This window comes from Streptomyces sp. NPDC086989 (assembly GCF_044745505.1).
In the GTDB taxonomy this organism is placed as follows: domain Bacteria; phylum Actinomycetota; class Actinomycetes; order Streptomycetales; family Streptomycetaceae; genus Streptomyces.
In genome coordinates, this window is sequence record NZ_JBIVAL010000001.1 from 384,187 (window position 1) to 440,524 (window position 56,338).

The 56,338-nt window shown below is 72.1% G+C and carries 49 protein-coding genes and 3 tRNA genes (2 of these 52 running past the window's edge); 28 read left to right on the forward strand and 24 right to left on the reverse strand.

What is annotated here, in order from left to right:
* A protein-coding gene (locus tag ACIPK4_RS01900) for an Lrp/AsnC family transcriptional regulator (RefSeq protein WP_054222892.1) crosses the window boundary here: on the reverse strand, positions 1-378 show its 5' portion. 63 nt of this gene lie to the left of the window's left edge; only the first 378 of its 441 coding nucleotides appear in the window; the start codon lies at positions 376-378; the stop codon falls past the left edge of the window.
* A gap of 69 nt (positions 379-447) precedes the next feature.
* On the opposite strand from ACIPK4_RS01900, the gene ACIPK4_RS01905 reads away from it, so the two are divergent.
* Positions 448-1,263, forward strand: a complete 816-nt coding sequence (locus ACIPK4_RS01905; protein ID WP_402308548.1) for a hypothetical protein — start codon at positions 448-450, stop codon at positions 1,261-1,263.
* 74 nt (positions 1,264-1,337) lie between these two features.
* Positions 1,338-2,699, forward strand: a complete 1,362-nt coding sequence (locus tag ACIPK4_RS01910; protein WP_402308551.1) for a carboxyl transferase domain-containing protein — start codon at positions 1,338-1,340, stop codon at positions 2,697-2,699.
* A 576-nt stretch (positions 2,700-3,275) separates the two neighbouring features.
* On the opposite strand, the gene ACIPK4_RS01915 is transcribed toward ACIPK4_RS01910, so the two are convergent.
* A complete protein-coding gene (locus ACIPK4_RS01915) occupies positions 3,276-4,538 on the reverse strand; it encodes an MFS transporter (RefSeq protein ID WP_402308553.1) in 1,263 nt (420 codons plus the stop codon).
* Between the two features lie 204 nt (positions 4,539-4,742).
* Between ACIPK4_RS01915 and ACIPK4_RS01920 the strand changes: the two genes are divergently transcribed.
* A complete protein-coding gene (locus ACIPK4_RS01920; protein WP_402308556.1) occupies positions 4,743-5,909 on the forward strand; it encodes a glutamate--cysteine ligase in 1,167 nt (388 codons plus the stop codon).
* A gap of 96 nt (positions 5,910-6,005) precedes the next feature.
* On the opposite strand, the gene ACIPK4_RS01925 is transcribed toward ACIPK4_RS01920, so the two are convergent.
* The 3 genes from ACIPK4_RS01925 to ACIPK4_RS01935 form a co-directional block, all read right to left on the reverse strand.
* Positions 6,006-6,079 (reverse strand) — tRNA-Ile (locus ACIPK4_RS01925).
* Positions 6,080-6,263: 184 nt separating this feature from the next.
* Positions 6,264-6,336 (reverse strand) — tRNA-Asn (locus ACIPK4_RS01930).
* A gap of 5 nt (positions 6,337-6,341) precedes the next feature.
* Positions 6,342-6,414 (reverse strand) — tRNA-Asn (locus ACIPK4_RS01935).
* A gap of 145 nt (positions 6,415-6,559) precedes the next feature.
* Here ACIPK4_RS01935 and ACIPK4_RS01940 point away from each other — a divergent pair.
* The 4 genes from ACIPK4_RS01940 (at position 6,560) to ACIPK4_RS01955 (ending at position 12,211) form a co-directional block, all read left to right on the forward strand.
* Complete coding sequence (locus tag ACIPK4_RS01940) at positions 6,560-6,862, forward strand: YtxH domain-containing protein (protein WP_402308557.1); 303 nt, start codon at positions 6,560-6,562, stop codon at positions 6,860-6,862.
* A 72-nt stretch (positions 6,863-6,934) separates the two neighbouring features.
* On the forward strand, positions 6,935-8,389 hold the full coding sequence (locus tag ACIPK4_RS01945) for an FGGY family carbohydrate kinase (protein ID WP_402308560.1): 1,455 nt from the start codon (positions 6,935-6,937) through the stop codon (positions 8,387-8,389).
* A 169-nt stretch (positions 8,390-8,558) separates the two neighbouring features.
* Entirely contained in the window at positions 8,559-10,292 is a 1,734-nt protein-coding gene (locus ACIPK4_RS01950) for an ABC transporter ATP-binding protein (protein WP_402308563.1), read from the forward strand.
* Positions 10,289-12,211 carry an ABC transporter ATP-binding protein gene (locus ACIPK4_RS01955; protein WP_402308566.1) on the forward strand — a complete coding sequence of 641 codons (1,923 nt, stop codon included), beginning with the start codon at positions 10,289-10,291 and terminating at the stop codon, positions 12,209-12,211. The genes ACIPK4_RS01950 and ACIPK4_RS01955 overlap by 4 nt, the downstream gene beginning before the upstream one ends.
* A gap of 157 nt (positions 12,212-12,368) precedes the next feature.
* Here ACIPK4_RS01955 and ACIPK4_RS01960 read toward each other — a convergent pair whose 3' ends face one another.
* The 4 genes from ACIPK4_RS01960 to ACIPK4_RS01975 form a co-directional block, all read right to left on the reverse strand.
* Positions 12,369-13,514: an RNA polymerase sigma factor gene (locus ACIPK4_RS01960; RefSeq protein WP_402308568.1), complete on the reverse strand. Its 1,146-nt coding sequence runs from the start codon at positions 13,512-13,514 to the stop codon at positions 12,369-12,371.
* Between the two features lie 138 nt (positions 13,515-13,652).
* On the reverse strand, positions 13,653-15,734 hold the full coding sequence (locus ACIPK4_RS01965) for a molybdopterin oxidoreductase family protein (RefSeq protein ID WP_402308570.1): 2,082 nt from the start codon (positions 15,732-15,734) through the stop codon (positions 13,653-13,655).
* Positions 15,735-15,961: 227 nt separating this feature from the next.
* Positions 15,962-16,111 carry a hypothetical protein gene (locus ACIPK4_RS01970; protein WP_402308573.1) on the reverse strand — a complete coding sequence of 50 codons (150 nt, stop codon included), beginning with the start codon at positions 16,109-16,111 and terminating at the stop codon, positions 15,962-15,964.
* Positions 16,112-16,182: 71 nt separating this feature from the next.
* Positions 16,183-16,860, reverse strand: a complete 678-nt coding sequence (locus ACIPK4_RS01975) for a vancomycin high temperature exclusion protein (protein ID WP_402308576.1) — start codon at positions 16,858-16,860, stop codon at positions 16,183-16,185.
* A gap of 329 nt (positions 16,861-17,189) precedes the next feature.
* Between ACIPK4_RS01975 and ACIPK4_RS01980 the strand changes: the two genes are divergently transcribed.
* From ACIPK4_RS01980 to dnaG, 4 genes are all read left to right on the forward strand, one after another.
* Positions 17,190-17,984 (forward strand): sirohydrochlorin chelatase, encoded by a 795-nt coding sequence (locus ACIPK4_RS01980; RefSeq protein WP_402308578.1) that lies wholly within the window; start codon positions 17,190-17,192, stop codon positions 17,982-17,984.
* Between the two features lie 65 nt (positions 17,985-18,049).
* Positions 18,050-19,399 (forward strand): deoxyguanosinetriphosphate triphosphohydrolase, encoded by a 1,350-nt coding sequence (locus ACIPK4_RS01985; RefSeq protein WP_082410412.1) that lies wholly within the window; start codon positions 18,050-18,052, stop codon positions 19,397-19,399.
* Positions 19,400-19,492: 93 nt separating this feature from the next.
* The gene (locus ACIPK4_RS01990) at positions 19,493-20,767 is read left to right on the forward strand and encodes an NAD(P)/FAD-dependent oxidoreductase (protein ID WP_402308580.1); all 1,275 of its coding nucleotides are present in this window, start codon (positions 19,493-19,495) and stop codon (positions 20,765-20,767) included.
* Between the two features lie 34 nt (positions 20,768-20,801).
* Positions 20,802-22,721 (forward strand): DNA primase, encoded by a 1,920-nt coding sequence (gene dnaG, locus ACIPK4_RS01995; RefSeq protein ID WP_402308583.1) that lies wholly within the window; start codon positions 20,802-20,804, stop codon positions 22,719-22,721.
* A 41-nt stretch (positions 22,722-22,762) separates the two neighbouring features.
* Here the strand turns inward: dnaG and ACIPK4_RS02000 are convergent, their stop codons facing one another.
* Positions 22,763-23,188, reverse strand: coding sequence for a gamma-glutamylcyclotransferase family protein (locus ACIPK4_RS02000; protein ID WP_054222877.1), 426 nt, complete (start codon positions 23,186-23,188; stop codon positions 22,763-22,765).
* Between the two features lie 382 nt (positions 23,189-23,570).
* Between ACIPK4_RS02000 and ACIPK4_RS02005 the strand changes: the two genes are divergently transcribed.
* Together ACIPK4_RS02005 and ACIPK4_RS02010 are read left to right on the forward strand one after the other, a co-directional pair.
* Positions 23,571-24,113 (forward strand): hypothetical protein, encoded by a 543-nt coding sequence (locus ACIPK4_RS02005; protein ID WP_054222876.1) that lies wholly within the window; start codon positions 23,571-23,573, stop codon positions 24,111-24,113.
* Positions 24,114-24,410: 297 nt separating this feature from the next.
* Positions 24,411-25,031, forward strand: a complete 621-nt coding sequence (locus tag ACIPK4_RS02010) for a class F sortase (protein WP_402308588.1) — start codon at positions 24,411-24,413, stop codon at positions 25,029-25,031.
* 74 nt (positions 25,032-25,105) lie between these two features.
* Here the strand turns inward: ACIPK4_RS02010 and ACIPK4_RS02015 are convergent, their stop codons facing one another.
* A complete protein-coding gene (locus ACIPK4_RS02015; RefSeq protein ID WP_054222925.1) occupies positions 25,106-25,882 on the reverse strand; it encodes a TSUP family transporter in 777 nt (258 codons plus the stop codon).
* Between the two features lie 285 nt (positions 25,883-26,167).
* Between ACIPK4_RS02015 and ACIPK4_RS02020 the strand changes: the two genes are divergently transcribed.
* Genes ACIPK4_RS02020 through nirD form a run of 3 tightly spaced genes read left to right on the forward strand, consistent with a single transcriptional unit; the run spans position 26,168 to position 30,380 of the window.
* Positions 26,168-27,490, forward strand: coding sequence for an NAD(P)/FAD-dependent oxidoreductase (locus ACIPK4_RS02020; RefSeq protein WP_402308591.1), 1,323 nt, complete (start codon positions 26,168-26,170; stop codon positions 27,488-27,490).
* Between the two features lie 2 nt (positions 27,491-27,492).
* Positions 27,493-30,039 carry a nitrite reductase large subunit NirB gene (gene nirB, locus ACIPK4_RS02025; RefSeq protein WP_402308593.1) on the forward strand — a complete coding sequence of 849 codons (2,547 nt, stop codon included), beginning with the start codon at positions 27,493-27,495 and terminating at the stop codon, positions 30,037-30,039.
* Complete coding sequence (gene nirD / locus ACIPK4_RS02030; RefSeq protein WP_402308596.1) at positions 30,036-30,380, forward strand: nitrite reductase small subunit NirD; 345 nt, start codon at positions 30,036-30,038, stop codon at positions 30,378-30,380. The genes nirB and nirD overlap by 4 nt, the downstream gene beginning before the upstream one ends.
* Positions 30,381-30,410: 30 nt before the next feature.
* On the opposite strand, the gene ACIPK4_RS02035 is transcribed toward nirD, so the two are convergent.
* From ACIPK4_RS02035 to dusB, 5 genes are all read right to left on the reverse strand, one after another.
* Complete coding sequence (locus ACIPK4_RS02035) at positions 30,411-30,815, reverse strand: VOC family protein (RefSeq protein WP_054222872.1); 405 nt, start codon at positions 30,813-30,815, stop codon at positions 30,411-30,413.
* 129 nt (positions 30,816-30,944) lie between these two features.
* The gene (locus tag ACIPK4_RS02040; protein WP_402308599.1) at positions 30,945-31,409 is read right to left on the reverse strand and encodes a group III truncated hemoglobin; all 465 of its coding nucleotides are present in this window, start codon (positions 31,407-31,409) and stop codon (positions 30,945-30,947) included.
* Between the two features lie 114 nt (positions 31,410-31,523).
* Positions 31,524-32,576: a helix-turn-helix domain-containing protein gene (locus ACIPK4_RS02045; protein ID WP_054222870.1), complete on the reverse strand. Its 1,053-nt coding sequence runs from the start codon at positions 32,574-32,576 to the stop codon at positions 31,524-31,526.
* 389 nt (positions 32,577-32,965) lie between these two features.
* Positions 32,966-35,674, reverse strand: a complete 2,709-nt coding sequence (gene ppdK / locus ACIPK4_RS02050; RefSeq protein ID WP_376194325.1) for a pyruvate, phosphate dikinase — start codon at positions 35,672-35,674, stop codon at positions 32,966-32,968.
* 376 nt (positions 35,675-36,050) lie between these two features.
* Positions 36,051-37,193, reverse strand: coding sequence for a tRNA dihydrouridine synthase DusB (gene dusB, locus ACIPK4_RS02055; RefSeq protein WP_402308603.1), 1,143 nt, complete (start codon positions 37,191-37,193; stop codon positions 36,051-36,053).
* A 65-nt stretch (positions 37,194-37,258) separates the two neighbouring features.
* Here dusB and ACIPK4_RS02060 point away from each other — a divergent pair, with 65 nt between their 5' ends.
* Positions 37,259-38,710 carry a DHA2 family efflux MFS transporter permease subunit gene (locus ACIPK4_RS02060; RefSeq protein WP_402308605.1) on the forward strand — a complete coding sequence of 484 codons (1,452 nt, stop codon included), beginning with the start codon at positions 37,259-37,261 and terminating at the stop codon, positions 38,708-38,710.
* Between the two features lie 9 nt (positions 38,711-38,719).
* Here ACIPK4_RS02060 and ACIPK4_RS02065 read toward each other — a convergent pair whose 3' ends face one another.
* A complete protein-coding gene (locus ACIPK4_RS02065) occupies positions 38,720-39,019 on the reverse strand; it encodes a MarR family winged helix-turn-helix transcriptional regulator (RefSeq protein ID WP_402308607.1) in 300 nt (99 codons plus the stop codon).
* Here ACIPK4_RS02065 and ACIPK4_RS02070 point away from each other — a divergent pair.
* The 4 genes from ACIPK4_RS02070 (at position 39,018) to ACIPK4_RS02085 (ending at position 41,960) form a co-directional block, all read left to right on the forward strand.
* Positions 39,018-39,362 (forward strand): DoxX family protein, encoded by a 345-nt coding sequence (locus tag ACIPK4_RS02070; RefSeq protein WP_402308610.1) that lies wholly within the window; start codon positions 39,018-39,020, stop codon positions 39,360-39,362. The two genes, ACIPK4_RS02065 and ACIPK4_RS02070, sit on opposite strands and share 2 nt — an antisense overlap.
* An 87-nt stretch (positions 39,363-39,449) precedes the next feature.
* Positions 39,450-40,472: an aldo/keto reductase gene (locus ACIPK4_RS02075; RefSeq protein WP_402308612.1), complete on the forward strand. Its 1,023-nt coding sequence runs from the start codon at positions 39,450-39,452 to the stop codon at positions 40,470-40,472.
* 21 nt (positions 40,473-40,493) lie between these two features.
* Positions 40,494-41,087, forward strand: coding sequence for a TetR family transcriptional regulator (locus tag ACIPK4_RS02080; protein WP_402308615.1), 594 nt, complete (start codon positions 40,494-40,496; stop codon positions 41,085-41,087).
* Positions 41,088-41,330: 243 nt separating this feature from the next.
* Entirely contained in the window at positions 41,331-41,960 is a 630-nt protein-coding gene (locus tag ACIPK4_RS02085) for a VC0807 family protein (protein ID WP_402308617.1), read from the forward strand.
* A gap of 99 nt (positions 41,961-42,059) precedes the next feature.
* Here ACIPK4_RS02085 and ACIPK4_RS02090 read toward each other — a convergent pair whose 3' ends face one another.
* Positions 42,060-43,442: a glycine--tRNA ligase gene (locus ACIPK4_RS02090; protein ID WP_376204779.1), complete on the reverse strand. Its 1,383-nt coding sequence runs from the start codon at positions 43,440-43,442 to the stop codon at positions 42,060-42,062.
* Between the two features lie 155 nt (positions 43,443-43,597).
* On the opposite strand from ACIPK4_RS02090, the gene ACIPK4_RS02095 reads away from it, so the two are divergent.
* The 4 genes from ACIPK4_RS02095 to ACIPK4_RS02110 are packed head-to-tail and all read left to right on the forward strand — an operon-like array spanning position 43,598 to position 46,742.
* Positions 43,598-44,578 carry a metal ABC transporter substrate-binding protein gene (locus ACIPK4_RS02095; protein WP_402308621.1) on the forward strand — a complete coding sequence of 327 codons (981 nt, stop codon included), beginning with the start codon at positions 43,598-43,600 and terminating at the stop codon, positions 44,576-44,578.
* 23 nt (positions 44,579-44,601) lie between these two features.
* The gene (locus ACIPK4_RS02100; protein ID WP_054222860.1) at positions 44,602-45,393 is read left to right on the forward strand and encodes a metal ABC transporter ATP-binding protein; all 792 of its coding nucleotides are present in this window, start codon (positions 44,602-44,604) and stop codon (positions 45,391-45,393) included.
* Positions 45,393-46,259, forward strand: coding sequence for a metal ABC transporter permease (locus ACIPK4_RS02105; RefSeq protein ID WP_402308625.1), 867 nt, complete (start codon positions 45,393-45,395; stop codon positions 46,257-46,259). The genes ACIPK4_RS02100 and ACIPK4_RS02105 overlap by 1 nt, the downstream gene beginning before the upstream one ends.
* A gap of 51 nt (positions 46,260-46,310) precedes the next feature.
* A complete protein-coding gene (locus ACIPK4_RS02110) occupies positions 46,311-46,742 on the forward strand; it encodes a Fur family transcriptional regulator (protein ID WP_082410407.1) in 432 nt (143 codons plus the stop codon).
* A gap of 23 nt (positions 46,743-46,765) precedes the next feature.
* Here the strand turns inward: ACIPK4_RS02110 and ACIPK4_RS02115 are convergent, their stop codons facing one another.
* The 5 genes from ACIPK4_RS02115 to ACIPK4_RS02135 form a co-directional block, all read right to left on the reverse strand.
* Positions 46,766-47,329, reverse strand: a complete 564-nt coding sequence (locus ACIPK4_RS02115) for a YcxB family protein (RefSeq protein WP_402308628.1) — start codon at positions 47,327-47,329, stop codon at positions 46,766-46,768.
* A gap of 59 nt (positions 47,330-47,388) precedes the next feature.
* Positions 47,389-48,213, reverse strand: coding sequence for an isoprenyl transferase (locus tag ACIPK4_RS02120; protein ID WP_054222856.1), 825 nt, complete (start codon positions 48,211-48,213; stop codon positions 47,389-47,391).
* Positions 48,214-48,224: 11 nt separating this feature from the next.
* Positions 48,225-48,971, reverse strand: coding sequence for a DNA repair protein RecO (recO, locus tag ACIPK4_RS02125; protein ID WP_030162779.1), 747 nt, complete (start codon positions 48,969-48,971; stop codon positions 48,225-48,227).
* Between the two features lie 84 nt (positions 48,972-49,055).
* Positions 49,056-50,651 carry a nucleobase:cation symporter-2 family protein gene (locus ACIPK4_RS02130; protein WP_402308633.1) on the reverse strand — a complete coding sequence of 532 codons (1,596 nt, stop codon included), beginning with the start codon at positions 50,649-50,651 and terminating at the stop codon, positions 49,056-49,058.
* A 621-nt stretch (positions 50,652-51,272) separates the two neighbouring features.
* A complete protein-coding gene (locus tag ACIPK4_RS02135) occupies positions 51,273-51,968 on the reverse strand; it encodes a TerB family tellurite resistance protein (RefSeq protein ID WP_402308636.1) in 696 nt (231 codons plus the stop codon).
* Between the two features lie 203 nt (positions 51,969-52,171).
* On the opposite strand from ACIPK4_RS02135, the gene ACIPK4_RS02140 reads away from it, so the two are divergent.
* A complete protein-coding gene (locus ACIPK4_RS02140; RefSeq protein ID WP_402308639.1) occupies positions 52,172-52,930 on the forward strand; it encodes an SDR family NAD(P)-dependent oxidoreductase in 759 nt (252 codons plus the stop codon).
* 58 nt (positions 52,931-52,988) lie between these two features.
* Here the strand turns inward: ACIPK4_RS02140 and leuA are convergent, their stop codons facing one another.
* Positions 52,989-54,752, reverse strand: a complete 1,764-nt coding sequence (gene leuA / locus ACIPK4_RS02145) for a 2-isopropylmalate synthase (RefSeq protein WP_376199065.1) — start codon at positions 54,750-54,752, stop codon at positions 52,989-52,991.
* Between the two features lie 364 nt (positions 54,753-55,116).
* On the opposite strand from leuA, the gene ACIPK4_RS02150 reads away from it, so the two are divergent.
* Positions 55,117-56,181 carry a M4 family metallopeptidase gene (locus ACIPK4_RS02150; protein WP_376199068.1) on the forward strand — a complete coding sequence of 355 codons (1,065 nt, stop codon included), beginning with the start codon at positions 55,117-55,119 and terminating at the stop codon, positions 56,179-56,181.
* A 28-nt stretch (positions 56,182-56,209) separates the two neighbouring features.
* Positions 56,210-56,338 carry the start of a protealysin inhibitor emfourin gene (locus ACIPK4_RS02155; RefSeq protein ID WP_402308643.1) on the forward strand. Its footprint extends 141 nt past the window's final position, so the window shows 129 of its 270 coding nt (coding positions 1-129); the start codon lies at positions 56,210-56,212; its stop codon lies beyond the right edge, outside the window.

Here is a 56,338-nt window from a genome sequence, read left to right on the forward strand (position 1 = left end):
GGCCTCCCGCTTGAGCCGGCGCAGCAGTGCGTCGAGCGCGGCGGGATCGGCGGCCCGGGCCCGTACGAGGTAGTCGTACTCCCCCGTCACGTGCACCACCTCCGTGATCCCCGGAAGGGTGGCGACCTTCGCCTCGAACTCGTCGTTGCCGACGTCCTGCCGCAGGACCAGGTCGATGAACACGACGAGCCCGCCCCGGGTGTCGGCGGCCGGGTCCACGATGACGGTGAACCCCCGGATCACCCCGTCGCGCCGCATCCGGCGCACCCGGTCGGCGGTGGCGTTGGCACTGAGCCCTACGCGGACACCGAGGTCACGGTACGAGATCCGCGCATCCTGCTGCAGGATGCCGAGGATTTCCCTGTCGAGGCGGTCCATACCGCGATTCTCGCAGCCGGGGCCGATATACGTCGCTGCGGCCGCGCCCCAGCCCTGCACCCTCCCGTCATGAACGGATTCCTCTCCCCCGCCCTGTCGGGCGCGGCCGCGGGCCTGGGCGTGGCGATGCCGATGGGTGCCATGAGCGTGCTGCTGCTCCAGGAGGCGATACGCCACCGCCGCACGGCGATGGCCGCGGCGGCGGGCGTCGCCACGGTCGACCTCGCCTACGCGGCGCTGGCCACGGCCCTGGGGCCCTGGGTGGCCTCGCACGTCTCCCCGGTCGAAGCGTGGATCCGTCTCGCGGCGGCGGCGATCCTCCTCTGCATCGCGGCCCACGGCCTACGCCGCTCCGCCCCCTCCCCGACCCCGCCGGCGCCCGGGGCGCGGGCGGCCGGGGTGGCGTCGGCGGCGGCGGATGCGGCGGAGTCGGCGGGCCCGGCTGCGTCGGCGGCGACGTCTGCGTCGGCCGACGCGTCGGCGGCTGCGGCAGATGCGGCGGACGTGGATGCGGATGCGGCGGCCCGGCCGGGGTCGGGGGCCCGGGCCGTTCCGGCTCCGCCCGCGCCGGGGAGCGGGGGCGGGCCGGCGCGGGCCTTCGTCCGGTACGTCGGCCTCACCTCCGTGAACCCCACCACCGCCCTCTACTTCGCCGCGCTCACCACCGCCCAGGCCGCCGCGCTCACCACCCCCACCACCGCCGCCGTCTTCCTCGGCGGCGTGGCCACCGCGTCCTTCCTCTGGCAGCAGACCCTCGTCGCCCTCGGCGCCTTCGCGGGCAGCAGGATCTCCCCCGGCGCCCGCGCCTGGACCTTCCGCCTCGGCTACGGACTCGTCGCGGCGTACGCCCTGAGGATCGCCTTCCCCCTCCCGGGCCTGACGTGATCCGACCGGCCCGACGTGATCACGTGGCCATGACGGGCCTGACGTGACCTGACGTAACCCCATAGGGTGATTCCGTGACGACGACCCGCCTCTCGGCCCGCGCGGCCATCGCCTCCGTGACCGACCCCGGCAGCTTCGCCGAACTCCCCGCCCCCCACCGGGAGTGCGCCCCCGACGGCCCTCTGACCTGGGCCGGATACGACGACTCGCGCGCCCGAGCCACCACGCGCACCGGCGAGCAGGAGTCCGTCGTCACCGGAACCGCCCTGATCGGCGGCCGTCAAGCCACGGTGATCTCCTTCGAGTTCGGCTTCCTCGGCGGTTCCCTCGGCGAACGCACCGGAGACCGGCTCGAAGCCGCGTACACCCACGCTCGCGAACACCGCCTCCCCCTCGTGTCCTTGATCGCCACCGGCGGCTCCCGCATGCAGGAGGGCATGCTCGCGCTGACCCAACTCCAGCGCGTGGCCCGCCAGTGCGTCCTGACCCGGGCCGCCGGACTCCCGCAGATCGCCGTGCTCCGCGATCCCACCACCGGTGGCGGCTGGGCCACGCTCGGCGCCGGGGCGGACGTCGTGCTCGCGCTCCCGGGTGCGCAGGTCGGCTTCGCCGGCTCCCGGGTGCGGCCGGCCGACGCGGACCCGGCGGCGTACACCGCCGAGGGCCAGTACGCCGCCGGACACGTGGACGCCGTCGTCCCGGCCCCAGAACTGCCCGCGACCCTGGCCGACTGGCTCCGCGTGCTGGCCGCGCCCCGCTCCGCCGGACCGGTCGAACCCCCCGCGGCGCTGTCGGACGTACCGCCCCCGCCGACCGGCTGGGACGCCGTACGGCAGGCCCGTCACCCCGGCCGGCCGCGCGCCGAGGCCTACCTGGACGCGTACTTCACGCTCCGCCTCCCCCTCTCCGGCGACCGGGCGGGCGCCACGGACCCGGGCATGCTGTGCGGTTTCGGACTGAGGGAGGGGCGGGCCGTCGCGTACGCCGCCCAGTGCGGCACGGCGACCCGTCCGGCGGGATACCGTACGGCGGCCCGCGTGATCCGCCTCGCGGACCGCCTCGGGGTCCCGGTGCTGACCCTGGTCGACACCCCCGGTGCGGCCAACGACGCCGCCGCGGAACACTCCGGCGCCGGGGCGGCCATCGCCGACACCTTCGCGGCGGTCGCGGCGGCCGGGGTCCCGGTGACCACCCTCCTGATCGGCGAAGGGGGTTCCGGCGGGGCGCTGGCGCTGGCCGCCCCCGGCAACACCTGGGTCACCCCGGACAGCTACTTCTCGGTGATCGCCCCCGAGCTGGCGGCGGCCATCCTCAAGCGCCCGGCGTCCGAGGCCCCGTCCACGGCGGACCAACTCCGCATCCGCCCCCAGGACCTGGTCTCCCTCGGCGTGGCCCGCGGCGTGGTCGCCCCCGCCCGGCCCGGTCCCGCCGGATGACCCGGCGCCCTCGCGCAGACGGCCCGCGCGGCTTCCGGTGGGTACCGCCAGGACCCGCCTGAGGGCCCCGTCCGCGGTGCCGTCCATGCCACGCACCGCCCACCGCGTCCGATCCCGCCACGCACCGCCCACCGCGTCCGATCCCGCCGCGGACGCGGCGCACCCTGCCCGCCGCCCGGCACCGTGGCCGGCCACCGCGTCCGAGCCCGCCGCGGACCGGCGCCCCACGCCGCGCTCCGCGGCCGGTTCGTCATGCCGTCCGCGCCCATGACCTGCGGTTCGGCTCCCGTTGCCCCAGCGAGGCCTCGCGGGCCTGCCGCCGCACCCGGCCCCAGGCCCTCCGCCGCCGCGTCACGGTCCGCCGGCTGCCGCGCCGTCTGCGCGGCTCCTCGGTGGCGGTGACGGCCGCGCAGGCGGAGCGCCGCATCCGGCAGCGGCAGCGGCTGCGGCTGCGCGCGGACGTCCGCTCGGGGCCGGCTGCTGTTCGGCCGCGCCGAGGACGCGGACGTCCCGCCCGCACGTCGGCGCCACCGCGCGCTCCGGCTCGCCCGACCGCCGCCCCACCCGGGGGCCGTCTCACGCCTGCGGCGACCTCGCGTCGTAGCGGGCGAAGCCGCGCCAGCGCAGGGCGAGCAGGAGCAGCACCAGGACGCAGGCGAGCCCGCCGCCCGTGATCGCCACGGCCGGGGACGTCAGATCGGCGGCGGTCCCGGCGAGGAAGTCCCCGAGCCGGGGCCCGCCCGCGACGACCACGATGAACACGCCCTGGAGGCGGCCCCGCATCTCGTCGGGGGTCGCGGCCTGCATCATCGTGGAGCGGAACACCATGGAGATGGTGTCGGCGCAGCCGGCCGCGGCCAGGGCGAACAGCCCGAGCCACAGGTTCCGGGTGAGCCCGAAGACGGCCACGGCCAGCCCCCAGCCGCCGACGGACAGCAGGATGGCCAGCCCGTGCCGGCGGATCCGGCCCTGCCAGCCGGAGAACAGCCCGCCCAGCAGCGCCCCGACGGCGGGCGCGGCCACCAGCAGGCCGACGGTCTTGGCGTCGCCGCCGTACCAGAGCCCGGCGACGGCCGGGAACAGCGCCCGCGGGCTGGCCAGCACCATGGCGGACATGTCCGTGAAGAACGTCATCCGGATGTTGGGCCGGCTACCGAGGAAGCGCAGTCCGTCCAGTACGGAGGCCCGTCCCCGCTTGCCGTTCTCCCGGGCGGGCAGCATCGCGGGCAGCCGCCACACCGCGTAGAGCGCGGCGAAGAAGGTGACGGCGTCGATCAGGTAGGCGGCCTGGTACCCCCACCAGCCGACGATGATTCCGCCGAGCACCGGGCCGATCATCGTCCCGGAGGTCATGGTCACCGAGTTCAGCGCGTTGGCGGCGGGCAGCTGCTCGGCCGGCAGCAGCCGGGGGATCATCGCGGACCGCGCGGGTCCGTTGAGGGCGCCGCAGACCGCCTGGAGGGCGACGACCGTGTAGAGGAGCCAGACCCGGTGGTAGTCGAGCAGGGCGGCGCCGGCCAGCGCCGTCGACAGGGCGGTCAGGCCGAGGGAGCTGTAGAGGCCGAGCTTGCGCCGGTCCACGGTGTCGGCGATGGCCCCGCCGTACAGACCGAACACGACGAGCGGGACGAGGGAGAAGAGTCCGACGAGTCCGACGGAGAAGCTCGACCGGGTGATGTCGTAGACCTGGAGCGAGATCGCGAGCGAGGTCATCGCCTGGCCCATCCAGGAGATGGTGCTGCCGACCCAGAGCCGGCGGTAGTCGGGGGACGTGCGCAGCGGGGTCAGGTCCGCGAATATCCGCGTCGGGCGTCGGGTGGGGGTGCTCGTACCGGTCACAGCGGATGATAACCGCCGGCCTCGGGCCGGGCCGCGTGGATTTCCCGCACCCGCACCAGCCGCCCCACCCTGACCGGCGGCCTCATGCCGGAGGGTTTCTTGCCGGTAACTCGCCACTGTCACAGGACATTTGACTGAATCGGCGTGCGCTCCGCCGTGGTGTTCAGCTCATGATGAAAAGACTCGTATGTCCAGGGAGGCGTAGTGATCGAACCTGGCAACAGCACCACGAGCACCGGCAGCGCGGACAACGGCGTCCACGCGACTCCCCTCACGGCCCCGCTGACCGTCGGCGTCGAGGAGGAGTTCCTCCTCGTCGACAACCGCACCTTCCGGGTGGTTCCGGCCGCCCCGCTCGTCCTGGCCACCGCTGCGGGCCTGCCCCACGAAGTGCACCCCGAGGGCACCCGCTACCAGGTGGAGATCGCCACTCCGGTCGCCGGCTCGGCGCCCGTGCTGCGCGAGGAGCTCGCCACCCTGCGGCGCACCCTCGCCCGGGCGGCCCGCTCCCACGGCTGCCGGCTGCTGGCCGCGCCCTCGCCGGTCCTCGCCGTGGAGGGACCGCTGCACCTGACCGACGACGAGCCGCGCCAGCGCGAGCAGCACCGCCGCTTCGGCGCGCTCACCGACACGCTGGTCAGCTGCGGCCGCCACATCCACGTGGGCACCCTCGACGTGGACACGGCGGTGGCGGTGTCCAACCGGGTCAGACCATGGCTGCCCACGCTGATCGCACTGGCCGCCAACTCGCCGTTCTGGGGCGGCCGTGACACCGGTCACGCCAGCTGGCGGGCGATGGCCTGGTCGGGCTGGCCCTCGGCCGGGCTGCCCCCGCACTTCACGTCCACGGCCCACTTCCGGCGCTCGGTGCAGACCCTGCTCGGCTCCGGGGCGGCCCTTGACACGAAGATGGTCTACTGGGACCTGCGCCCGTCCGGGCACTGGCCGACGCTGGAGATCCGGGCACCCGACATGTCCCCGGACATCGACACGGCGATCCTCCAGGCCGAGCTGGTCCGCGCCCTGGTGGCGACGGCCCTGCGGGACATCGCGGAACAGCGTCCCGAACCGGCCCTGCGGGACGACGTACTGCGCCTCGCGCGCTGGCGGGCGGCCCACGACGGGCTGGAGGGCTTCGGGCTGGACCCGTACACGGGCGCGGAACTCCCGGCGGCGGACCTGGCGGAGGCCCTGCTGGACCTGGTCGCCCCGGAACTGGCGGCGTCGGACGAACTCGACCACGCGGCCAAGACCCTGGGCGGCCTCCTGCGCGACGGCTCGGGCGCCCACCGCCAACGCGCGGCCTTCGCCCGCCGCCAGGACCTGAACGACGTACTGCGCCACCTGGCGGACGAAACGGAGAACTTCTAGCCCGGCACGCGCCCCGGGGGATGCCCCGACGGGCAGCGCCGGCCCCAGAAACACCGAAGCCGCAGGTGCGATCGTTTCTGCACCTGCGGCTCGCAGTGGGGCGGGTGGGACTCGAACCCACGGCCGACGGATTATGAGTCCGCTGCTCTAACCGGCTGAGCTACCGCCCCTTCACGGCGTGGCGCGTACATGTGTGCGCGCCGTCTGCCGCAGCATAGCCGCTCATACGATCTCCTGCCTCGGATGCCTCGCATGATCGGCTTCGCCTGCTGAGGGAGACCGTTCTGAGGGCTGCCCGGTTCCAGGACCAGGGCAAAAAAGAAGAGGACCCGCGCGGGGCCCTCTTCTTTCACGCTCCCCCGGCTGGACTCGAACCAGCAACCCTCCGGTTAACAGCCGAATGCTCTGCCAATTGAGCTACAGGGGACTGCGCTCCCCCGACTGGACTCGAACCAGTAACCTGCCGGTTAACAGCCGGCTGCTCTGCCAATTGAGCTACAGGGGATTGCTGCGGTGCACCGAACAGCCCACCTCCGGCCTTGCCGGGGGGCGAGCGCCCGCTGCGAGACATAGATTAGCGCAAGCAGGGGGGTGCTCCGCCAATCGGTATCGCCAGCAGGCCGGGCACCACACGACGAAGGGTGACAGGCATGCGGTACAAGGTCACGTTCGTGGTCGGACTGGCCCTCGGGTACGTGCTCGGGACGCGCGCCGGGCGCGAACGTTACGAACAGCTGAAGAAGTCCGCCCGCGGGCTCGCGCAGAACCCGGCGGTGCGCAATGCCGCCGAGACCGCCGGGCAGACCGGCCGGCAGTACGCCGGGAAGGCCTTCGCCGCCGTGGGCGACAAGGTCGGCGACGCGATCCCGTCCTCCCTGGCCGGGCGGGTCCGGAGCCTGCGCGACCGGAGCGGCGGCGGCTTCGAGGACGACTGGGGCACCAGCAACACCTGAGCCGGGAGGTTCCCCGGGATCCGGCGCCTCCGGGCGGCGGATCCCGGTCCGGCGTGCGGCAGAATTCTCCGCATGGGGATAGTCGCCGGGCTGGACAGCTCTTCCGCCTTCACTCGCATAGTCGTCTGTGACGCCGAGACCGGTGCCGTCCTGCGCCAGGGCTACGCGCCCCATCCACAGCCCGCGGGCGACCCCGAGAGCGTCCACCCCCACGAGACCGACCCGCAGGCCTGGCTGCTCTCCCTCGGCGAGGCCGCCGGCGGCGGGCTCCTCGAGGGCGTCCAGGCCATAGGCGTGTCCGCGCAGCAGCACGGACTGCTGGCCCTGGACCAGCAGGGCGCCCTGGTCCGTCCGGCCCTGGTCGGCAACGACAAGCGCGGCCAGGTCGCCGCCGCCGAACTCGTCGAGGCGCTGGGAGGCCGGCAGGCCTGGGCCGAGGCCGTCGGGTCCGTCCCGCAGTCCGCGCAGCCGGTGGCGAAGCTGGCCTGGCTGGCCCGCACCGAGCCGGAGGCGGCCCGCCGGGTCGCCGTGCTGATGTCCGCGCACGACTGGCTGGTCTGGCAGTTGCTGGGCCGTCCGGTCCGGCGGACCACCGACCGCGGCGGCGCCTCGGGGACCGGGTACTGGTCGGCGGCCACCGGTTCGTACCGGCCCGACCTGGTCGAGCTGGCGCTCGGGCACATGGCACTGCTGCCCGAGGTGCTCGGGCCGGCCGACGCCGCCGGGATGACACCGGAGGGGCTGCTGATCTCCGCCGGCACCGGGGAGACCATGGCCGCCGCGCTCGGGCTGGGCCTCGGGCCCGGCGACGCGGTGGTCTCGCTGGGCGCCTCGGGCTCGGTGATGGCCGTGCACCACGAGGCGCTGTCGGAGCCGGGCGGGCTGATCACCTCGCTGGCCGACGCCAGCGGCATGCACCTGCCGGTGGTGAACGTCTCCAATGCCGTACGGGCGCTGCGGGGCACCGCCGAACTGCTGGGCACCGATCTCGACGGGCTGTCCGAGCTCGCGCTGAAGTCGACGCCGGGCGCGCACGGGCTCGTCCTCCTGCCGTACCTGGAGGGCGAGCGGACGCCGAACCTGCCGCACACCGCCGGGACCCTGTCCGGGCTGCGGCGGGACTCGATGAAGCCGGAGCACCTGGCCCGGGCCGCGTTCGAGGGCATGCTGTGCGGGCTCGCGGACGCGCTCGACGTGCTGCGTTCGCGCGGGGTCGAGATCCGCCGGGTGTTCCTGTTGGGCGCGGCGGCCGAGCTGCCCGCCGTACAGGCGGCCGCTCCGGGACTGTTCGGCACGCAGATCGTCGTCCCCGCGCCGGCCGACTACGCGGCGCTGGGCGCGGCGCGCCAGGCCGCGTGGGCGCTGGGGGTGCAGCAGGGGACGCTGGCCCCGCACACCCCGCCGGTGTGGCCGGGTCCGGTGGCGCAGGTCTTCGAGCCGGGCGACGAGTACCCGGCGTGGCAGGCGGTGCGCCAGCAGTACATCGCGACGCGTGAGCAGATCCACCCGGGGGCGTTCCAGGGCTGAGCCGCCGGGCACCCGGCGCCCGCTCGGGCGCGGGGCCTACTGCCGCGGGAGTAGGCCCGCCGGCCGGTCTCCTCCTTTTGACGGGCCTTTGCGAAAACCGGTGGGGATCGGCTGCGCGGTGGCCGAAGATGGAGCGAACCCCCTCGATCTTGCCGACCGGAGCCTGCGCGTGCTCATACGACTTCTGCGGACCCATCTGAGTCCGTACCGGAAACCGATTGCCCTGCTCGTGCTGCTGCAACTGCTGCAGACCAGTGCGAGCCTCTACCTGCCCACGCTGAACGCGGACATCATCGACAACGGTGTCGTCAGCGGGGACACCGGCTACATCCTGCGCTTCGGCGCGCTGATGCTGGGCGTCTCCCTCGTCCAGCTCGGGTGCAACTGCGGCGCCGTCTACTTCGGCGCCCGCACCGCGGCTGCCGTGGGCCGCGACGTCCGCGCGTCCGTCTTCGACCGGGTGCAGAGCTTCTCCGCCCGGGAGCTCGGCCAGTTCGGCGCGCCGTCGCTGATCACCCGTACGACGAACGACGTGCAGCAGATCCAGATGCTGGTGCTGATGACCTTCACGCTGATGGTCTCGGCTCCGATCATGTGCATCGGCGGCATCGCCATGGCGCTTTCGCTCGACGTGAAGCTGTCGGGCGTCCTGCTGGCCGTGGTCCCCGTCCTCGGCCTGTCGGTCGGCACGATCGTCTTCCGGACCCGCCCGCTGTTCCGGAAGATGCAGGTCCGTCTGGACACCGTGAACCGGGTGCTGCGCGAGCAGATCACCGGCAACCGCGTGATCCGCGCCTTCGTCCGCGACGAGTACGAGAAGGACCGGTTCCGGGAGGCCAACACCGACCTGACCGGGGTCTCCCTCGCGGCCGGCCGGCTGCTCGCGCTGATGTTCCCGACCGTGATCGTGGTCGTGAACATCTCCAGCGTCGCCGTCATCTGGTTCGGCGCGATGCGCATCGACAGCGGCGGCATGGAGATCGGCCAGCTGACGGCCTTCCTCGCCTACCTGATGCAGATCGTCATGTCCGTGATGATGGCCACCTTCATGTTCATGATGGTGCCGCGCGCCGAGGTGTGTGCCGAGCGCGTCCAGGAGGTGCTGGACACCGAGTCCAGCGTCGTCCCGCCCGCCGACCCCGTGCGCAAGCTGCTCGCCCGCGGCCGGCTGGAGCTGCGCGGCGCCGACTTCCGCTACCCGGGCGCCGAGGCCCCGGTGCTGCGCGGGGTGGACCTGGTGGCCCGCCCCGGCGAGACCACCGCGGTGATCGGCTCCACCGGCAGCGGCAAGTCCACGCTGTTGGGCCTGGTTCCGCGGCTGTTCGACGCGACCGGCGGCGACGTGCTCGTCGACGGGGAGGACGTGCGCCGCCTCGATCCGGAACTGCTCGCCAAGACGGTGGGCATGGTCCCGCAGAAGCCGTACCTGTTCTCCGGGACCGTCGCCTCGAACCTGCGCTACGGACGCCCCGACGCCTCCGACGAGGAGCTGTGGCACGCGCTGGAGGTGGCACAGGCCAAGGACTTCGTGTCCGAGCTGGAGGGCGGCCTGGACGCGCCGATCACCCAGGGCGGAACGAACGTCTCCGGAGGCCAGCGCCAGCGTCTGGCCATCGCGCGCACGCTGGTGCAGCGCCCGGAGATCTATCTGTTCGACGACTCCTTCTCGGCCCTGGACTACGCGACGGACGCGGCGCTGCGCGCGGCGCTCGCCCGCGAGACCGAGGAGGCGACGGTCGTCATCGTCGCCCAGCGCGTCTCCACTATCCGCGACGCCGACCGGATCATCGTGCTGGACGAGGGCCAGGTCGTGGGCGAGGGGCGCCACCACGAGCTGATGGCCGACAACGAGACCTACCGGGAGATCGTGCTCTCCCAGCTGACGGAGGCGGAGGCCGCATGAGCGGGCCCGGAGGACGGATGATGATGGGGCCGGCCGAGCGGTCCCTGGATTTCAAGGGCTCGGGCAAACGGCTGCTGGGCCAGATCGCGCACGACCGCGTCAAGCTGTGGGGCATGGTCGTCGCCGTCGTCGGCAGCGTCGCCTGTTCGGTCGTCGGCCCGAAGATCCTGGGCCAGGCCACCGACCTGGTGTTCGCGGGGATCGTCGGCCGCCAGATGCCGGCCGGGATCACCAAGCAGCAGGCGCTGGACGGGCTGCGCGCCAAGGGCCAGGGCGGGATGGCGGACATGCTGTCCGGCACCGACTTCACCCCCGGCGAGGGCATCGACTTCGGTGGCGTCGGGGTCGTGGCGATCTGGGCGCTGGTGGTGTTCACCCTCGCCGGCCTGCTGATGCTGGTGGCGACGCGGCTGTCGAACCACATCATGAACGGCACCGTGTACCGGATGCGCGAGGAGCTCCAGGCGAAGCTGTCGCGGCTGCCGCTGTCGTACTTCGACCGGCAGAAGCGCGGTGAGGTGCTCAGCCGGGCCACCAACGACATCGACAACATCGGGCAGACGCTCCAGCAGACGATGGGCCAGCTGCTGAACTCGCTGCTGACGATCGTCGGTGTGCTGGCGATGATGTTCTGGATCTCACCGCTGCTGGCGCTGGTCGCGCTGGTGACGATCCCGGTGTCGGTCGTCGTCGCGGCGAAGATCGGCAAGAAGTCGCAGCCGCAGTTCGTGGCGCAGTGGAAGTCGACGGGCGCGCTCAACGCGCACATCGAGGAGATGTACTCGGGCCACACGCTGGTCAAGGTCTTCGGCCGGCAGAAGGAGTCCGCGGCCGTCTTCGCCGAGCAGAACGAGGCGCTGTACCGGGCCTCGTTCAAGGCGCAGCTGGTCAGCGGGATCATGCAGCCGGTGATGTTCTTCATATCGAACATCAACTACGTGCTGGTGGCGGTCGTCGGCGGTCTGCGGGTGGCCTCGGGCAGCCTGTCGATCGGTGACGTGCAGGCGTTCATCCAGTACTCGCGCCAGTTCTCGATGCCGCTGACGCAGGTCGCGTCGATGGCGAACCTGGTGCAGTCCGGTGTCGCCTCGGCGGAGCGGGTGTACGAGCTGCTCGACGCCGAGGAGCAGGAGCCGGACGCGGAGGTCCCGGAGCGGCCGGAGCAGCTCCGCGGCCAGGTCACGCTCGACAAGGTGGCCTTCCGCTACGAGCCGGACAAGCCGCTCATCGAGGACCTGTCGCTGACCGTCGAACCCGGCCACACGGTCGCGATCGTCGGCCCGACGGGCGCCGGCAAGACCACGCTCGTCAACCTGCTGATGCGGTTCTACGAGGTCACGGGCGGCGAGATCGCCCTCGACGGGGTGGACATCGCGAAGATGACCCGTGAGGAACTGCGCGGCGGCATCGGCATGGTGCTCCAGGACACGTGGCTGTTCGGCGGCACCATCGCGGAGAACATCGCCTACGGCGCGGCCCGCGAGGTCACGCGCGCCGAGATCGAGGAGGCGGCGCGGGCCGCCCACGCGGACCGGTTCATCCGCACCCTGCCGGACGGCTACGACACCGTGCTGGACGACGAGGGTGCGGGGGTCAGCGCGGGCGAGAAGCAGCTGATCACCATTGCCCGGGCGTTCCTGTCGGACCCGGTGATCCTGGTCCTCGACGAGGCGACGAGCTCGGTGGACACCCGTACCGAGGTGCTGATCCAGAAGGCGATGGCGCGCCTCGCGCACGGCCGTACGTCGTTCGTGATCGCGCACCGGCTGTCCACGATCCGCGACGCGGACGTGATCCTGGTGATGGAGAACGGCTCGATCGTGGAGCAGGGGACGCACGAGGAGCTGCTGGAGGCGGACGGCGCGTACGCGCGCCTGTACGCGGCGCAGTTCGCGCAGGCGGTGGCCGAGGTCGACTAGCGTCGGCCGGCCCGGTGTCACGCCGGTGTCGGACCGGTGTCGTGCCGGGTTGCCAGGGGTGCCCTCCCGCCAGGGGGCACCCCTTCTCCGTTCCCAGCCCCGGCGTCGGGGTCCCGGCGTCGCGGTCGCGGGGTCGCGTTCCGGGTGTCCCGGCCCGTCAGTCCAGGTAGCCGCGGAGCTGGTCGGCGAAGGCGTGGTCGCGCAGCTTGTTGAGGGTCTTGGACTCGATCTGGCGGATCCGCTCGCGCGTGACGCCGAAGATCCGTCCGATCTCCTCCAGCGTGCGGGGCCTGCCGTCGGCCAGGCCGTAGCGCAGCTGTACGACCTTGCGTTCGCGCTCGCCGAGGGTCGACAGGACGGCTTCGAGGTGTTCGCGGAGCAGGAAGAACGCGGCGGACTCCATGGGCGAGGCGGCGTCCCCGTCCTCTATCAGGTCGCCGAGTGCGACGTCGTCCTCCTCGCCGACGGGCGCGTGGAGCGAGACCGGCTCCTGGGCGAGTCGGAGCACCTCCAGGACCCGCTCGGGCGTCAGTTCCAGGTGGACGGCGACCTCTTCGGCGGTGGGCTCGTACCCGCGTTCCTGGAGCATGCGGCGCTGGACCCGGACGACGCGGTTGATCAGCTCGACGACATGGACGGGCACACGGATGGTGCGGGCCTGGTCGGCGAGGGCGCGCGACATCGCCTGCCGGATCCACCAGGTGGCATAGGTGGAGAACTTGTACCCGCGGGCGTAGTCGAACTTCTCGACGGCCCGGATGAGCCCGAGGTTCCCCTCCTGCACGAGGTCGAGCATGGTGAGCCCGCGGCCCACGTAGCGCTTCGCGACGGAGACGACCAGCCGCAGGTTCGACTCGATGAGGCGCCTCTTGGCCATCCGCCCCATGACGACGAGCTTGTCGAGGTCGAGGGCGAGCCGCAGGTCGAGGTCGGGGCTGTTGCCCAGCTTCTCCTCGGCGAACAGGCCGGCTTCGACGCGGCGCGCGAGCTCGACCTCCTCGGCGGCGGAGAGCAGCGGGATCCTGCCTATCTCGCGCAGGTACTGCCGGAACAGGTCTGCGGAAGGGCCCGCTCCGCCGCTGTCCGCGCGCCGGCGCGGTTCGGGCACCTGCTCGGTCAGCTCCAGTACCTCGGGCTCTTCGGGCTCCTCGTCCACGGCGTCGACCTCGGGCTCTTCACCCGCAGTGGCCTCGGCGTCGTGCACGGGCGGGCTCACGTTGACGGTCAGGATCTGGGTCTGCACGGGGGCGACCTCCAGGGCTCCGAGGACGGGGGCACCGCACTTCAGTGTGGGGTACGACACATCACCGCCACGAGGGGCGTGCGTGCACTTTCTGAGTCCGGTGCGTGACCGGATGGTTACCCCCCGCCGGGAATCCCGATGCGGATCGGACGCATGTCCGAGAAGAAGTACGCCGTGCCCGGACCCGGGCCGGACGGGTCACGCCGGTTCGACGCGGACCGCGCAGACCTTGAACTCGGGCATGCGGGAAACGGGGTCCAGGGCCGGGTTGGTCAGGGAGTTGGCACGGCCCTCGCCCGGCCAGTGGAACGGCATGAAGACGGTGTCCGCGCGGATGGCGTCCGTGATGCGGGCCGGGGCCACGGCGCGGCCGCGGCGGGAGACGACCGCGAGCGGGGCGCCCTCGACCGCCCCGATCCGGGAGGCGAGGCGCGGGTGGAGCTCCACGAAGGGGCCGGGGGCCGCCTCGTTGAGCTCGTCGACGCGGCGGGTCTGGGCGCCCGACTGGTACTGGGCGACCACCCGGCCGGTGGTGAGCAGGACCGGGTACTCGCGGTCCGGGACCTCGGCCGCGTCCCGGTGGGAGACGGGGACGAAGCGGGCGCGTCCGTCCTCGGTGGCGAAGCGGTCGAGGAAAAGGCGCGGGGTGCCGGGGTGGGATTCCTGCGGGCAGGGCCAGAAGACGCCCTGCTCGGCCTCGATGCGGGCGTAGGAGATGCCCGAGTAGTCCGCCGGGCCGCCGGCCGAGGCGCGGCGGAGCTCTTCGAAGACCTCCTCGGGGGCGGTGGGGAAGCCCTTCTCGACGCCGAGGCGGGCGGCCAGGCCGTGCAGCACGTCCAGGTCGCTGCGCACCCCCGGCGGCGGGGTCAGGGCGCGGCGGCGCAGCAGGACGCGGCCCTCCAGGTTGGTGGTGGTGCCGGTCTCCTCCGCCCACTGGGTGACGGGGAGGACCACGTCCGCGAGGGCCGCCGTCTCGGAGAGGACGACGTCCGCCACGGCCAGGAAGTCCAGGGAGCGGATGCGGTCCTCGACGTGGGCCGCGCGGGGGGCCGAGACCACCGGGTTGGACCCCATGAGGAGGAGGGCCTTGACGTCCGTGCCGAGGGCGTCGAGGAGTTCGTACGCACTGCGGCCGGGGGCGGGCAGGCTGTCGGGGTCGACGCCCCAGACCTCGGCGACGTGGGCGCGCGCGGCGGGGTCGGTCAGCTTGCGGTAGCCGGGCAGCTGGTCGGCCTTCTGGCCGTGCTCGCGCCCGCCCTGCCCGTTGCCCTGGCCGGTGAGGCAGCCGTACCCGGAGAACGGGCGTCCGGCGCGGCCGGTGGCCAGGCACAGGTTGATCCACGCGCCGACTGTGTCGGTGCCCTTGGACTGCTGTTCGGGTCCGCGGGCGGTCAGGACCATCGCGGAGGACGGCGCGCAGAACAGGGCGGCCGCCTCGCGGAGCCTGGGGACGGGCACGCCGGTGATCCGTTCCACCAGCTCCGGCCAGTGCGCCATCGCCGCGGCGCGGGCCTCCTCCCAGCCGGTGGTCCGGCCGGCGATGAACTCCTCGTCGGTGCGGCCCTCGGCGACGACCAGGTGCAGCAGGCCCAGGGCGAGGGCGAGATCGGTGCCGGGGCGGGGGGCGAGGTGCAGGTCGGCCTGTTCGGCGGTCCGGGTCCGGCGCGGGTCGACGACGATCAGCGTGCCGCCGTTCGCCTTGAGCTCGGTGAGGTAGCGCAGGGCGGGCGGCATGGTCTCCGCCGGGTTCGAGCCGACGAGGATGACGCAGCCGGTCCGCGGGATGTCCTCCAGCGGGAAGGGGAGTCCGCGGTCCAGGCCGAAGGCCCGTTGGTGGGCGGCGGCGGCCGAGGACATGCAGAAGCGGCCGTTGTAGTCGATCTGCGAGGTCCGCAGGGCGACGCGGGCGAACTTGCCGAGCGCGTAGGCCTTTTCGTTGGTCAGGCCGCCGCCCCCGAAGACGCCGACCGCGTCGGGCCCGTGCGCTCGGCGCGTCCGGGCGAGGCCCGCGGCGACGGCGTCGAGGGCCTCCTCCCAGGTGGCCGGCTCCAGCGCTCCGGTGGCGTGGGTGCGGACGAGCGGCCCGGTCAGGCGCACCCGGGAGGAGAGCACGGCGGGGGCGGCGCGCCCCTTGCCGCACAGCGCGCCCCGGTTCACGGGGAAATCGGCCCGCTCCTCCACTTCGACCGTCGCGCCGCCCGGCTCGGGGCGGAGATTCATCCCGCACTGCAGCGCGCAGTACGGGCAGTGCGTGGCGATGGCGGAGTCCGGGGTGCGCATACCGCCCAGCCTGCGGCGGTGGTGTTACGTGGGCCGCCGCCCCCGGTTACGCCTCCCGTACGAGCACCTCAGCGCGCCCTTCGGAGCCCGGTGAGGGCAGGCGGGACTCGGGCCGGTACGGGACCTCCCCGGACACGACGCGGCCCCTGGGACGTCGAGGACGAGGTATCCGCCGCCGGCCGGACCGACGGGCCGGGCCCCCTGGTCCTCCGTCCGGCCGAGGGCGGTCAGCGGGTCGTCGCAGGCTTCGGCGGGCCGGCCGTCCAGCCGCCGTAGCTGCCGCGGCCGTCCACGACGGCCCGTGCGGCCGCCGCGCCCAGCCCGCCCGCTCCCCCGGTGATGACGACGGCCTTGCCGCTCAGCTCCACAACTGCCACGGTTCCACACCCCTGACGCCGAGACGGAGACAGGGCCGTACGACTAATCGGCATAGGCGGCCGACGGCGCGTCAGTCTGCCAGAGCGCCCAGCGCCCTCGACACCCCCTGCTCCTTCGGCCCCAGGAACCGCGGCTCCGGCTTGAAGGCCGCGTCCAGCGCCGCCTTGCCGGCCGCGAAGACCTCGCGCGTGCCGCCGTAGTACCAGGTCGCGTCGTGCTCGTCGTCGACACCGACCCCGTAGGCGTCGACGCCCGCCGCGCCGCAGAGCGCGACGGCCCGGCGTATGTGGAAGCCCTGGCTGATCAGCACGGCCCGCTTGACCCCGAAGATCTCCTTGGCGCGGACACAGGAGTCCCACGTGTCGAAGCCGGCGTAGTCGCTGACGATCCGGTCCGCCGGCACCCCGTGGGCCGTCAGGTACGCCCGCATCGCGTCGGGCTCGTCGTACTCGGTGCGGCTGTTGTCGCCGGTGACGAGCACGACCTTCGTCTTGCCGGTGCGGTACAGCTCGGCCGCCGCATCGAGCCGTCTGGCCAGGTACGGCGTCGGCCGCCCGTTCCACAGACCCGCCCCGAACACCACCGCCACCTCGGCGGGCGGCGCGTCGGCCGTGGTCCGCAGCCGGTCCGCGGCCGCCGCGTGCGTCCACGCCGAGGGCAGCAGCGCCAGCACACACGCGGCCACCACCGCCTGGACGGCCCGCCGCCGCCCCTCCACCGTCCTCAGCCGGCCCGGCATCAGTTTCATGATCTTTCCCCCCGCTCGCCACGCACCGTTCGAACAGGTTGACGATCCGCACCCGGCCCCCAGTTCCCCCTCCCCCGCCTTTCACCCGTACGAATGAGCAAGTGAGGTGCCGGTAAACACCCGTCACCCCCGCGCAACGCACCCGCAATCTCCGGCCCGCAGGATCGGTTCATGACGGAGCTGGTGCACCCTCCCGAGTCCCTGTCCCTCTCCTTTACCCCCGCCACCGCCACGGAGCTGCTGACCCGGATCACCACCCAACTCGGCACGCAGCTCAGCGGACTGCGCCCCTGGCGCACGGCGGGGGACCGGTCCGACGGAGTCCCCGCATGCAGCAGCCCACCCTCGTCGCCGTCGCGCACGGCAGCCGCGACCCCCGCGCCCTCCCCGCCGTCCTGGCCCTCCTCGACCGCGTCCGCGAACTCCGTCCCCGCCTCCACGTCCGGCTCGGACACGTCGAGCTGAACCGGCCCCTGCTCGTCGACACCCTGCGGAACACCACCGGCGCGGCCGTGCTCGTCCCGCTGCTCCTCGGCCGCGGCCACCACGTCAAGCGGGACCTGCCCGCGGCCGCGGCCCGCGCCGCCTACCTGGACACCCGCGTCGCCGCGCCGCTCGGCCCCCATCCACTGCTGGTGGAGGCCCTGTACGAGCGCCTCCTGGAGGCCGGCTGGACCCCCGGCACCGACGCCTCCGGACCCGGAACCGGCCGAGGTGCGGACCGAGGCCCCGGCCGGGGCGCCGGCCCCGCCGTCGTGCTCGCCGCGGCCGGCTCCCGCGACCCCGACTCGGCGGCCGACACCCGCCGCACCGCCGCCCTGCTGTCCGAACGCCTCGGCGGCGTGCCCGTCGTACCGGCCTACGCCTCCGCCTCCCCCGCCGTCGCCGACGCCGTCCGCGCCCTCACCGCCCGCGGCCACCACCGGGTCGCGGTGGCCTCGTACTTCACCGCCCCCGGCCGCTTCGCCGCGCAGAGCGCCGCCGCCGCGCCCGGCCCGGCGGCCGCCCCGCTCGGCGACCATCCCGCCCTGGCCCGCCTCGTACTGAGGCGCTACGACGAGGCCCTGGCCCGGCAGCGGACGCACCCGGCCTCCCCGGCCCGGCTGAAACTGGCCACCGCATAAAGACCGCGTTGGTTCCGATTGCTCAGATTGGTCGTCTTGTCGGTGCTTCCGGTTACCGTCTGAACATGGAAGGCATGGAAGGCACCGGCATCGCACCCGTCCGTCACCCCGACCCGAACACCCCGGACACCCCCTACGACGCGTCCGACACCGAGCGCTGGGCGGCCGAGCCCGACAAACGCCCCGGCCGGACCGCCTTCCAGCGCGACCGGGCCCGGGTCCTGCACTCCGCCGCCCTGCGCCGCCTCGCCGGCAAGACCCAGGTGGTCACCCCCGGCAGCCGCTCGTACGACTGGGACGCCAGCCCCCGCACCCGCCTGACGCACTCCCTGGAGTGCGCCCAGGTCGGCCGCGAGCTCGGCGCGGCCCTCGGCTGCGACCCCGACCTCGTCGAGGCCGCCTGCCTCTCGCACGACATGGGCCACCCGCCGTTCGGGCACAACGGCGAGGAGGCGCTGAACGAGTTCGCCAAGGACTGCGGCGGCTTCGAGGGCAACGCCCAGTCGCTGCGCCTGCTGACCCGCCTGGAGCCGAAGCGGTTCGTGCCCGACGCGGCCGGCGGCGAGCCCGTCAGCGTCGGGCTCAACCTCACCCGGGCCTGCCTGGACGCCGCCACCAAGTACCCCTGGGCCCGTGGCGGCCACCCCACCGACCCCGACTCCGTGAAGTTCGGCGCGTACGACGACGACCTGCCGGTCTTCGAGTGGCTGCGGCGCGGCGCGCCGGCGGACCGCAAGTGCTTCGAGGCCCAGGTGATGGACTGGTCGGACGACGTCGCGTACTCGGTCCACGACTTCGAGGACGGTCTGCACGCCGGGCACCTCGACCCCAACCTCCTCTTCGCCGAGCCCGAGCGCACCGCCATCTGGCGTGTCGCGATCGGCCGGTACGTGCCGGCCGACACCGATCCGGAGGAGCTGCGCGAGGCCCTCGACCGGCTGATGGAGCAGGAGTGGTGGCCGCACGGGTACGACGGGTCGGCCGTCGCCCAGGCCCGCCTGAAGGACGCCACCAGCCAGCTGATCGGCCGGTTCTGCCTGGCCGCGGAGGGCGCCACGCGCGAGGCGTACGGCTCAGGCCGGCTGACCCGGTACGCGGCCGAGCTGGTCGTCCCGCGCGAGGCGCGCAACGAGTGCGCGGTCCTCAAGGCGGTGGCCGACCTGTACGTGATGCAGCGCGACGAGCAGGAGCGGCTGCGCGCCGATCAGCGCATCGTCCTGGCCGAACTCGCCGAGGCCCTCAGCGCCCGTGCGCCCGAGGGACTGGACCCGCAGTTCCGCGCCATCTTCGATGCCGCGCCCGACGACAGGGCCCGCAAACGTGCGGTCATCGACCAGATCGCGGCGCTCACCGACGCCTCCGCGCGCTCCCTGCACGCCCGGCTCACACGGCGCACGCGCCGGTCCGAAGCGTGAGCCGATCGGGCCACTCCCCCTTCACGCGGCAGGCTCGGTGCGGGACGCTCGCATGTGCTCGCATGTGGCGGAGAGGTTATGAGGAGGCATCAGGTGGTCGACGCACACCGGACGTTCGTCATCGTCGGCGCAGGGCTCGCCGGGGCCAAGGCGGCCGAGACGCTGAGGTCCGAGGGGTTCACGGGGCGGGTGATCCTGGTCGGCGACGAGCGCGACCACCCCTACGAACGGCCCCCGCTGTCCAAGGGGTACCTCCAGGGCAAGGAGGAGCGTGACAGCGTCTTCGTCCACGAGCCGTCCTGGTACGCCAAGGCCGACATCGAGCTGCACCTCGGCCAGCCCGCGGTCCAGCTGGACCGGGAGGCCCGCAAGGTGGTCCTCGGCGACGGCACGGCGCTGCACTACGACAAGCTGCTGCTGGCCACCGGGGCCGAGCCGCGCCGCCTCGACATCCCGGGGACGGGCCTGGCCGGGGTGCACCACCTGCGCCGGCTGGCCCACGCCGAGCGGCTGAAGGGCGTCCTGGCCACCCTCGGCCGGGACAACGGCCACCTGCTGATCGCGGGCGCCGGGTGGATCGGCCTGGAGGTCGCCGCCGCGGCCCGCGGATACGGAGCCGAGGTCACCGTGGTCGAACCGCTGGCCACCCCGCTGCACGCGGTGCTCGGCCCGGAGATCGGCCGGCTGTTCGGGGACCTGCACGCCGAGCACGGGGTCCGCTTCCACTTCGGTTCGCGGCTCACCGAGATCGTCGGGCAGGACGGCATGGTGCTCGCGGCCCGGACCGACGACGGCGAGGAGCACCCGGCGCACGCCGTGCTCGCGGCGATCGGGGCGGCGCCGCGGACGGCGCTCGCCGAGACCTCCGGGCTGGCCCTGGTCGACCGGCAGCACGGCGGCGGCATCGCCGTGGACGCCTCGCTGCGGACCAGCGATCCGAACGTGTTCGCCGTCGGGGACGTGGCCGCGGCGCACCACCCGCTGCTGGGGACCCGGCTGCGGGTGGAGCACTGGGCGAACGCGCTCAACGGCGGTCCGGCCGCGGCGCGGGCGATGCTGGGGCAGGAGGTGTCGTACGACCGGGTGCCGTACTTCTTCTCCGACCAGTACGACGTGGGCCTGGAGTACTCGGGGTACGCCCCGGCGGGCGGCTACGACCAGGTGCTGATCCGCGGGGACGTGGCCAAACGGGAGTTCATCGCGTTCTGGCTGGCGGAGGGCCGGGTGCTGGCCGGGATGAACGTGAACGTGTGGGACGTCACCGAGCACATCCAGGCCCTGATCCGGTCGAAGGCGCCGGTCGACCGCGAGGCGCTGGCGGACCCGTCGGTCGCGCTGGAGTCCCTGCTGCCGGCCGAGGGGGCCTGACGGGTTTGCCGGCGCCCGGCCGTAGACTTCACGGGTGGCAGGACGGATCAACGACGACGACGTGAAGGCGGTACGGGACGCGGTCCCGATCGACGCCGTGGTCTCCGACTACCTCCAACTGCGCAACGCGGGCGGCGGCAACCTCAAGGGCCTGTGCCCCTTCCACGACGAGAAGTCCCCGTCCTTCCAGGTCAGCCCCAGCAAGGGTCTCTACCACTGCTTCGGCTGCCAGGCGGGCGGGGACACCCTCGACTTCATCATGAAGATCGACCACCTGTCGTTCTCGGAGGCCGTCGAGCGGCTCGCGGGCCAGGCGGGCATCACCCTCCGGTACGAGGAGGGCGGGTACACCGCGGGCACCAGCGGCCGCGGCGAGCGCATCCGGCTCGTCGAGGCGCACAAGGCGGCCGCCCAGTTCTACGTCGACCAGCTGGGCAGCCCGGAGGCCGAGATCGGCCGCCGGTTCCTCGCGGAGCGCGGCTTCGACCAGGCGGCGGCCGAGCACTTCAGCGTCGGGTACAGCCCGGCCGGCTGGGACCACCTGACCCGGTTCCTGCGCGGCAAGGGCTTCACCGACAAGGAGCTGATCACCTCCGGCCTGGCCCAGGACAGCCGCAGCGGCAAGCCCATCGACCGGTTCCGCGGCCGCCTGATGTGGCCGATCCGCGACATCAGCGGCGAGGTGGTCGGCTTCGGCGCGCGCAAGCTGCGCGACGACGACAACGGGCCGAAGTACCTGAACACGCCCGAGACGGCGATCTACAAGAAGTCCCAGGTGCTGTACGGCATCGACCTGGCGAAGAAGGAGATCGCGAAGACCTCGCGGGCCGTGGTGGTCGAGGGCTACACGGACGTGATGGCGTGCCACATGGCCGGGGTGACGACCGCGATCGCGACGTGTGGCACCGCCTTCGGCGGCGACCACATCAAGATCCTGCGCCGTCTGCTGATGGACAACGCGACGGCCGAGGTGATCTTCACCTTCGACGGGGACGCGGCCGGCCAGAAGGCCGCGCTGCGGGCCTTCGAGGACGACCAGAAGTTCGCCGCCGAGACCTCCATCACCATCGCCCCCGGCGGCATGGACCCGTGCGACCTGCGCCTGGCGCAGGGTGACGCGGCGGTGGTCGGTCTGGTGGAGGCCCGGACGCCGCTGTTCGAGTTCGCCCTGCGGCACATCGTGGCCCGGCACAACCTGGAGAACCCGGCGGGCCGGGCGGCCGCGCTGGACGAGGCGGCTCCGGTCGTCGCCAACATCAAGAACATCGCCATCCAGCACGAGTCGGCGGTCCAGCTCGCGGGAATGCTGGGCATCCGCGACGAGCAGTTCGTCGTCAAGCGGGTGGCGCAGCTGGCGCGCTGGGCGCGGGAGCGGGGCGGCCAGGGCGGCGGCCAGCAGCCGGGCCGCGGCCGCCCGGCCCAGTCGTCCTCGTACGAGGCGGCCCCGGCGCCGAGCGGCCCCGCGGGCGGCGGACCGGCGCTGAACCTGCGCAGCCCGGCGCACCGCACGGAGCGGGAACTGCTCAAGCTGGCGCTCCAGCGGCCGGCCCTGGTCTCGCCGGCCTTCGACGCGTACGGGGTGGACGAGTTCACCGCCCCTCCGTACGCGGCGGTCCGCGAGGCCATCCAGGCCGCGGGCGGCGCCTCCCTGGGCAGCGACGACTACCTGGCCCGGGTTCGCGACGCCGCGCCGAACGACACGGTCCGCGCACTGGTCACCGAGCTCGCGGTCGAGGCCATCCACGCCAAGACGGTCGACGAGGTCTACGCGGGCGTCCAGCTGGTCCAGGTCCGGCTGCGCGCGGTCGACCGCCGGGTGCAGGAGATCCAGGGCACGCTGTCGCGCCTGGGTCCGCAGGCGCCGCCGGAGCAGCTGGCGGCGGTCCAGGAGGAGCTCTGGGTCCTCCAGCAGTACGGCCAGCGCCTGCGCAACCGCGGAGCCGAAGGCCTGTAGGGCGCGGGGCCCGTGGCGCGCCGGGTGCCCGGCCCGGTGTCTCAGGCCCGTCGGGCGAACCAGTCGCCGCCCGGTATCTCGGTGCCCGACGCGCGCAGCCGGCGGGCCAGCAGCGGTGCCGCCAGGTAGACCCAGGCGGGGGTGCGGCTGCCGTCCGGGCGGACCGCGTCCCGGCGGACCCGGTCGTAGACGTTCAGCGGCCGGCCGGGGCCGTGGTACTCCTCCAGCCGGTCCAGTTCGGCCAGCAGCCTCCCGTAGTCGCCGGGCGCCGGGGTGACCAGCTCGCCGACGATCTGCGATCCCGGGTGCTGGACGGCGTACGGGTAGCCGGGACCGTCGTACAGGAGCGCGTCCGGGAGCCGGGCGGGCTCCTCGGCGACCGTGCGGCCCCGCAGGAACAGGGCGTGGTTGACCTCGCCGGGGCGCAGGGTCCCGTACACGAAGAACGGGAGCTCGGCGGTGCTCATCGGGCCGTCACCTCCGCGACGGACTGCGGCTGCGGCTGCGCCTGTGGCCGGTCGGCTGATGTCACGGGGCCCTCCCTCGGTTGTGGCGGACGGCGCGCGACCCGGGACTTCGGTCCCCGATCCGCCCGCCTGCCTGCCCCCACGGTACGCACCGCTGTCACACGACTTCCCGGGGTCGCAGCGGTTCCCGGCGGGCGCGGCGGCGACGGTGGCGCTGCCATCGGCCTCACCCGGACGGGGCGGCTCACCTGATCGACCGAATCCGGGGCTGTGACCTGCGGCGATACCAGCCGGACCAGGAGAACTGACGGAACATCAGCAGGCGGGAGGCGGGCGGGCCGGGTTACCTCTGGAGCACGACCCCGTGTCTCCAGGAGCCCCCATGCGCCGACGCACCGCCCATGTGCTCACCGCCACCGCGCTGACCGCCGCCGCTCTCACCGGCCCGGTCGCCGGGGTGGTGGCCGCCGCGGAACTCGGCACGGCGGGCTTCGCCCCCGGCGACTTCGCGAAGCTGGAGGTATGGCCGAAAACCGCCGCTCCCGGCGGGAGCATCACCGTGAACACCACCGCCTGCGGCAAGGGCGGCCATGCCGACGGAGATGCCACCACGGTCGGCGGCGGCCGCTTCAAGCTGGTGCCCGGAACCCACGAAGAGGTGGTCATCGGGCAGTTCCAGATCGCCCGCGACACCCGCCCCGGCACCTACGGCATCGGCGCGACCTGCGCCGACGGCAAGTTCGCCACCGGCGACCTGGTCGTCACCGAACGCGGCCCGCGGGGCCACGTCCGTACCGGGGTGGGTGGCGGGACGACCTCCACCGTCGACCCCACCAAGATCACGGCGGGAGCGGCCGTGCTGGCCGCGGCCGCCGTCGGCGGTACCTGGCTCCTGCGTCGCCGGGCGAGCGGCACGCGGAGCTGACGGGCGCCCACCGCGGCTGCGGCCGCGGTCCGACCGGTACCGTCCCCCGTCGCCCGCCCCGCGAGGTCCCCCCGTTCGCGGGGCCGGGCGACGGCCTTCCCCACACAATGCGAAACAGGAAAGCCGAAACGCGAAACACAAAACGCGTATACCGACCATGCGCAAACCGAATTCGGACACACAGCCTCAAGGACACACGGCCTCAAGGACACGCGGCTTCACGGACACGCGGCTTCACGGAGTACGCGGACACACGGAATACGGAGAGCACACCGATCGCACCGCCAGGGGGCACCCATGGGCAGAGGCCAGGCCGGCCGCGGCGGGCTCGTCGCGCTCGCCGCCTGCGTCGGCATCTGGCTCATCGGCAGCGGATCGGGCCAGTCCACCGGGCCCCCGCTGCCCTCCCCCGCCGAGGCACTGAGCGGGCGGGCACGTTACCCCGGCAGCATCGCCCCGCTCCCCGGATCCCCACCGGCCCGGATCCGGATCCCGTCCATCCGGGTGGACGCCCCGCTGACCGGGCTGGGCCTCGGGCCCGACGGCAGCATCGAGGTGCCGCCGCCCGCCCGCCGCGACCTGGCGGGCTGGTACCGCGACGGCATCACCCCCGGCGCCGTCGGCACCGCCGTCGTCGTCGGCCACGTCGACCACGCCACCGGCCCGGCGGTCTTCTACCACCTGGGCGCACTGCGCCGCGGGGCCGCGATCGAGGTGACGCGCGCGGACGGACGGACGGCGGTGTTCACCGTCCACGCGGTCGAGGTCTACGAGGCCGACCACTTCCCCGACGCCCGCGTGTACGGGCCCTCGCCGCGCGCCGAACTCCGGGTGATCACCTGCGGCGGGGGCTTCTCGCCCCGCACCGGCTACCAGGGCAACGTGGTCGTCTTCGCCCACCTCACCGGCACGTACTAGGCCCTGTCGTCAAACTCCCGTCGTCGCCCGGAGGGCGGCAGACGGCAGTTTGACGACAGGGCCTAGCGGTCCGGTCAGCCCCACTGCTCCAGACCGAGCTTGATCACCAGCGCTCCGACCACCGTCAGCAGGACGCCGCGGACGAACCCGCTGCCCTTCTTGAGCGCCATCCGGGCCCCGATCATGCCGCCGGCCAGGTTGAACACCGCCATGAGCGCGGCCAGCTGCCACAGCACCATGCCCTGGTACGCGAACATCGCGAGCGCCCCGGCGTTGGTGCAGCAGTTGACGATCTTGGCGGTGGCGGAGGCGGTGACCAGGTCGAGGTGGAGCAGCGCGGTGAGGGCGAGCACGAGGAAGGTGCCGGTACCGGGCCCGATGAGGCCGTCGTAGAAGCCGATGCCGAGGCCGGCGAGCCCGATGGTGAGCAGCACCCGCTGCCGGCTGACGGGCGCGGCCGAGGGGGCGGTGCCGAAGCCCGGCTTGAAGATCACCACGCCTGCGACGATCACGAGCACGCCCATGATGAGCGGGCGCAGGGCGTCCTTGCTGATCCCGCCGGCCAGCGCGGCGCCGCCCATGGAGCCGGCGAGCGCGGCCAGGCCGATCCGGACGGCGAGCTTCACGTCCACCGGGGCCTTGCGCACGTACGTCACCGCCGCGCCCGTGGTGCCGACGATGGCCACGGCCTTGTTGGTGCCGAGCACGGCGGCGGGATGGGCGTTCGGCAGGCCGAGGAGCAGGGCGGGCAGGAGCAGCAGTCCGCCGCCGCCCACCACCGCGTCGATCCATCCGGCCGCAGCGGCGGCCGCGCACAGCACGATGATCATGGTCGTTGATATGTCAGGCACGGACACGACCCTATGGAGCCGATGGGTGCAGCACCCATCGATCGTCGGAAACTTGCGCAAAGGTTGAGGTTCGCCGGGCCGACGGGGCGGGGCGGCCCGCCTCCGGACGGCATCGCCCGGGGCGCTCAGAGCGCCGCCGACCTGCCCGGACCGGTCCCCGAGACGGCCTCGACGGGCGCCTCACCGGGCGCCTCACCGGGCCTTGCCCCGGGCGCTGAGGTGCGCGTTCCTCCCGGGTAACAGAGGTGATGCGGAGGGGAAACAGCGGGCGCGCACGCTCCTGCCATGACCTCGAACCAGCAGCGTGTGGTGGTGATCGGCGGCGGCCTCGCCGGCCTGCGGGTCGCTGCACGGCTGACCGCGGACGCGGGTGCCGGGGCCGGCGGCGGCGGCGACGTGACGGTCCTCGGCGAGGAGCCGCACGCTCCGTACAACCGGGTGCTGCTCGCGGAGGTCCTGGCGGGCCGGTACGCACCGGAGGTGACCGCCCTCCCGGACGCCGGACCGGCGCTGCGGCGCGGCGTGCGCGCGGTCCGCGTCGACCGCGCCGACCGGACGGTGCACTGCGACGACGGCAGTACGGAGCGGTACGACACGCTGGTCCTGGCCACGGGCTCCAACGCCGTCCTCCCCCCGCTGCGGGGCCTGTTCGCCCCGGACGGCCGGGAACTGCCCGACGGGGTCCACGCGTTCCGCACCATGGACGACTGCCTGGCCCTGTCGGCCGCGGTGGGCGTGCGGTCCGGCGTGCGCGCGGTGGTGATCGGCGGCGGCCTCCTCGGCGTCTCCGCGGCCCGCGCCCTGGCCGAGCGCGGCGCCCAGGTGGTGCTGGCCCAGCAGGGCGAGCGCCTGATGGAACGCCAGCTGGACGCGGACGCCTCGGCGCTGCTGCACGGCCACCTGAGCAGTCTCGGCATCGAGATCCACACCCAGTGCCGGGTCCGCGGTGTGACGACGGCACCGTCCGCCGACGCCTCGGGCGGGCGGCGGGTCGTCGGGGTCGAGTTCGCCGACGGGTACCGGCTCGACGCCGATGTCGTCGTGCTCGCCTGCGGCGTGCGGCCCCGGACCGGGCTGGCGCTCGCCGCCGGGCTCCGCGTGGGCACCGGGATCCTGGTGGACGACCGGCTCCGGACCAGCGACCCGCGCATCCACGCGGTCGGCGACTGCGCCGAGCACGCCGGCCGGGTGTACGGCCTCGCGGGCCCCGCCCTGGAGCAGGCCGACGCCCTGGCCGCGCAGCTGATCCGCGGGCCCGGAGCGGCCGACCCCGCCGGCACGGGCGGAGCGGCCGCCCCCGGATACACGGGAACGCGCGCCCTCACCCGTCTCACGCTCCCCTCCGCCGCCGCCACCACACCCGCAGGGGCCGGCCCGTTCGATCTCGCCGCCTTCGGCGAGACCACGCCGCTCCCCGGTGACGACGTGGTCCGCCTCGCCGACGCCACCCGCCGGACCTACCGGAAGGTCGTCGTCCGCGGCGACCGCCTCGTCGGCGGGGTCCTGCTCGGCGAACTCTCCAGCGTGGGTGCACTCGCCCGCAGCTGGGAGGAGGCCGAGACCCTGACCGATCTGTTCCACCTGCTCACCGACGACGGAGGCTCCTGATCATGGCCGCACCCACGCCCACCCCCGCCATCGTGCTCATCGGCCACGGCATGGTCGGCCAGCGCTACCTGGAGGCACTCGCCGAGCGCGGGGCCACCGCCACGCACCGGATCAGCGTGCTCTGCGAGGAGCCCCGCCCGGCCTACGACCGCGTGCACCTCACCTCGTACTTCTCCGGCAGCACCGCCGAGGACCTCTCCCTCACCCCCGCCGGCTTCATGGAGCAGCACGGGATCGACCTGCACCTGGGCGACCCCGCCGAGAGCATCGACCGTGAGGCCCGCACCGTCACCTCCCGGTCGGGGCGGGTGTTCCCGTACGACGTGCTCGTCCTGGCGACCGGCAGCTACCCGTTCGTGCCGCCGGTCCCCGGCAAGGACGCCCCGGGCTGCTTCGTCTACCGCACCATCGAGGACCTCCTCGCGATCGAGGAGTACGCCAGGACCCGCACCAGCGGCGCGGTCGTCGGCGGCGGTCTCCTCGGGCTCGAGGCCGCCGGCGCCCTCCAGGGCCTCGGCCTCGCCACCCGCATCGTGGAGTTCGCCCCGCGCCTGATGCCCGTCCAGGTCGACGAGGGCGGCGGCGCGGCCCTGCTGCGCACCGTCGAGTCGATGGGGCTGACGGTCCACACCGGCGTCGGCACCCAGGAGGTCGTCACCGGCGAGGACGGCCACGTCAGCGGAATGCGGCTCTCCGACGGCTCCACCGTCGACACCGACCTCGTGGTCTTCTCGGCCGGGGTCCGTCCCCGCGACCAGCTCGCCCGCGCCGCGGGCCTGACCGTCGGCGAGCGCGGCGGCATCGGGGTCGACGCCCGCTGCCGCACCTCGGACCCGCACGTGTACGCCATCGGCGAGTGCGCACTGGCCAGCGACGGCCGCGTCTACGGGCTGGTGGCCCCCGGGTACGAGATGGCCGAGACCGCCGCCGAGGACCTCCTGGGCCGGGAGAAGGAGTTCACCGGGGCGGATCTGTCCACCAAGCTCAAGCTGCTCGGCGTGGACGTGGCTTCCTTCGGCGACGCCCACGGCGCGGCCCCCGGCAGTCTCGACGTCGTCTACTCCGACTCCCGCTCCGGCGTCTACAAGAAGCTGGTGGTCTCCCCCGACGGGGTCCTGCTCGGCGGGGTCCTCGTCGGGGACGCCGACTCGTACGGCCTGCTGCGCCCGCTGACGGGCAGCGTCCCGCCCGTCAGCCCCGACCAGCTGGTGCTGCCCGCCGGCCTCGGGGCGCCGGTCGCGCTGGGCCCCTCGGCACTGCCCGACTCCGCGGTCATCTGCTCCTGCCACAACGTCACCAAGAAGGCGATCACCGCCTGCTCGACCCTCCCCGAGGTCAAACAGTGCACCAAGGCGGGCACCGGCTGCGGCAGCTGCCTGAAGGTGATCGGCCAGCTGCTGCCCGCGGCCGCCGACAAGGGCCTGTGCGGCTGCTTCCCCTTCACCCGCGCCGAGCTCTACGAGATCGTCCGCACCCGCCGGCTGACCTCGTACGAGCAGCTCCTCGACGGCCACGGCCGGGAGGCGGCCCGGGGCGGTGACGGCTGCGAGGTCTGCAAGCCGGCCGTCGGCTCCATCATCGCCTCGCTCGCCCCCACGCTCGGCGCGAGCGGCTACGTCCTCGACGGGGAGCAGGCCGCCCTCCAGGACACCAACGACCACTTCCTCGCGAACCTCCAGCGCAACGGCTCGTACTCGGTCGTCCCGCGCATCCCCGGCGGCGAGATCACCCCCGACAAGCTCATCGTGATCGGGGAGGTGGCCCGCGACTTCGGGCTCTACACGAAGATCACCGGCGGGCAGCGCATCGACCTCTTCGGTGCCAGCGTGGACCAGCTGCCGCGGATCTGGGCCCGGCTCGTCGACGCCGGGTTCGAGTCCGGCCACGCGTACGGGAAGGCGCTGCGCACGGTGAAGTCCTGCGTGGGCCGGACCTGGTGCCGCTACGGGGTCCAGGACAGCGTGCGGATGGCCATCGACCTGGAACTGCGCTACCGGGGCCTGCGCGCCCCGCACAAGCTCAAGTCGGCGGTCTCCGGCTGCGCCCGCGAGTGCGCGGAGGCGCAGAGCAAGGACTTCGGGGTGATCGCGACGGCGAACGGCTGGAACCTGTACGTCGGCGGCAACGGCGGGGCGACCCCGCGCCACGCGGACCTGCTGGCCCAGGACCTGTCCGACGCCGGACTGGTGCGGCTCATCGACCGGTTCCTGATGTTCTACATCCGCACCGCGGACCGTCTGGAGCGCACCTCCACCTGGCTGGACCGGCTGGAGGGCGGCCTGGACCACCTGCGGGACGTGGTCGTGCACGACTCGCTGGGGCTGTGCGCCGAACTGGAGTCGCTGATGGCCGACCACGTGGCGCACTACCGGGACGAATGGGCGCAGACGCTGGAGGACCCCGAGCGGCTGCGCAGGTTCGTGTCCTTCGTCAACGCGCCCGGCGCACCCGACCCGACCGTGAAGTTCGTTCCCGAACGCGACCAGGTCAAGCCCGACCTGGCCCTTCTCGACATCCGGCCGCTGGAGGCCGTGGGAGGCACCCGATGACCGTGGAACTGCAGGTGGCCGAAGGCTGGCTGACGGTGTGCGAGCTGACCGACCTGACCCCGGGACGCGGCGTCGCGGTCCTGCTGCCCGACGGGAGGCAGGCCGCCGTGTTCATCGGCCGCTCCGGGGGGCTGTACGCCATCGACAACCGGGACCCGTTCACCGGTGCGGCGGTGCTCTCGCGGGGGCTGGTCGGCTGTGTGGACAACAGGCCCTTCGTGGCCTCTCCGCTGCTGAAGCAGCGCTTCGACCTGGCCTCGGGGCGCTGTCTGGACGACGAGGAGGCGGCGGTCCGGACCTATCCGGTGCGGACCGCCGTGACCTCGGCGGCGGTGGCGTAGCGCGGGAGGCGGGGCACCGGCCCCCGGCCCTCAGCCCTGGACGGCCGCCGGGTCCATCCACACGTACTCCCAGACGTGCCCGTCCAGGTCCTCGAAGGCACGGCCGTACATGAAGCCGAGGTCCTGGGCCGGGCGGGGCTCGGTGCCGCCCGCCGCGAGGGCGGCGCCGACGACCTCGTCGACCTGCTCGCGGCTCTCCGCGCTCAGGGCGAGCATGACCTCGGTGGTCTTGGTGGCGTCCGCCACCTCCTTGGTCGCGAAGTCCTTGAAGCGCTCCTCGGTCATCAGCATCGCGAAGATCGTGTCGCTGATGACGAGGCAGCCGGTCCTCTCGTCGCTGAACTGCGGGTTGAAGGAATAGCCGAGCTTGCCCCAGAACGCCTTGGCGGCGTCGATGTCCTGGACGGGCAGGTTGACGAAGATCATGGTGGGCATCTCGGTCCCTCTTCTCTCGTGTGCGTGCTTTCGAGAGGTAGACCGGGCGCCCCGGGAAAACTCATCGCTGCGCCGGAAAACTTTTCCGAAGCCCCCGCGAGGCGGCCGTGCGGGCTGCGACTGCGCAGGTCAGGCGGTGGAGCGGAGGTGGAGGGCGGCCAGCGGGACGAACCCGCCGGTGTCCTCCCGGCGGAGCAGCGCGGGGTCCGGCCCGGCCAGCCGCCGGTGCAGGGCCAGGGCGATCCGCTCGCCCGTCGCCTTGGCCCGCTCCGCGTTCGGCCCGCGGTACAGGCCGTCGACGGCGGCGCGCCACAGCTGCACCCAGCGCCCGAAGTCCTCGGCGGTCATCGCCCGCGCCGCGTGCAGGGCGGCGTGCGGGGCGAAGGCGTCGCGGCCGTAGCCGGCCGTACGGAACAGGGCCCGCTCCCAGAAGTCGGTGATCCGGGCCAGGTGGAGCTCCAGGTCCGTCCCGGCCACCTCGGTGAAGAACGGCCCGATGCGACGGTCGGCGAAAGCGGCCGTGTAGAAGCGGCGCAGCACGACCGCGAGATCGGCGCGGCCGCAGATGTCGTGGTCCGCGGCGAACTGGTTCATGGTTCCAGCATCTTGGCGCGGTCCCGGTGGCGCCAGGGCGGAAAGTCCCGTGGTTCGTCACTTCGTGGGCCGTGGCCCCGGACCGCGTTTCGCGCCCCGGGGCCCCCGGGCAGACTACGAGGCCACCGCTCCGCCCTTCAGCAGCGCGGCGCCCAGCGGGGTCACCGTGTGCAGGACGGCGTTGCCCCGGCGCAGGGTGGTGACCAGGCCCGCCTCGCGCATCACGCAGGCGTGCTGGCTCGCGGAGGCCAGCGAGACCCCGGCCCGGCGGGCCAGCTCGCTGGTGGTGGCGCCGTCGCCGATGGCCCGCAGCACCACCGACCGGGTGTGCCCGACGAGCTTGCCCAGCGTGCGCTGGCGCTGCTCCTCCAAGGGCCGAATCGATTCACCGCCGGTGGGCGCCGAGGCAAGCTGGGCGGCCGCCGGGTAGACCAGCACCGGGGGCAGCTCCGGGTCGTGCAGGGTCACGGCGGTGCGCCGGCAGAAGAACGACGGCTGGAGCAGCAGCCCGCGCCCTCGCAGCCGTACGTCGCGGTCCACGGGGTAGTCGCACTCCAGGACCGGCGCCCGCCAGCGCAGCATCGGCGGCAGCGAGGCCAGCAGCTCGTCCGCGCCGCCGTCCAGCAGGGCCCGGCCGCGCGCGGCCCGCTCGGCCTCGATCTGGGCCTGGATGTGCGTCCAGTACGGCTCCACGGCCGCCCGGTGGTAGCCGCGCAGCTCGCCCAGCAGCCTCGGCAGGTGTTTGGTGCCGCCGTCCATGAAGTCCCGCAGCCTGCGCGGGACCGGCGCGTCGGCGCCCCCGCTCACGGCCGAGGGCATGCCGAACGCCGCCCCGACGCCGGTGCCCGCGCCGAGCAGCGTGAGCTCGCGCCGCATCCGCTCGGGGCGGATGCCGCGCAACGCGTCCAGGCCCACGTCCCACCCGTACTGCCCCTCCACAGGGGTCAGGAAATCGGGAAAGTAACCCCGACTCGGTATGAGCGCACCGAGCAAACGTGTTTCACTATTCAACCTGCTCCGGGTTTCCGTACGCCATTCACCGAAGAGCCGCGCATCACGCCGGTCTCTTAAGCGGTGAAAACTCAGAATCGTTTCCCACAACGCATCGGGACGCCCTGCCATCCGTACGCGTGCCAGGTCCACTCCAGTGAAATGGATACGCAGCACCGAACCCCCACCTGTGCAACCGCAATCCCCCCGCCCCATGAGTATGCATGCCGTCACACGACGTCACCACGCCCTTTCAGCCACAGTTGAAACCCCTTTCGGCAGGGGCGTGACAACCGAAATCCTGTACTCCGCCGGGCACACTCCAGTGCGACCGAAACGCTCCGTGAAGGCCGTGGGGGGCTTTGCGGGGCCTGGCGGTCGGTCGCACCGGGAAGCGCCGACGTGCCTGGCAGATTGACAGCAGGCGGTGGACGGGTGGGGATCCGTCCACCGCCTGCTGGCGTAAAGATTTGTTGAACAACAAAAATAGGCGCGTCCGCCCTCGGGGGTCAGGGAACCCGGGGGCGGACGCGCAGTCAGCGGGCCGTGTCAGGGCCGTGAAGGACTCAGCGGCTGTCGCTGCCCTTCGCCTCGGCGGCGGCACGGCCGGCCTCCAGGCGCGCCACCGGAATCCGGAACGGCGAGCAGGAGACGTAGTCGAGACCCACCTCGTGGAAGAAGTGGACGGACTCGGGGTCACCGCCGTGCTCGCCGCAGACGCCGAGCTTGAGGTCGGGGCGGGTCGCCCGGCCGGCCTGGACCGCGCTGCGGACCAGCGAGCCGACGCCGTCCTTGTCGATGGTCTCGAACGGCGAGACCCCGAAGATGCCCTTCTCCAGGTACGCGGTGAAGAAGCTGGCCTCGACGTCGTCGCGGGAGAAGCCCCACACCGTCTGGGTCAGGTCGTTCGTGCCGAAGGAGAAGAACTGCGCGGCCTCGGCGATCTGCCCGGCCGTGAGGGCGGCGCGGGGCAGCTCGATCATCGTGCCGACGGTCAGCTTGAGGCTGGTGCCCGTGGCGGCCTCGACCTCGGCGATGACCGCGTCGGCCTCCTCGCGGACGATCTCCAGCTCCTGAACGGTGCCCACGAGCGGGACCATGATCTCGGCGCGCGGGTCGCCCTTGGCGTTCTTGCGCTCGGCCGCGGCCTCGGCGATCGCCCGGACCTGCATGGCGAACAGACCGGGGATGACCAGGCCGAGACGGACACCGCGCAGACCCAGCATCGGGTTCTGCTCGTGCAGCTTGTGCACGGCCTGGAGCAGGCGCAGGTCGTTCTCGTTGGCGTCCTTGCGGGCCTCGGCGAGGGCGACGCGCACCGACAGCTCGGTGATGTCGGGCAGGAACTCGTGCAGCGGCGGGTCGAGCAGGCGGACCGTGACGGGCAGTCCGTCCATCGCCTCGAACAGCTCGACGAAGTCCTTCTTCTGGAGCGGCAGGAGGGCACTCAGTGCCTCCTCGCGCTCCTTGTCGGTGTCCGCGAGGATCAGGTGCTCGACCAGCTCGCGGCGCTCACCGAGGAACATGTGCTCGGTGCGGCACAGGCCGATGCCCTGGGCGCCGAAGCGGCGGGCGCGCAGCGCGTCCTCGGCGTTGTCGGCGTTGGCGCGCACCCGCAGCCGGCGGACGCGGTCCGCGTAGGCCATGATCCGGTGGACGGCCTGGACCAGCTCGTCGGCGTCGTCGGCGCCGGCGTGCATGCGGCCCTCGAAGTACTCGACCACCGGGGAGGGTACGACGGGTACCTCGCCGAGGTAGACCTTGCCGGTGGAGCCGTCGATGGAGACGACGTCGCCCTCCTCGATCACCTTGCCGCCCACCGTCATCCGGCGGCGCTTGGTGTCGACCTCGAGGTCCTCGGCGCCGCAGACGCAGGTCTTGCCCATGCCGCGGGCCACGACGGCGGCGTGCGAGGTCTTGCCGCCGCGCGAGGTCAGGATGCCCTCGGCGGCGATCATGCCGTCCAGGTCGTCCGGGTTGGTCTCGCGGCGGATCAGGATGACCTTCTCGCCGGAGCGCGACCACTTGACGGCCGTGTACGAGTCGAAGACGGCCTTGCCGACCGCCGCGCCCGGGGAGGCGGCGATGCCGCGGCCGAGCAGCTCCGTGCTGGCGCCCTCGTCGAAGCGGGGGAACATCAGCTGAGCGAGCTGGGCGCCGTTGACGCGCTGGAGGGCCTCGGCCTCGTCGATCAGACCCTGGTCCACGAGCTGGGTGGCGATGCGGAAGGCGGCGCCGGCGGTGCGCTTGCCGACACGGGTCTGCAGCATCCACAGCTGGCCGCGCTCGATGGTGAACTCGATGTCGCAGAGATCCTTGTAGTGGGTCTCCAGCGTCGTCATGATCGTCATGAGCTGGTCGTAGGAGGCCTTGTCGATGGTCTCCAGGTCCGCCAGCGGGACGGTGTTGCGGATGCCCGCGACGACGTCCTCGCCCTGGGCGTTCTGCAGGTAGTCGCCGTACACGCCCGCGTGGCCGCTGGCCGGGTCGCGGGTGAAGGCGACGCCGGTGCCGGAGTCGGGGCCGAGGTTGCCGAAGACCATGGAGCAGATGTTGACCGCGGTGCCCAGGTCGCTGGGGATGCGCTCCTGGCGGCGGTAGAGCTTGGCGCGCTCGGTGTTCCAGGAGTTGAAGACCGCCTCGACGGCGAGGTCCAGCTGCTCGCGGGCGTCCTGCGGGAACTCGCGGCCGGCCTGCTTGGCGACGATCTTCTTGAAGCGGGTGACCAGCTTCTTCAGGTCGGCGGCGTCGAGGTCGGTGTCGACGGTGACCTTCTTGGCGGCCTTGGCCTCGTCGAGGGCCTCCTCGAAGAGCTCCCCGTCGACGTCCAGGACGGTCTTGCCGAACATCTGGATCAGACGGCGGTACGAGTCCCACGCGAAGCGCTCGTTGCCGGCCTGGGCGGCGAGGCCGGCGACGGACTCGTCGGAGAGGCCGATGTTGAGGACCGTGTCCATCATACCGGGCATGGAGAACTTGGCACCGGAGCGCACGGAGACCAGGAGCGGGTCGTCCGACTGGCCGAGCTTCTTGCCCATCTTCGCCTCGAGGGCGGCCAGGTGGGCGCTGACCTCGTCGCGGAGCGCGGCCGGGGCCTCACCGCTGGCGAGGTAGACCTTGCAGGCCTCGGTGGTGATGGTGAAGCCGGGAGGGACCGGCAGACCCAGGTTGGTCATCTCGGCGAGGTTGGCCCCCTTGCCGCCGAGAAGGTCCTTGAGGTCGCGGTTTCCCTCGGTGAAGTCGTAGACGAACTTCTGATCTTTGTTTTCCGACACGGGTCTCGACTCCTCGAGGACTCGGTGGCTGCCCTGACGGCCAGGAACATACCCAGATCGAAGGCTTCTGGGTACGTCCACTTGGTCGTCATGCGGCTGTAACCACCCGTGCGCCACCAGATCGAAAGTAACCGATGAGTAGCCAAAAACTACGAAGAGCGTTCACCTCCCGAAGGGTGAAGGGGCTCCTGCGGCGTGTTTGCGCTCGGATGAGCGATCATCGATACATTTGCGTTCAACTCTTGAACAAACAAAGGGTGGCACCCAGTGCCACCCTTTGGAAGTCTTACCCGTGATTTTCGCGCTCATGTGAGCGCAACCCCACCCATGCGTGGCGTATGTCACGCCGCCGGCGGCATAGTTTGTCAGCTGTTTCTCAGCCCCCGGACGTGTCCAGTTCGGCGTCCTCGCTCACGCCCGCACAGTCGTAGGGATCCTTCAGCCAGCCGTCCGGGAGGACAACCCGGTTGTTTCCGGACGTCCGGCCACGCGGGCCGTCCGCGCTCTCGGGCCACCCCTGGTCCAGGTCGAGCTCGCTCAGATGAGCGTCCAGCTCGGCCAGGGAGGAGGTGACGGCCAGCTTCTTCCGCATCTCGGAACCCACCGAGAAGCCCTTGAGGTACCAGGCGACGTGCTTACGGAAGTCGATCACCCCGCGCGTCTCGTCGCCGATCCACTCGCCGAGCAGTTCGGCGTGCCGGTGCATCGTCGCCGCGACCTCGCGCAGCGTCGGCTTGTGGAAGTCCTCCGGGCGCCCCTCGAACGCCGCGACCAGGTCGTTGAACAGCCACGGGCGCCCCAGGCAGCCGCGGCCGACGACCACGCCGTCGCAGCCCGTCTCGCGGACCATGCGCAGCGCGTCCTCGGCGCACCAGATGTCGCCGTTGCCGAGCACCGGGATCTCCGGCACGTGCTCCTTGAGCCGCGCGATGGCGTCCCAGTCGGCGGTGCCGCCGTAGTGCTGGGCGGTGGTGCGCCCGTGCAGGGCGATCGCGGTGACGCCCTCCTCGACGGCGATCCGGCCCGCGTCGAGGTAGGTGAGGTGGTCGTCGTTGATGCCCTTGCGCATCTTCATCGTGACCGGCAGGTCGCCGGCGCCCGCGACGGCCTCGCGCAGGATCGCCCGCAGCAGGTTCCGCTTGTAAGGGAGGGCGGAGCCGCCGCCCTTGCGGGTCACCTTGGGGACCGGGCAGCCGAAGTTGAGGTCGATGTGGTCGGCCCGGTCCTCCTCGACGATCATGCGGACCGCCTTGCCGACCGTCGCCGGGTCGACTCCGTACAGCTGGATCGAGCGGGGCTTCTCGGTCTCGTCGAAGTGGATCAGCTGCATGGTCTTCTCGTTGCGCTCGACCAGGGCGCGGGTCGTGATCATCTCGCTCACGAACAGCCCCTTGCCGCCGCTGAACTCACGGCAGAGGGTACGGAACGGGGCATTGGTGATGCCGGCCATGGGCGCGAGCACCACGGGGGGCTGCACGGTGTGCGGGCCGATCGCGAGCGGCGGGGGGAGCGTGGTCATGCCCCCCATTGTCGCCCAGAACAATCGCATCCCGTATTTCTTTAGTTAGGCGTACTATCGTAAGTATGCCCGAGCCGAGCCGCCGTCGCAGGATGCTGATCCTGGTGATCTGCTGCACGAGCCTGCTCATCGTCAGCCTCGACGTGACCGTGCTCAATGTCGCCCTGCCCTCGATGCGCCGAGAACTGGGTGCGTCGGTGGCCGGCATGCAGTGGACGATCGACGCCTACACGCTGGTCCTGGCCTCACTGCTGATGCTCGCGGGCTCCACCGCGGACCGGATCGGGCGCCGCAGGGTCTTCGCCGCGGGTCTGGTGGTCTTCACCGCGGGCTCACTCCTCTGCTCGCTCGCGCCGAGCCTGGAGTGGCTGATCGCCTTCCGGATGGTCCAGGCCGTGGGCGGTTCGATGCTCAACCCGGTCGCCATGTCGATCATCACCAACACGTTCACGGATCCGCGCGAACGCGCCCGCGCCATCGGCGTCTGGGGCGCGGTGGTGGGCATCTCCATGGCCGTGGGCCCGTTGATCGGCGGACTGCTCGTGGAGTCGGTCGGCTGGCGCTCCATCTTCTGGCTCAACCTCCCGGTCGGGCTGCTGGCCCTGATCATGACCCTGCGCTTCGTGCCGGAGTCGCGGGCCGGGCACCCGCGCCGCCCGGACCCGCTCGGGCAGCTGCTGGTCATGGCCCTGCTGGGCTCCGTGACGTACGGGATCATCGAGGCGCCGAGCGCGGGCTGGACCGCCCCGGTCATCCTGGTCTGCGCCGCCGTGGCCGTGGCCTCGCTGGCGGGGCTGCTGTTCCACGAGCCCCGCCGGGCGGAGCCGCTGATCGACCCGCGGTTCTTCCGGAGCGCTCCCTTCAGCGGCGCGACGGTGATCGCCGTCAGTGCCTTCGCCGCGCTGTCGGGATTCCTGTTCCTCAACACGCTGTACCTGCAGGACGTACGGGGGCTGAGCGCGCTGGAGGCCGGGCTCTACATGCTGCCGATGGCCCTGCTCACCTTCCTGTGCCCGCCGGTGTCGGGGCGACTGGTGGCAAGCCGGGGGCCACGGCCGTCACTGTTGATCGCGGGGACGGCGATGGCCGCGAGCGGGCTCCTGTTCGCCGCCTTCTCGGCGGAGACCTCGACCCCGCTGCTGTTCACCGCGTACGTGCTGTTCGGGCTGGGCTTCGGCATGGTGAACGCGCCCATCACGAACACGGCGGTCTCCGGGATGCCGCGCGCCCAGGCGGGCGTCGCGGCCGCGGTCGCCTCCACCAGCCGGCAGACCGGCGGCACGCTGGGCGTGGCCGTGATCGGCTCGGTGCTGGCGGCGGGGACGGCCGGCGGCGCCGATTTCGCCGAGGCGACCCGGCCGGCCTGGTGGGTCATCACGGGCTGCGGACTGCTCGCGCTCGTCGTGGGCGCCGTGACCAGCGGCCGGTGGGCCATGGGGACAGCGGCGCGGACCGCCCGCGCGCTGGAGCGGACGACCGCGGAGCCGAAGCGGGCCGCGGTCCCGCCGCACGGCTGACGGACCCCGCTACTCGCCGCACTCGAAGTCGTCGGCGTTCGAGTCGATCCGGGCCAGCAGGCCGCGCAGGGCGTCCCGGTCCTGCTGCGAGAGTGCGGCGAACAGGGCGAGTTCTACCTCGTCGAGCGCCGCGTTCGTCTTGGCGAGGGCGGTCGATCCGGCCTCGGTGATGGCCACGTTGTGACGGCGGCGGTCGGCCGGGTCCCGGCGGCGCACGGCCAGGCCCTCGCCCTCCAGGTCGTTCAGGATCCCCACCAGCACGCTCGGGTCCACCTCCAGCCGCTCGGCGAGTGCCCGCTGGCTCTTCATGTTCATTGCCTACGCCGTCGTCGCCGGCCTGCTCGCACTCGTCCTGGCCGCGTCAGCCACGCTCACGCTCCAGCGGAACGAGGCGGTCACGGCGAGCATGCGGAAGGTGCGGGTCCCGGACGCCTGGCTGCCCCGGCTGGCCTCCTTGAAGGCGGCCGGCGCGATCGGACTGGTCGCAGGCGTGTGGGTGACTCCGCTGGGCGTCGCCGCCGCACTGGGCGTGACCCTCTACTTCATCGGCGCGGTGATCAGCCACCTGCGCGTCAAGGACTTCGAACTGGCTCCCGCGGCCGTGCTGGCCCTGGTCGCGGCCGTGGCACTGGCCCTGCGCATGGCGGCATAGCAGCCCCGGGCGGGCGCCCACCGGCCTCAGCCACCCTGACGGGTGACAGATATTGAAATCTGTCACCCGTCATGCCAAGGTTGTTCCATGACGAAGAACGAGAACACCCGCACCCGCACCCTCGGCTCGACCGGCCCCTCCGTCTTCCCCCTGGGGCTGGGCTGCATGGGCATGTCCGCCCTGTACGGGGAGGCCGACCGCAGCGAGTCGATCGCGACCATCCACGCCGCCCTGGACGCCGGGGTCACCCTGCTGGACACCGGTGACTTCTACGGCATGGGCCACAACGAGCTGCTCATCGGCGAAGCCCTGCGCACCGCGCCCGCCGCGGCCCGCGAGCAGGCGCTGACCAGCGTCAAGTTCGGCGCGCTGCGGACGGTGGAGGGCGGCTTCGCCGGATACGACGGCCGCCCCGACGCGGTCAGGAACTTCTTGGCCTACTCGCTCCAGCGCCTTGGCCGGGACCACATCGACATCTACCGGATCGCCCGCGTCGACCCGGACGTCCCGATCGAGGAGACCGTCGGCGCCATCGCCGAGGCCGTCCAGGCCGGGCACGTGCGGCACGTCGGCCTCTCCGAGGTCGGCGCGGACACCCTGCGGCGGGCCGCATCCGTGACCCCGATCGCGGACCTCCAGATCGAGTACTCGCTCATCTCCCGCGGCATCGAGGAGGAGATCCTGCCGACCGCCCGGGAGCTGGGCATCGGGATCACGGCGTACGGGGTGCTGAGCCGAGGCCTGATCAGCGGGCACTTCAGCCGCGACCGGGAACTGGCGCCGGGCGACTTCCGCGGGATGAGCCCCCGCTTCCAGGGCGAGAACCTCCAGCGCAACCTCGACCTCGTCGACGCCCTGCGCAAGGTCGCGGAGAACAAGGGGGTCAGCATCGCCCAGACCGCCATCGCGTGGGTGCTCTCGCGCGGCGGGGACATCGTGCCCCTGGTGGGTGCCCGACGCCGGGACCGGCTGTCCGAGGCACTGGGTGCCCTGGACGTGCGGCTGAGCCCCGCGGACCTGGCGGCCATCGAGGAGGCGGTTCCGGCCGGTGCCGCGGCCGGCGACCGGTATCCGGCCGCCCAGATGGCCCACCTCGACAGCGAGCGCTGAGCGGGCGGTACGGTCGTACCCATGCCCCCCGCTGCTGCCGAGCCCCTGACCCCCGAGCGCATCCTCGAGACCACCGAGGAGGTGCTGCGCCGCTTCGGCCCGACCAAGGCGACCGTGGTGGACGTGGCGCGGGCCCTGGGCGTCAGCCACGGCAGCGTGTACCGGCACTTCCCGTCGAAGGCGGCGCTGCGCGAGGCCGTCACGGACCGCTGGCTCGCCAAGAGCGTCGTCACCCTGGAGGAGATCGCCTCGGCCCCCGAGGGGACCGCGCCCTCCAAGCTGGAGGCGTGGCTGGAGGCGCTCTTCGAGGCCAAGCGTCACAAGGCCGGTGACGACCCCGAGCTGTTCGCGACGTACACGGTGCTGCTCGCGGAGAACAGCGGCGTGGTGGACCACCACCTGAGCCAGCTGATCGACCAGCTGGGCCGGATCATCTCCGAGGGTGTCGAGGCCGGCTCGCTCAGTGCGCCCGACGTACCGGCTGCCGCCCGTGCGGTGTTCGACGCCACCGGCCGGTTCCACGATCCCCAGTACGCGGCGGAATGGCTCTCGCCCACGATCATCACGGAGTTCGAGGCGGTCACCGCGCTCGTGATCCGGGGTCTGCGCGCCTGACCGGGGGGTCACACCGTGCGGAACGAGCCACTCCGCACAGCTTGATGATCATTTTGGGTGTGGCTTACTTGTCCGTAACCCGTCAAATTCCATACGGTCCCCCTACCGCACTTCATCAGGCACGTTCCAGGGGGAACCTTGTCCGCTCAACCCGCTCAACCCGCTCAGGCAGCTCAGTCCGCACCTCCGGCCCGCTCCGGTGGCGCCGCCGCGATCGGCTTGATCCTTACCATCGCGCTCAACGTGGTCGCGCCGATCCTCACGTACAACACCCTCGTCGACGACCACGGCTGGAGCGAGGCCTCGGCACTGCTGGCCAGTGGCGCCTGGCCGGTGCTCGACAGTGCCGTCATGGTGGCCTGGCGGCGCAAGCTCGACGAGTTCGCCATCGTCACCCTGGTGTTCCTGGTGATCACTGCGGTGGTCTCGCTCGTGGGCGCCCAGTCCGCCCAGGCCCTGCTGGTCAAGGACTCCTTCGTCACGGGCCTGTTCGGGCTGCTGTGCCTGGGCACGCTGCTCGCGCCGCGTCCGCTGATGTTCTACTTCGGCCGGAAGTTCGGCACGGACGGCACCCCGGCGGGCGTGGCGTACTACAACGACCTGTGGCGGTTCGAGGGCTTCCGCAACGCCCAGCGCCGCATGACCCTGGTCTGGGGCGTGGTCTACCTCATCGAGGCGGCGGTCCGGATCGTCCTGTCGTTCGTCCTGGACACCTCCACCATGGTGAGCCTCAGCCCGTTCATGATCTACGGCACGCTCGGCGGCCTGGCCCTCTGGACGGTCCGCTTCGTCAAGCGCACCAAGGCCGAGGGCGAGAGGCGGGCCGCCGAGACGGCCGCCGCAGCCGCACAGGCCGGGGTCTCCGCGGCCTGACCTCCCGGACGGCCCGTCACGGAAAAGACCGGTGGCCCGGTGCGCGATCCGCGCACCGGGCCACCGGCCGTTCAAGCGAAACAAGCAGCCGGGCGGGGCCTAGCAGCCGAGCAGGCGGCTGCCGAGGTAGCTCTGGATCTGGTCCAGGGAGACGCGCTCCTGCTTCATGGTGTCGCGCTCGCGCACGGTCACCGCGTTGTCCTCCAGGGTGTCGAAGTCGACGGTGACGCAGAACGGCGTACCGATCTCGTCCTGGCGGCGGTAGCGGCGGCCGATGGCGCCCGCGTCGTCGAACTCGATGTTCCAGAACTTGCGCAGGTCGGCGGCGAGACCCTTGGCCTTCGGCGACAGCTGCGCGTTGCGGGACAGCGGCAGGACGGCGACCTTGATCGGGGCCAGGCGCGGGTCGAGGCGCATCACGGTGCGCTTCTCCATGACGCCCTTGGCGTTGGGGGCCTCGTCCTCGTTGTACGCGTCGAGCATGAAGGCGAGCATGGCGCGGTTGACACCGGCCGCCGGCTCGATGACGTACGGGGTGTACTTCTCCTTGGTCTCCTGGTCGAAGTACACGAGGTCCTGGCCGGAGGCGGCGGAGTGGGCCTTGAGGTCGTAGTCGGTGCGGTTGGCGACGCCCTCCAGCTCGGAGAACTCACTGCCGCCGAAGTTGAAGCGGTACTCGATGTCGGCGGTGCGCTTCGAGTAGTGGGACAGCTTCTCCTTCGGGTGCTCGTACCAGCGGATGTTCTCCTCGCGGATGCCGAGGTCGCGGTACCAGTTCCACCGCTCCTGCATCCAGTACTCCTGCCACTGCTCGTCCTCGCCCGGCTTGACGAAGAACTCCATCTCCATCTGCTCGAACTCGCGCGTGCGGAAGATGAAGTTGCCCGGCGTGATCTCGTTGCGGAAGGACTTGCCCATCTGCGCGATGCCGAACGGGGGCTTCTTGCGCGAGGTGGTCTGCACGTGGGCGAAGTTGGTGAAGATGCCCTGGGCGGTCTCGGGGCGCAGGTACGCCTTGGAGCCGGTGTCCTGGGTCGGGCCGAGGTGGGTCTCCAGCATGCCGGAGAACTGCTTGGGCTCGGTGAACTGGCCCTTCACACCGCAGTTGGGGCAGTTGACGTCGGCGAGGCCGTGCTCGGGAAGGCGGCCGTGCTTGGCCTCGTAGGCCTCCTCCAGGTGGTCGGCGCGGTGGCGCTTGTGACAGGAGGTGCACTCGGTCAGCGGGTCCGAGAAGGTCGCGACGTGGCCGGAGGCCACCCAGACCTCAGGGGCCAGGATCACGGAAGAGTCGAGGCCGACAACGTCCTCGCGCCCGGTGACCATGGCCTTCCACCACTGGCGCTTGATGTTCTCCTTGAGCTCGACACCCAGCGGACCGTAGTCCCAGGCAGCCCTGGAGCCGCCGTAGATGTCACTGCACGGGAAAACGAAGCCACGGCGCTTGCTCAGGCTGACGATGGTTTCGATCTTGTCGGCGGCCACGGTGCTCTCTTCATTACGAGGACGAACGGCGAAGGCTTTAGGTTACCGGCGCCCGCACCCCCCCTTTCAAATCGGTTCCCCTTCCACGGCCCGCGGGCCGGGCCCCCGACCAGGGTTTTTGACAACCGTTTCCATCTTTGATGAAAATGGATGTCATGAACGTACGACGACTCATACCTGCGGCCGCCCTCGGCGGAGCCGTCGCCCTCGGCGCCACGGCCCTCACCGCCTGCTCCGGAGCCTCGGCCACAGGGGGGCACGAGGACGGAAAACTCCAGGTCATGTCGTCGTTCTACCCCATGCAGTTCCTCGCCGAACAGATCGGCAAGGACCACGTGAAGGTCGCCACCCTGACCAAGCCGGGCGTCGAACCGCACGACCTGGAGATCACCCCGCGCCAGACGGGCCAGCTCGGCGAATCCGACGTGGTGCTCTACCTCAAGGGCCTCCAGCCCGCCGTCGACAAGGCCGTCGCCCAGTCCGGCGTGAAGCACGTCGTCGACGCCGCCGCCCTCACCAGGCTGGAGGTCCACGCCGCCTCCGGCCACGACCACGCCCACGAGGGCGAGGAGGGCACCGGGGAGGAAGGCCACGACCACGGCCACGCCGAGGCCGGCGAGGACCCCCACGTCTGGCTCGACCCGGTGAAGTACGCCGAGGTCGCCAAGGGCGTCGGCGCGGCCCTGGAGAAGGCCGACCCCGGCCACGCGGCCGACTACCGCAAGAACACCGACGAGCTGGCCGGCAAGCTGGCCGCGCTGGACACGGAGTTCAAGGACGGCCTGCAGAACACCGCCTCCAGGACCTTCATCACCACGCACTCCGCCTTCGGCTACCTCGCCGAGCGCTACGGCCTCGACCAGGAGGGCATCTCCGGCGTCGACCCCGAGTCCGAGCCGAGCCCGGCCCGGATGAAGGAGCTCCAGGCCGTCGCGAAGAAGGACAATGTCTCGACCGTGTTCTTCGAGGCCCTGGCCAGCGACAAGACGGCCAGGACGCTCGCCGCCGACACGGGCCTGAAGACCGACGTCCTCGACCCCCTCGAGGGCATCTCCGACAAGTCCCAGGGCGCTGACTACTTCGAGGTCATGCGGTCCAACCTGAAGAACCTGCAGAAGGCACTCGGTAGCAAGTGATGGCAGTAACGGAGGCGCGTGCCATGGATTCCAAGCCCGCCCAGGCCACGGACCAGCCCGTCATATCCCTGCGCGGGGCCACGGCCTCGCTCGGCTCCCGCCCCGTGCTGCGCGGGGTCGACCTCACCGTGCGCAGCGGCGAGGTCGTCGCCCTGCTCGGCGCGAACGGCTCCGGCAAGTCCACGGCCGTGCGCGCCGTCGTCGGGCAGGTTCCGCTGTCCGACGGCGAGCTGGCGCTGTTCGGCACGGACTTCAAGCGCTTCCGCGCCTGGTCGCGCATCGGGTACGTCCCGCAGCGCACCACCGCCGCCAGCGGCGTCCCGGCCACCGTCCGCGAGGTCGTCTCCTCCGGCCGGCTCGCCCGCTCCCGCTTCGGCATCCTGCGCAAGGCCGACCGGGCCGCCGTGGAGCGGGCCCTGGACCTCGTCGACATGGGCCCGCACGCCGACGCCTCGGTCAACGCCCTCTCCGGCGGCCAGCACCAGCGCGTGCTCATCGCCCGGGCGCTCGCCGTGGAACCCGAACTGCTGATCATGGACGAGCCGATGGCCGGTGTGGACCTCGCCAACCAGGAGGTCCTGGCGAACGCCCTGCGCGAGCAGGTCGCCGCCGGCTCGACCGTCCTGCTCGTCCTGCACGAGCTGGGCCCGCTGGAGCCGCTGATCGACCGCGCCGTCGTCCTGCGCGACGGCTGCGTCGTCCACGACGGCCCGCCCCCGGAGGCCGTGGGCCAGCACGCCCTGCCCGGCCACGACCACGTACACCCGCACGCGGCGCACGACGCCGAGCCCCTTCGGACGGGACTGCTGAGCTGATGGAAATCCTCACCTACGCCTTCATGCAGCGGGCCCTGCTCGCGGCCGTCCTGGTCGGCATCACCGCCCCCGCGATCGGCACGTACCTCGTCCAGCGCCGCCAGGCCGTCATGGGCGACGGCATCGGCCACGTGGCCATGACCGGGGTGGCCCTCGGCTTCCTGCTCAACACGAGCCCGGTGTGGATCGCGACCCTGGTCGCCGTCATCGGCGCGGTCGGCATGGAGCTGATCCGCTCGCGCGGCAAGACCAGCGGCGACATCGCCCTCGCCATGCTGTTCTACGGCGGCCTGGCCGGCGGCGTGATGATCATCAACCTGGCTCCGGGCGGCTCGACGGCCAGTCTGACCAGCTACCTGTTCGGCTCGATCACCACGGTCTCCGCGCAGGACGTCACCGCGGTCGTGATCCTCGCCGCGTTCGTCGTCGCCGTGACCCTCGGCCTGCGCCGCCAGCTGTTCGCGGTCTGCCAGGACGAGGAGTTCGCCCGGGTCACCGGCCTGCCGGTGCGGTTCCTGAACCTGCTGATCGCCGTCACCGCCGCCGTCACGGTCACCGTGGCCATGCGGATCGTCGGCCTGCTGCTGGTCAGCGCCATGATGGTGATCCCGGTCGCGGCGGCGCAGCGCGTCACCCGCGGGTTCACCGCCACCCTGTCGGTGGCCATGGTGATCGGCGTGCTCGTCTCGCTCTCCGGCACGGTCGCCACCTTCTACATCGACGCCCCCTCCGGCGGCACCATCGTGCTGCTCGCCATCGGCGTCTTCATGGTGATGACGGCCCTGTCCACGCCGCTGGCGCGGCGCCGGGCCAACGCGGCGCGCGCCGCCGAGGAGGTCTGCACGCGCGATGATGTGAAGGTCTAGGAGGAACGGCCGCCTGGCACAATGGGCCGAGGCCGATACGAGGAGGAACCGGTGGCGACTGCGCCTGGCGAGATGAATACCGCGCCAGTACGAGGACGATCCACCCGGCAGCGGGCCGCCGTCGCGGCGGCGCTGGACGAGGTGGACGAGTTCCGCAGCGCCCAGGAGCTGCACGACATGCTCAAGCACCGCGGTGACTCCGTGGGCCTGACCACCGTCTACCGCACCCTCCAGTCGCTCGCCGACGCCGGCGAGGTCGACGTGCTGCGCACCAGTGACGGCGAGTCCGTCTACCGGCGCTGCTCCACCGGGGACCACCACCACCACTTGGTCTGCCGCAAGTGCGGCAAGGCGGTCGAGGTGGAGGGCCCGGCGGTGGAGAAGTGGGCGGAGGCCATCGCCGCGGAGCACGGCTTCGTGAACGTCGCCCACACGGTGGAGATCTTCGGCACCTGCGCCGACTGCGCGGCCGCCTCCGCCTAGACCGGACCAGGCCGTTTGGCGGCCTAGAGCCGCCTCAGGTTCGCGTCCAGGATCCCGCGCAGGCGGTCGACGTCCGCCGGGGACTGGGCGCCGCGCTTGGGCAGGACCGTCATCGACACGGCTCCCTTGCCCTCGCTCAGCATGACGAACAGCTCGTCCGTCTCCGCGTACGTGGGCTGCACGGCCCAGCCGATGCGGGTGTCGCAGCCGGCCGCCGTCACGCGGACCCCGGAGCCGTCGACGACGGCCCGGGTCTCCCCCGCCTTCTCCAGCAGCCCGCGGAAGGCCCGGGCCTGCAGCCGGTGGCCGAGCGGCCCGAAGACCCACAGGAACGCGCCGCCCGCCAGGAAGCCCGCGGCCCTCGCGACATCCGGCGCCTCCCCCGTCAGCAGCAGGACGCCGCCGATCAGGGACAGCGTCCCGACGATGCGGAACAGCCACGTCTTGCGGCGCACGGCCGCCGTGCGGCGGTTGCGTGCACGCAGGGCTCCGGCGAAGTCCGTCTCGGTCGTCCGGTAGACGAGCTCGACCGCCGGGACGCCCACGCCGCCGGTGTCCTGCCGCCCGTCCCTGTCAGCCATGTTCATGACAGCCGACCCTACCGCCCGGCCGGGCCGGCTGTGCGCGCCGGCCCGGCCCGGCGGGGTCACGCCGAGGCGCCCGGCTCCGCCTGGTTCGGGACGGCGCCGCCGAACCGGCGGTCGCGCTGCGCGTACTCCAGGCAGGCCGCCCACAGGTTGCGGCGGTCGAAGTCCGGCCACAGCACGTCCTGGAACACCATTTCGGCGTACGCGCTCTGCCAGAGCAGGTAGTTGGAGGTCCGCTGCTCGCCGCTCGGCCGCAGGAAGAGGTCCACGTCGGGCATGTCCGGGTAGTACATGTACTTCGCGAAGGTCTTCTCGTTGACCTTCGACGGGTCCAGCCGGCCCGCGGCCACGTCCCGCGCGATCGCCTGCGCCGCGTCCGCGATCTCCGCGCGGCCGCCGTAGTTCACGCAGAAGTACAGGGTCATCGCGTCGTTGTCGACGGTCTGCTCCTGGGCGACCTGGAGCTCCTGGACGACCGACTTCCACATCTTCGGCATGCGGCCGACCCAGCGGATCCGGATGCCCAGCTCGTTCATCTCGTCGCGGCGGCGCCGGATGACGTCCCGGTTGAAGTTCATCAGGAAGCGGACCTCGTCCGGCGAGCGCTTCCAGTTCTCCGTCGAGAAGGCGTACAGGGAGAGGTTCTTGACGCCCATCTCCAGGCAGCCCTTGAGCACGTCGAGCACGACGCCCTCGCCGACCTTGTGGCCCTCGGTGCGCGGCAGGCCGCGCTCCTTGGCCCAGCGGCCGTTGCCGTCCATGACCACCGCGACGTGGTTCGGGACGAGCTCGCCGGGGATCTTCGGCGGGCGCTCACCGGACGGGTGCGGCTCGGGAACCTTGTACTCCCGGCGAGAGCGCCCCAGAATCCCGCGTCGTGCCATGTGTCCAGCTCCTATTTCTCGACGTATCGCAGGGAGCGTAGCCCGCGCTCCAGATGCCAGTGCAAATAGGCGGAGACGAGCCCGCTGCCCTCCCGCACGTACCGCGCCTCGCAGGCGTCCGCATGCCCCCAGTCGCCCGTCAGCAGCGCGCTGAGCAGGGCGATGGCCTCCGACGAGGGTACGACGCTGCCGGCCACCCGGCAGTCCCCGCAGACGACCCCGCCCGCGGCGACGGAGAAGTGCCGGTTGGGGCCGTGGATCCCGCACTTCGCGCAGTCCGTGAAGCTGGGCGCGTATCCGTTGACGGCGAGGGAGCGCAGCAGGAACGCGTCGAGGATGAGGTTCGGCTCGTGCTCGCCGCGCGAGAGCGTGCGCAGGGCTCCGATGAGCAGCAGGTACTGCTGCACGGCGGGTTCGCCCTCGTTCTCGGTGAACCGCTCGGCGGTCTCCAGCATCGCGGTGCCGGCGGTGTAGCGGGCGTAGTCGGTGACGATGCCGTTGCCGTACGGGGCGATGATCTCGGTCTGGGTGCAGAGCGGGAGGCTGCGGCCGATCAGCTCGCTGCCCCGGGCGAAGAACTGCACGTCGGCGTGGGAGAAAGGTTCCAGCCCGGCGCCGAACTTGGATTTCGTGCGCCGCACTCCGCGGGCGACGGCCCGCACCCGGCCGTGGCCCCGGGTGAGGAGCGTGATGATGCGGTCCGCCTCACCCAGCTTCTGGGTGCGCAGCACGATGCCGTCGTCGCGGAACAGACTCATGGGCCCATTGTCGCCTGCCCGGGCGCGGCGACGGCCCTCCGCCCGGACACCGGTCCGGACGGAGGGCCGTCGCCCCTCGGAGGGTCAGGAAGCGGGCGCGGTCTCCTCGTCCGCGTCGGCCTTCACGGAGGTGGCGGCGGCCGTGCTCACGGCGGCGCCGACCGCGGCCTCGGCCACCGTCTCGGCCTCGGCGGTAGCCGCCGCCCCGACCGGAGCGGCCTCGGGTTCCGGCCCGGCCGGGGCCACGGCGTCCGGCTGGGCCAGTGGGCCGGCCGGGGCCGTCGCCTGGGCGGGCACCGCGGCCGGTGCGGTGCCGTGCGCATCGTCCTCGGCCAGGCCGTTGAAGATCAGGTTGAGCACGATCGCGGCCGAGGCGCCGAGCGTCACACCGCTGTTGAGCAGCGAGGACAGGTCCGCGTTCATGTGGTCCTTGAAGAAGACCGGAACGGTGGCCGGCAGCAGCGCGAAGGCCAGGGAGACGCCCACGACCAGCGCGTTCTTCTCCTCCTTGAGGTCGACCTTGGCGAGGGTCTGGATACCGGCCAGGGCCACCATCGCGAACATCACCGTCGCCGCACCGCCGAGGACTCCGTGCGGGACCGCGGCGACGATCGCGGCGGCCTTGGGGATCAGCCCGAGCACGATCATGAAGACGCCCGCGGCGACCACGACGAAGCGGCTCTTGACCTTGGTCATGCGGACCAGGCCGACGTTCTCGGCGAAGGCCACGTACGGGAAGGAGTTGAGGACGCCGCCGAGGGCGGTCGCGGCTCCGTCGGCGCGCAGGGCGCGGGCCACGGTCTCGCTGTCGATGTCCTTGCCGACGATGTCGCCGACGGCGTACGTGTCGCCGGTCGTCTCGACCATGGTGATCAGCATGACGATGAGCATCAGCAGGATCGGGAACCAGGCGAACTTCGGTGCTCCGTAGTGGAACGGGGTGGTGACGCCGATCCAGTCCGAGTCGGCCACGCCGCCGAACTCGGCGTCCCCGAGCAGGAAGGCGACGGCGGTGCCGCCGACCAGGCCGAGCAGGATCGAGATGCTGGACAGGAAGGGCTTGCCGAGCTTCATCAGGACGAGGATGAAGAGCATCGTGCCGCCGGCGTAGGCGAAGTTCTTCGGGTCGCCGAAGCCGGGGCTGCCGACGCCGCCCGCGGCGTCGTTGAGGCCAACGGGGATCAGCACGATGCCGAGGACCGTGATCACCGTGCCGGTGACGACCGGCGGGAAGAGCCGCATGACAGCCCGGAACGCCTTGGAGGGCAGCCAGGCGAAGGCGAAGGTGGCGATGCCGGCCGTGATGACCGCGCCGTAGATGACGAGCAGGCCCGCCGTCCCGCCGCCCGCGCCGAGGCCGATGGCGATCATCGGGGACACCGCGGTGAAGGTGACGCCCTGGATCAGGGGCAGGCGCGCACCGATCCGGCCGATGCCCCACGCCTGGATGATCGAGGCGATGCCGCAGGTGAACAGGTCGGCGTTGATCAGGTAGACCAGCTGCTCGGTGGTCAGGCCGAGGGCACCGCCCACGATGATCGGAACGATCACCGCACCGGCGTAGAACGCGAGTACGTGCTGGAAGCCGTACAGCGCGAGCCTGGGGAGGGGGAGCACCTCGTCGACCGGGTGCGTGCTCTGCTCTCCGTTGTCGGAAAGCCGGGCGGCGACACGTGCCATCTCTGCCTTGCCCTTCAAGAGGTAGGTAAACGAGAGGAATCTGGTTATCCCCGTGCGGAGTGGGTCGTGATCCCGTTGGTCCGCCAGGGTTGTCAGTGCGTTCACGTGAATCGAAGCCCCGCTGTGTTACCGGCGGCGTCTCGTCGTGTGACCGGAATTGAACGCCTGTGGGTGGGCTCACAGATATCGTGGGCTTCCACAAAGTGTTGACGTACGGAGCCACCCGATCTGTAGGTTTCTCCAGTGGCGGACGCCTCCGCGAGGGCGTATGGCCAACTCTCCGCGAAACCGCCACCTTCATCTGTGCGGGAGCGAAGTCGGACCCGCCGACGTGCTCTTACGGACTTTGCGGCGCACGGCAGCGCAAAGTCGAGGGTTTTCCTCCGCGCGTCCGACGGGTGGATCGGCCGGGGCCGGAGCGCACCGCTCCCCGTCACGCACCGCGTACGCGGGAGCGCACATTCGGTCGCACGAGGCCGGATCGTTACCTCGGCCGGGAGCCCTTCGGCCGGGTCTACGCGCGGTGCGCGCGGACGGGGGGCCGGGCGTCGTCGGCAATCCGCGGCGGCCGCCCGGATCAGGCGGCCGCCGCGGACGTCGTCATGGGCACGCCGGACGGTCCTACGGCGCGCGGACGGCCGACAGGAGGCGGGCCACCTCGTCCGAGGCGATCCGCAGGGCGGCGCCCACCGTGGCGAGCACCTCCCGCTCGGCGGGGGTGTACGGGCCGTCCGCGAGGGCGATCCGCGCGCCCTGCAGCAGGATCGATTCGCGCCCGGGCGCGGCCAGGTGCGGGGCCAGCGGTTCCAGGGCCTCGTGGAGCTCTATCGCCAGCGCGGCGCCACAGCACTCGGGCCCGTCGTACAGCCCGATCCGGCCCTCGTCGGTGGCCAGCGCCTCCACCAGGGACTCCAGCTGCTCCTCCGTGCAGTCCTGGAAGCCCGCCGCCCGTACGGCCGACACGGCGGCCTCCAGCGCGCCGCGGGAGGCCGTCCCGCCCGCCGCGAGCACGGCCAGCGTCACGGTGTGCACGGCGTCGCGCAGCATCGCCGAGAAGCGGGTGGTCGTCAGGTGGTCGAGGACCTCGGTCTCGAAGCGCTCCCGGCAGCCCTGGCACTCGATGACGGGTCCGGCCTGTCCGCGCGGCAGCAGCGGGACGCCGAGGACCGTGAACCGGCGGCGCCCGGTGCGCCGGCGGTAGTTGCGGTCTCCACCGCAGTCGGGGCAGAAGAACTCCCCGTCGCCCACGGTGTTCCAGGTGGTGCGGATGCCCCAGACCGTCAGCTTCCGGCCGTCCCCACCCCGAACTGGCAGCACGTCGCACCTCCGTAACTCCCCCGTGGCTCTGCGGGCACGGGCGGGAACCCCAGGCAGCATCGCCGGGTTGGCGTGATGTTAGCCACATCGGTGAGGATGCGTCAGTCGTGTGACAAGACAACATGTCCCGCCGCCCGCACTTGGCCGGTCTGCGTCCCCGCCGCCGCGCCCGCGGACGCCGCATTGTGCCTACGCTCCCCCGCGTGAACGAGAAATCCTGTCTGGTCACGGGCGCGGCGAGCGGGATCGGCCGCGCCACCGCCCGCCTGCTGGCCCGCTCGGGCGCCTTCGTGACGGCGGCCGACATCAATGGCCCCGGCGTGGAGGAACTGCGTACGGAACTGGCCGCCGAGGGCTTCGCCATCACCGTCGTGGCCGGTGACGTCGCCGATCCGGAGGCCAACCGCGCGATGGTCGAGGCCGCGCTCGCGGCGTACGGACGGCTCGACGTCGCCGTGGCGAACGCCGGAGTGATCCCTCTTTCGGATGTACGCGAGACAGGACCGGCCGAGTGGGACCGGGTCATGTCGATCGACGGCCGGGGAATGTTCCTGACCTGCAAGTACGCCATCGAGGCGATGCTGGCGCAGCCGGGCCCGGGCGGGGCGCTGGTCTGCGTGTCCTCGGTCTCGGGGGTGGCGGGCCAGGCCCGGCAGGCGGCCTACGGGCCGGCGAAGTTCGTGGCGTCGGGGCTGACGAAGCACCTTGCGGTGGAGTGGGCGGCGCACGGGATCCGGGTCAACGCGGTGGCCCCCGGCACCATCCGTACGGAGCGGGTGCTGGCGCTGAAGGACGAGCCGGGCGGCCCGGAGTACCTGGCGGAGGTCTCCGCGGCCCATCCGATGGGCCGGCTCGGCGAGCCCGAGGAGGTGGCCCGGGTCATCGCGTTCCTGGCCTCCGACGCGGCCTCGTTCGTGACGGGCGTGGTGCTGCCGGTGGACGGCGGCTACCTGGCCCGCTGAACGACCCGGCCCCGCCCCTCCGGGTGGAGGGGCGGGGCCGGGTCGCACGGCAGGCTGATCAGCGGCCCGCGCGGTTGACGGCGGAGATGACCGCCTTCAGGGAGGCGCGGGTGGTGTTGGCGTCGATGCCGATGCCCCACAGGACGCGGCCGTCGATCGCGCACTCGATGTAGGAGGCGGCCACGGCGGAGGCGCCCTCGCTCATCGTGTGCTCGGTGTAGTCCAGCAGGCGGGCGTCGACTCCGATGCCGGCCAGTGCGTCGAAGAAGGCCGAGATCGGACCGTTGCCGGTGCCGTTCAGGACCGTCTCCACGCCGTCCACGACCGCCTCGACGGTCAGCGTGTCCGTGCCGTCCTTGTCCGTCGCCGTCGAGCCGGAGCGCAGCTGGATGCGGCCCCACGGGTTCTCGGGGTTGGGCAGGTACTCGTCGGAGAAGACGTCCCAGATCGCCTTGGGCGTGACCTCGCCGCCCTCGGCGTCGGTCTTGGCCTGGATGATCCGCGAGAACTCGATCTGCATGCGGCGCGGCAGGTCCAGCTTGTGGTCGTTCTTCAGGACGTACGCGATGCCGCCCTTGCCGGACTGCGAGTTGACCCGGATGACCGCCTCGTAGGAGCGGCCGACGTCCTTCGGGTCGATGGGCAGGTACGGAACCGCCCACTCGATGTCGTCGACGGTCTTGCCCCGGGCGGCCGCGTCGGCCTCCATGGCGTCGAAGCCCTTCTTGATGGCGTCCTGGTGGGAGCCGGAGAAGGCGGTGTAGACGAGGTCGCCCGCGTAGGGGTGGCGCGGGTGGACCTCCATCTGGTTGCAGTACTCGCTGGTGCGACGGATCTCGTCGATCTGCGAGAAGTCGATCTGCGGGTCGATGCCCTGGGAGAACAGGTTCATGCCCAGCGTGATCAGGTCGACGTTGCCGGTGCGCTCGCCCTGCCCGAACAGGCAGCCCTCGATGCGGTCGGCGCCGGCCATCAGCGCCAGTTCGGCGGCGGCGACGGCGGTGCCGCGGTCGTTGTGCGGGTGGACGGAGATGCAGATGTGCTCGCGGCGGGTCAGGTTGCGGGCCATCCACTCGAAGCGGTCCGCGTGGGTGGACGGCGTCGACCGCTCCACGGTGGCGGGCAGGTTCAGGATGATCTCGCGGCCCTCGGCCGGCTGCCAGACGTCACAGACGGCCTCGCAGACCTCCAGGGCGAAGTCCAGCTCGGTGTCGGTGAAGATCTCCGGGCTGTACTGGTAGCCGAAGGTGGTCTCCGGGCCCAGCAGCTTCTCGGCGTACTCCATGACCAGGCGGGTGCCGTCGACGGCGATCTGCTTGATCTGCTCCTTGGAGCCGCGGAAGACCACCCGGCGGAAGGTGGGGGCGGTCGCGTTGTACAGGTGCACGGTGGCGCGCCTGGCGCCGACCAGCGACTCCACGGTCCGCTCGATCAGGTCCTCGCGGGCCTGGGTCAGGACGGAGATGGTGACGTCGTCCGGGATCGCGCCCTCTTCGATGATGGAGCGTACGAACGCGAAGTCGGTCTCGCCGGAGGACGGGAAGCCGACCTCGATCTCCTTGTAGCCCATGCGCACCAGCAGGTCGAACATCTCGCGCTTGCGGGCGGGGGTCATCGGGTCGATCAGCGACTGGTTGCCGTCGCGCAGGTCGGTGGAGAGCCAGCGGGGGGCCTTGGTGACGCGGGCGTCCGGCCAGGTGCGGTCGGCGATGTCCACCTGCTCGTACCGGCCGTACTTGTGGATCGGCATCCCGGAGGGCTTCTGGGTGTGGGTCGCGTTGGTGATGGGCGTGGGGCGACCGACAAAAGGCTGCTGACTCATGGCGTTGGGCTCCTCGCGTGTCCGCGTGTAGTTCGCTGGGACGGCCGACGGCGGTAGTGAAAACCGCAACACCAAACTCCGCGGGGAGGGGGTCGGCCTACGACTACAGACCCTCGCCGCGGCAGCTAAGGAGAAGCAGCCCGAAACGCATGATGGGCCGAGCCTAGCCGAGCCGCGCCGTAGCGCGAGGACCTGTTTCAGTATGCGGGACCGACGTGTCCGATTTGTACCTAATGTGAGCTATACCTCTTTCCTCGCTACAGTTCAGGCCGTTCCGTCAACACCGCGTGACGGCTTTCAGACAACCGAATGAATCATGGTTGCAGCTAGTGACAGGGGCGTGACCCACTGCCACATTGCCGGGATGGATGCCTCCCACGTTCACCGCCACCCCGTCTTCTGCACGGTGGTACCGCCCCACCTGCTCGACAAGATCGCCCGGTCCGGGGACTCCCGGCGCGCCGACGCCGCCCAGCGCACCCTCGAACAGGACGCCTTCCTGCGCACCCGGCGCCGGGTCACCACCGTCCGCGGGATCGCCGCCGCCCCGGCGGTGCCCGTCTCCGACGAACCGCAGCGGACCGTTTACGACGCCCAGCACCGCACCCGGCTCCCCGGGAAGAAGGTGCGCGGGGAGGGTGGCGAGGCGAGCCAGGACGCCACCGTCAACCGCGCGTACGCGGGGCTCGGTGCCACGTACGAGCTGTTCCTCAAGGGCTTCGGCCGGCACTCGATCGACGACTCCGGGCTGGCCCTCGACGCGAGCGTGCACTACGGCCAGGAGTACAACAACGCCTTCTGGGACGGGCAGCAGATGGTGTTCGGCGACGGGGACGGGGACCTGTTCCTCGACTTCACCGTGTCGGTGGACGTCATCGGGCACGAACTCACGCACGGGGTCACCCAGTACACGGCGAACCTCGACTACCACGGGCAGTCGGGCGCCCTGAACGAGTCGATGTCCGACGTCTTCGGCTCGCTGATCAAGCAGTACTCCCTGGACCAGACGGCCGGGGACGCGGACTGGCTGATCGGCGCCGGACTGCTCGGCCCGAACGTCAGCGGGGTCGCGCTGCGCTCGATGAAGGCGCCGGGCACGGCGTACGACGACGACGAGCTCGGCAAGGACCCGCAGCCCGCGACGATGGACGACTACGTCAGGACCTCGCAGGACAACGGCGGGGTGCACATCAACTCCGGCATCCCGAACCACGCGTTCTACCTCGTGGCCACCGAACTCGGCGGCAAGGCCTGGGAGCGGGCCGGGCGGATCTGGTACGACACGCTGACGGGCGGCGAGCTGGCCTCGGACGCGGACTTCAAGGACTTCGCCCGGCTGTCGGTGGCGGCTGCGGTGGCCCGGTACGGGGACGGCGGCGCGGAACACCAGGCCCTCCAGAAGGCGTGGTCGGCGGTCGGCCTGGGGTAGCCGGCCCAACCGGGGTAGAAAGGCGGGCATGCGGATTCTGGTGGTGCGGACGGGCGGCTTCGCGGGCATCCAGCGCCGGGCCGAGGTGGACACCTCGGGGCGGCCCGACGAGGACGAGTGGCGGGCCCTGGCACAGCTGGCGCTGCGGGCCGTCCCG

Excerpts from the sequence above, each read along its gene's own strand:
- ACIPK4_RS01955 (WP_402308566.1), top strand. The coding sequence starts at position 10,289 with ATGAGCGGGCCCGGAGGACGGATGATGATGGGGCCGGCCGAGCGGTCC.
- ACIPK4_RS02035 (WP_054222872.1), bottom strand. The coding sequence starts at position 30,815 with ATGCCCACCATGATCTTCGTCAACCTGCCCGTCCAGGACATCGACGCC.
- ACIPK4_RS02150 (WP_376199068.1), top strand. The coding sequence starts at position 55,117 with ATGGATGCCTCCCACGTTCACCGCCACCCCGTCTTCTGCACGGTGGTA.
- ACIPK4_RS02120 (WP_054222856.1), bottom strand. The coding sequence starts at position 48,213 with ATGGCACGACGCGGGATTCTGGGGCGCTCTCGCCGGGAGTACAAGGTT.
- nirD (WP_402308596.1), top strand. The coding sequence starts at position 30,036 with ATGACCGTGGAACTGCAGGTGGCCGAAGGCTGGCTGACGGTGTGCGAG.
- ACIPK4_RS02005 (WP_054222876.1), top strand. The coding sequence starts at position 23,571 with ATGCGCCGACGCACCGCCCATGTGCTCACCGCCACCGCGCTGACCGCC.
- dusB (WP_402308603.1), bottom strand. The coding sequence starts at position 37,193 with ATGACCACGCTCCCCCCGCCGCTCGCGATCGGCCCGCACACCGTGCAG.
- nirB (WP_402308593.1), top strand. The coding sequence starts at position 27,493 with ATGGCCGCACCCACGCCCACCCCCGCCATCGTGCTCATCGGCCACGGC.
- ACIPK4_RS02075 (WP_402308612.1), top strand. The coding sequence starts at position 39,450 with ATGACGAAGAACGAGAACACCCGCACCCGCACCCTCGGCTCGACCGGC.
- ACIPK4_RS02065 (WP_402308607.1), bottom strand. The coding sequence starts at position 39,019 with ATGAAGAGCCAGCGGGCACTCGCCGAGCGGCTGGAGGTGGACCCGAGC.
- ACIPK4_RS02010 (WP_402308588.1), top strand. The coding sequence starts at position 24,411 with ATGGGCAGAGGCCAGGCCGGCCGCGGCGGGCTCGTCGCGCTCGCCGCC.
- ACIPK4_RS02000 (WP_054222877.1), bottom strand. The coding sequence starts at position 23,188 with ATGAGCACCGCCGAGCTCCCGTTCTTCGTGTACGGGACCCTGCGCCCC.
- ACIPK4_RS01975 (WP_402308576.1), bottom strand. The coding sequence starts at position 16,860 with ATGAAACTGATGCCGGGCCGGCTGAGGACGGTGGAGGGGCGGCGGCGG.
- ACIPK4_RS01905 (WP_402308548.1), top strand. The coding sequence starts at position 448 with ATGAACGGATTCCTCTCCCCCGCCCTGTCGGGCGCGGCCGCGGGCCTG.
- ACIPK4_RS01985 (WP_082410412.1), top strand. The coding sequence starts at position 18,050 with ATGGAAGGCATGGAAGGCACCGGCATCGCACCCGTCCGTCACCCCGAC.
- ACIPK4_RS01945 (WP_402308560.1), top strand. The coding sequence starts at position 6,935 with ATGGGGATAGTCGCCGGGCTGGACAGCTCTTCCGCCTTCACTCGCATA.
- ACIPK4_RS01965 (WP_402308570.1), bottom strand. The coding sequence starts at position 15,734 with ATGCGCACCCCGGACTCCGCCATCGCCACGCACTGCCCGTACTGCGCG.
- recO (WP_030162779.1), bottom strand. The coding sequence starts at position 48,971 with ATGAGTCTGTTCCGCGACGACGGCATCGTGCTGCGCACCCAGAAGCTG.
- ACIPK4_RS02105 (WP_402308625.1), top strand. The coding sequence starts at position 45,393 with ATGGAAATCCTCACCTACGCCTTCATGCAGCGGGCCCTGCTCGCGGCC.
- ACIPK4_RS02060 (WP_402308605.1), top strand. The coding sequence starts at position 37,259 with ATGCCCGAGCCGAGCCGCCGTCGCAGGATGCTGATCCTGGTGATCTGC.
- ACIPK4_RS02130 (WP_402308633.1), bottom strand. The coding sequence starts at position 50,651 with ATGGCACGTGTCGCCGCCCGGCTTTCCGACAACGGAGAGCAGAGCACG.
- ACIPK4_RS02095 (WP_402308621.1), top strand. The coding sequence starts at position 43,598 with ATGAACGTACGACGACTCATACCTGCGGCCGCCCTCGGCGGAGCCGTC.
- ACIPK4_RS02020 (WP_402308591.1), top strand. The coding sequence starts at position 26,168 with ATGACCTCGAACCAGCAGCGTGTGGTGGTGATCGGCGGCGGCCTCGCC.
- ACIPK4_RS02115 (WP_402308628.1), bottom strand. The coding sequence starts at position 47,329 with ATGAACATGGCTGACAGGGACGGGCGGCAGGACACCGGCGGCGTGGGC.
- leuA (WP_376199065.1), bottom strand. The coding sequence starts at position 54,752 with ATGAGTCAGCAGCCTTTTGTCGGTCGCCCCACGCCCATCACCAACGCG.
- ACIPK4_RS02080 (WP_402308615.1), top strand. The coding sequence starts at position 40,494 with ATGCCCCCCGCTGCTGCCGAGCCCCTGACCCCCGAGCGCATCCTCGAG.
- ACIPK4_RS02040 (WP_402308599.1), bottom strand. The coding sequence starts at position 31,409 with ATGAACCAGTTCGCCGCGGACCACGACATCTGCGGCCGCGCCGATCTC.
- ACIPK4_RS02070 (WP_402308610.1), top strand. The coding sequence starts at position 39,018 with ATGTTCATTGCCTACGCCGTCGTCGCCGGCCTGCTCGCACTCGTCCTG.
- ACIPK4_RS02100 (WP_054222860.1), top strand. The coding sequence starts at position 44,602 with ATGGATTCCAAGCCCGCCCAGGCCACGGACCAGCCCGTCATATCCCTG.
- ACIPK4_RS01940 (WP_402308557.1), top strand. The coding sequence starts at position 6,560 with ATGCGGTACAAGGTCACGTTCGTGGTCGGACTGGCCCTCGGGTACGTG.
- ACIPK4_RS01980 (WP_402308578.1), top strand. The coding sequence starts at position 17,190 with ATGCAGCAGCCCACCCTCGTCGCCGTCGCGCACGGCAGCCGCGACCCC.